Annotated in this window: 55 protein-coding genes (2 of these 55 running past the window's edge); 34 read left to right on the forward strand and 21 right to left on the reverse strand. The window is 57.6% G+C overall.

Annotated elements, in window-relative coordinates; all coding sequences use genetic code 11:
* Together sufB and yegQ are read right to left on the reverse strand one after the other, a co-directional pair.
* On the reverse strand, positions 1–408 hold the 5' end (the start) of the coding sequence (gene sufB / locus Q0Y21_RS01745) for a Fe-S cluster assembly protein SufB (RefSeq protein WP_297792469.1). Its footprint begins 1041 nt before the window's first position; the window shows 408 of its 1449 coding nt (coding positions 1–408); its start codon is at positions 406–408; the stop codon falls past the left edge of the window.
* A 481-nt stretch (positions 409–889) separates the two neighbouring features.
* The gene (yegQ, locus tag Q0Y21_RS01750; RefSeq protein WP_297790950.1) at positions 890–2209 is read right to left on the reverse strand and encodes a tRNA 5-hydroxyuridine modification protein YegQ; all 1320 of its coding nucleotides are present in this window, start codon (positions 2207–2209) and stop codon (positions 890–892) included.
* Positions 2210–2366: 157 nt separating this feature from the next.
* On the opposite strand from yegQ, the gene Q0Y21_RS01755 reads away from it, so the two are divergent.
* Positions 2367–2723 (forward strand): helix-turn-helix transcriptional regulator, encoded by a 357-nt coding sequence (locus Q0Y21_RS01755; RefSeq protein WP_297790952.1) that lies wholly within the window; start codon positions 2367–2369, stop codon positions 2721–2723.
* On the opposite strand, the gene fabB is transcribed toward Q0Y21_RS01755, so the two are convergent.
* Both fabB and fabA read right to left on the reverse strand, forming a co-directional pair.
* Entirely contained in the window at positions 2710–3921 is a 1212-nt protein-coding gene (fabB, locus tag Q0Y21_RS01760; protein WP_297790954.1) for a beta-ketoacyl-ACP synthase I, read from the reverse strand. The two genes, Q0Y21_RS01755 and fabB, sit on opposite strands and share 14 nt — an antisense overlap.
* A gap of 11 nt (positions 3922–3932) precedes the next feature.
* On the reverse strand, positions 3933–4442 hold the full coding sequence (gene fabA, locus Q0Y21_RS01765; protein ID WP_297790955.1) for a bifunctional 3-hydroxydecanoyl-ACP dehydratase/trans-2-decenoyl-ACP isomerase: 510 nt from the start codon (positions 4440–4442) through the stop codon (positions 3933–3935).
* 201 nt (positions 4443–4643) lie between these two features.
* On the opposite strand from fabA, the gene Q0Y21_RS01770 reads away from it, so the two are divergent.
* Positions 4644–5159 carry an SRPBCC domain-containing protein gene (locus Q0Y21_RS01770; RefSeq protein ID WP_297790958.1) on the forward strand — a complete coding sequence of 172 codons (516 nt, stop codon included), beginning with the start codon at positions 4644–4646 and terminating at the stop codon, positions 5157–5159.
* A gap of 79 nt (positions 5160–5238) precedes the next feature.
* On the opposite strand, the gene Q0Y21_RS01775 is transcribed toward Q0Y21_RS01770, so the two are convergent.
* Positions 5239–6423, reverse strand: coding sequence for an NnrS family protein (locus Q0Y21_RS01775; RefSeq protein ID WP_297790960.1), 1185 nt, complete (start codon positions 6421–6423; stop codon positions 5239–5241).
* A 130-nt stretch (positions 6424–6553) separates the two neighbouring features.
* On the opposite strand from Q0Y21_RS01775, the gene Q0Y21_RS01780 reads away from it, so the two are divergent.
* Entirely contained in the window at positions 6554–6925 is a 372-nt protein-coding gene (locus tag Q0Y21_RS01780; protein WP_297790962.1) for a SirB2 family protein, read from the forward strand.
* 17 nt (positions 6926–6942) lie between these two features.
* On the opposite strand, the gene Q0Y21_RS01785 is transcribed toward Q0Y21_RS01780, so the two are convergent.
* The 4 genes from Q0Y21_RS01785 to Q0Y21_RS01800 form a co-directional block, all read right to left on the reverse strand.
* Positions 6943–7773, reverse strand: a complete 831-nt coding sequence (locus Q0Y21_RS01785) for an ion transporter (protein ID WP_297790964.1) — start codon at positions 7771–7773, stop codon at positions 6943–6945.
* A gap of 78 nt (positions 7774–7851) precedes the next feature.
* The gene (locus Q0Y21_RS01790) at positions 7852–8307 is read right to left on the reverse strand and encodes an EVE domain-containing protein (protein ID WP_297790966.1); all 456 of its coding nucleotides are present in this window, start codon (positions 8305–8307) and stop codon (positions 7852–7854) included.
* Positions 8308–8392: 85 nt separating this feature from the next.
* Positions 8393–9757: a nitrate/nitrite transporter gene (locus tag Q0Y21_RS01795; RefSeq protein ID WP_297790968.1), complete on the reverse strand. Its 1365-nt coding sequence runs from the start codon at positions 9755–9757 to the stop codon at positions 8393–8395.
* A gap of 90 nt (positions 9758–9847) precedes the next feature.
* Complete coding sequence (locus Q0Y21_RS01800) at positions 9848–11440, reverse strand: antiporter (protein WP_297790970.1); 1593 nt, start codon at positions 11438–11440, stop codon at positions 9848–9850.
* 386 nt (positions 11441–11826) lie between these two features.
* Between Q0Y21_RS01800 and Q0Y21_RS01805 the strand changes: the two genes are divergently transcribed.
* Entirely contained in the window at positions 11827–12390 is a 564-nt protein-coding gene (locus tag Q0Y21_RS01805) for a YIP1 family protein (protein ID WP_297790971.1), read from the forward strand.
* On the opposite strand, the gene Q0Y21_RS01810 is transcribed toward Q0Y21_RS01805, so the two are convergent.
* Both Q0Y21_RS01810 and Q0Y21_RS01815 read right to left on the reverse strand, forming a co-directional pair.
* On the reverse strand, positions 12391–13077 hold the full coding sequence (locus Q0Y21_RS01810) for a hemolysin III family protein (protein WP_297790973.1): 687 nt from the start codon (positions 13075–13077) through the stop codon (positions 12391–12393).
* A gap of 111 nt (positions 13078–13188) precedes the next feature.
* Positions 13189–13896 carry a Crp/Fnr family transcriptional regulator gene (locus Q0Y21_RS01815; RefSeq protein ID WP_297790974.1) on the reverse strand — a complete coding sequence of 236 codons (708 nt, stop codon included), beginning with the start codon at positions 13894–13896 and terminating at the stop codon, positions 13189–13191.
* 173 nt (positions 13897–14069) lie between these two features.
* Here Q0Y21_RS01815 and Q0Y21_RS01820 point away from each other — a divergent pair, with 173 nt between their 5' ends.
* The gene (locus tag Q0Y21_RS01820; protein ID WP_297790976.1) at positions 14070–14990 is read left to right on the forward strand and encodes an AEC family transporter; all 921 of its coding nucleotides are present in this window, start codon (positions 14070–14072) and stop codon (positions 14988–14990) included.
* Here Q0Y21_RS01820 and Q0Y21_RS01825 read toward each other — a convergent pair.
* The 5 genes from Q0Y21_RS01825 to Q0Y21_RS01845 all read right to left on the reverse strand — a co-directional run bounded on the left by Q0Y21_RS01825 (position 14956) and on the right by Q0Y21_RS01845 (position 19263).
* The gene (locus tag Q0Y21_RS01825) at positions 14956–15621 is read right to left on the reverse strand and encodes a cation transporter (RefSeq protein WP_297790978.1); all 666 of its coding nucleotides are present in this window, start codon (positions 15619–15621) and stop codon (positions 14956–14958) included. The genes Q0Y21_RS01820 and Q0Y21_RS01825 overlap by 35 nt on opposite strands.
* An 80-nt stretch (positions 15622–15701) precedes the next feature.
* Complete coding sequence (cadR, locus tag Q0Y21_RS01830) at positions 15702–16166, reverse strand: Cd(II)/Pb(II)-responsive transcriptional regulator (RefSeq protein WP_297790980.1); 465 nt, start codon at positions 16164–16166, stop codon at positions 15702–15704.
* Between the two features lie 26 nt (positions 16167–16192).
* Positions 16193–17251 (reverse strand): YgcG family protein, encoded by a 1059-nt coding sequence (locus tag Q0Y21_RS01835; protein ID WP_297790982.1) that lies wholly within the window; start codon positions 17249–17251, stop codon positions 16193–16195.
* Between the two features lie 13 nt (positions 17252–17264).
* Positions 17265–18611 (reverse strand): sensor histidine kinase, encoded by a 1347-nt coding sequence (locus Q0Y21_RS01840; RefSeq protein WP_297790984.1) that lies wholly within the window; start codon positions 18609–18611, stop codon positions 17265–17267.
* A complete protein-coding gene (locus tag Q0Y21_RS01845; protein WP_297790986.1) occupies positions 18598–19263 on the reverse strand; it encodes a response regulator transcription factor in 666 nt (221 codons plus the stop codon). Before Q0Y21_RS01845 ends, Q0Y21_RS01840 begins: the two co-directional genes overlap by 14 nt.
* Before the next feature lie 154 nt (positions 19264–19417).
* On the opposite strand from Q0Y21_RS01845, the gene Q0Y21_RS01850 reads away from it, so the two are divergent.
* The 15 genes from Q0Y21_RS01850 (at position 19418) to Q0Y21_RS01920 (ending at position 36623) form a co-directional block, all read left to right on the forward strand.
* Complete coding sequence (locus tag Q0Y21_RS01850; RefSeq protein ID WP_297790988.1) at positions 19418–20014, forward strand: plastocyanin/azurin family copper-binding protein; 597 nt, start codon at positions 19418–19420, stop codon at positions 20012–20014.
* Positions 20011–21744: a copper resistance system multicopper oxidase gene (locus tag Q0Y21_RS01855; protein ID WP_297790990.1), complete on the forward strand. Its 1734-nt coding sequence runs from the start codon at positions 20011–20013 to the stop codon at positions 21742–21744. Before Q0Y21_RS01850 ends, Q0Y21_RS01855 begins: the two co-directional genes overlap by 4 nt.
* Positions 21741–22490: a copper resistance protein B gene (locus Q0Y21_RS01860; protein WP_297790992.1), complete on the forward strand. Its 750-nt coding sequence runs from the start codon at positions 21741–21743 to the stop codon at positions 22488–22490. The genes Q0Y21_RS01855 and Q0Y21_RS01860 overlap by 4 nt, the downstream gene beginning before the upstream one ends.
* A gap of 274 nt (positions 22491–22764) precedes the next feature.
* Positions 22765–24120 (forward strand): APC family permease, encoded by a 1356-nt coding sequence (locus Q0Y21_RS01865; RefSeq protein ID WP_297790994.1) that lies wholly within the window; start codon positions 22765–22767, stop codon positions 24118–24120.
* Positions 24121–24149: 29 nt separating this feature from the next.
* Entirely contained in the window at positions 24150–24377 is a 228-nt protein-coding gene (locus Q0Y21_RS01870) for a hypothetical protein (RefSeq protein WP_297790997.1), read from the forward strand.
* Positions 24370–26742 carry a heavy metal translocating P-type ATPase gene (locus tag Q0Y21_RS01875; protein ID WP_366517645.1) on the forward strand — a complete coding sequence of 791 codons (2373 nt, stop codon included), beginning with the start codon at positions 24370–24372 and terminating at the stop codon, positions 26740–26742. Before Q0Y21_RS01870 ends, Q0Y21_RS01875 begins: the two co-directional genes overlap by 8 nt.
* Before the next feature lie 58 nt (positions 26743–26800).
* Positions 26801–27259, forward strand: coding sequence for an ATPase (locus Q0Y21_RS01880; RefSeq protein ID WP_297790999.1), 459 nt, complete (start codon positions 26801–26803; stop codon positions 27257–27259).
* A gap of 421 nt (positions 27260–27680) precedes the next feature.
* Positions 27681–28697: a YncE family protein gene (locus tag Q0Y21_RS01885; RefSeq protein ID WP_297791000.1), complete on the forward strand. Its 1017-nt coding sequence runs from the start codon at positions 27681–27683 to the stop codon at positions 28695–28697.
* A 134-nt stretch (positions 28698–28831) separates the two neighbouring features.
* The gene (locus Q0Y21_RS01890) at positions 28832–29500 is read left to right on the forward strand and encodes an outer membrane lipoprotein-sorting protein (protein WP_297791002.1); all 669 of its coding nucleotides are present in this window, start codon (positions 28832–28834) and stop codon (positions 29498–29500) included.
* Between the two features lie 9 nt (positions 29501–29509).
* A complete protein-coding gene (locus Q0Y21_RS01895) occupies positions 29510–30196 on the forward strand; it encodes an ABC transporter ATP-binding protein (protein WP_297791004.1) in 687 nt (228 codons plus the stop codon).
* Entirely contained in the window at positions 30193–32700 is a 2508-nt protein-coding gene (locus tag Q0Y21_RS01900; RefSeq protein ID WP_297791005.1) for an FtsX-like permease family protein, read from the forward strand. Before Q0Y21_RS01895 ends, Q0Y21_RS01900 begins: the two co-directional genes overlap by 4 nt.
* On the forward strand, positions 32693–33826 hold the full coding sequence (locus tag Q0Y21_RS01905; protein ID WP_297791007.1) for a hypothetical protein: 1134 nt from the start codon (positions 32693–32695) through the stop codon (positions 33824–33826). The genes Q0Y21_RS01900 and Q0Y21_RS01905 overlap by 8 nt, the downstream gene beginning before the upstream one ends.
* 162 nt (positions 33827–33988) lie before the next feature.
* On the forward strand, positions 33989–34492 hold the full coding sequence (locus Q0Y21_RS01910; protein WP_297791009.1) for a hypothetical protein: 504 nt from the start codon (positions 33989–33991) through the stop codon (positions 34490–34492).
* A gap of 78 nt (positions 34493–34570) precedes the next feature.
* Entirely contained in the window at positions 34571–36190 is a 1620-nt protein-coding gene (locus Q0Y21_RS01915) for a BCCT family transporter (RefSeq protein ID WP_297791011.1), read from the forward strand.
* Positions 36162–36623: a universal stress protein gene (locus tag Q0Y21_RS01920; protein WP_297791013.1), complete on the forward strand. Its 462-nt coding sequence runs from the start codon at positions 36162–36164 to the stop codon at positions 36621–36623. The genes Q0Y21_RS01915 and Q0Y21_RS01920 overlap by 29 nt, the downstream gene beginning before the upstream one ends.
* A 21-nt stretch (positions 36624–36644) precedes the next feature.
* Here Q0Y21_RS01920 and Q0Y21_RS01925 read toward each other — a convergent pair whose 3' ends face one another.
* A complete protein-coding gene (locus Q0Y21_RS01925) occupies positions 36645–37421 on the reverse strand; it encodes a ferredoxin--NADP reductase (protein WP_297791015.1) in 777 nt (258 codons plus the stop codon).
* Between the two features lie 176 nt (positions 37422–37597).
* Between Q0Y21_RS01925 and Q0Y21_RS01930 the strand changes: the two genes are divergently transcribed.
* From Q0Y21_RS01930 to ugpC, 8 genes are all read left to right on the forward strand, one after another.
* On the forward strand, positions 37598–39286 hold the full coding sequence (locus Q0Y21_RS01930) for an HAD-IA family hydrolase (protein ID WP_297791017.1): 1689 nt from the start codon (positions 37598–37600) through the stop codon (positions 39284–39286).
* 72 nt (positions 39287–39358) lie between these two features.
* Positions 39359–40075 (forward strand): response regulator transcription factor, encoded by a 717-nt coding sequence (locus Q0Y21_RS01935; RefSeq protein WP_297791019.1) that lies wholly within the window; start codon positions 39359–39361, stop codon positions 40073–40075.
* Complete coding sequence (locus Q0Y21_RS01940) at positions 40062–41531, forward strand: ATP-binding protein (RefSeq protein ID WP_297791020.1); 1470 nt, start codon at positions 40062–40064, stop codon at positions 41529–41531. The genes Q0Y21_RS01935 and Q0Y21_RS01940 overlap by 14 nt, the downstream gene beginning before the upstream one ends.
* 110 nt (positions 41532–41641) lie before the next feature.
* Entirely contained in the window at positions 41642–43078 is a 1437-nt protein-coding gene (locus Q0Y21_RS01945) for a carbohydrate porin (protein WP_297791021.1), read from the forward strand.
* Positions 43079–43117: 39 nt separating this feature from the next.
* A complete protein-coding gene (locus Q0Y21_RS01950) occupies positions 43118–44377 on the forward strand; it encodes an ABC transporter substrate-binding protein (protein ID WP_297791023.1) in 1260 nt (419 codons plus the stop codon).
* Between the two features lie 54 nt (positions 44378–44431).
* On the forward strand, positions 44432–45358 hold the full coding sequence (locus tag Q0Y21_RS01955; RefSeq protein ID WP_127333605.1) for a sugar ABC transporter permease: 927 nt from the start codon (positions 44432–44434) through the stop codon (positions 45356–45358).
* On the forward strand, positions 45351–46220 hold the full coding sequence (locus Q0Y21_RS01960) for a carbohydrate ABC transporter permease (protein ID WP_127333604.1): 870 nt from the start codon (positions 45351–45353) through the stop codon (positions 46218–46220). Before Q0Y21_RS01955 ends, Q0Y21_RS01960 begins: the two co-directional genes overlap by 8 nt.
* A 7-nt stretch (positions 46221–46227) precedes the next feature.
* A complete protein-coding gene (gene ugpC / locus Q0Y21_RS01965; protein ID WP_297791027.1) occupies positions 46228–47346 on the forward strand; it encodes a sn-glycerol-3-phosphate ABC transporter ATP-binding protein UgpC in 1119 nt (372 codons plus the stop codon).
* Between the two features lie 19 nt (positions 47347–47365).
* Here ugpC and Q0Y21_RS01970 read toward each other — a convergent pair whose 3' ends face one another.
* Positions 47366–48898, reverse strand: coding sequence for a cryptochrome/photolyase family protein (locus Q0Y21_RS01970; protein WP_297791029.1), 1533 nt, complete (start codon positions 48896–48898; stop codon positions 47366–47368).
* Between the two features lie 350 nt (positions 48899–49248).
* On the opposite strand from Q0Y21_RS01970, the gene hemN reads away from it, so the two are divergent.
* The 5 genes from hemN (at position 49249) to Q0Y21_RS01995 (ending at position 53217) form a co-directional block, all read left to right on the forward strand.
* The gene (gene hemN, locus Q0Y21_RS01975; RefSeq protein WP_297791031.1) at positions 49249–50667 is read left to right on the forward strand and encodes an oxygen-independent coproporphyrinogen III oxidase; all 1419 of its coding nucleotides are present in this window, start codon (positions 49249–49251) and stop codon (positions 50665–50667) included.
* Positions 50668–50770: 103 nt separating this feature from the next.
* Complete coding sequence (locus Q0Y21_RS01980; protein ID WP_297792473.1) at positions 50771–50971, forward strand: CsbD family protein; 201 nt, start codon at positions 50771–50773, stop codon at positions 50969–50971.
* A gap of 71 nt (positions 50972–51042) precedes the next feature.
* The gene (locus Q0Y21_RS01985) at positions 51043–51189 is read left to right on the forward strand and encodes a lmo0937 family membrane protein (RefSeq protein ID WP_297791033.1); all 147 of its coding nucleotides are present in this window, start codon (positions 51043–51045) and stop codon (positions 51187–51189) included.
* A 125-nt stretch (positions 51190–51314) separates the two neighbouring features.
* Complete coding sequence (locus Q0Y21_RS01990) at positions 51315–52310, forward strand: peptidase U32 family protein (RefSeq protein ID WP_297791035.1); 996 nt, start codon at positions 51315–51317, stop codon at positions 52308–52310.
* A gap of 13 nt (positions 52311–52323) precedes the next feature.
* On the forward strand, positions 52324–53217 hold the full coding sequence (locus Q0Y21_RS01995; RefSeq protein ID WP_297791037.1) for a U32 family peptidase: 894 nt from the start codon (positions 52324–52326) through the stop codon (positions 53215–53217).
* 3 nt (positions 53218–53220) lie between these two features.
* Here Q0Y21_RS01995 and Q0Y21_RS02000 read toward each other — a convergent pair whose 3' ends face one another.
* The 3 genes from Q0Y21_RS02000 to Q0Y21_RS02010 all read right to left on the reverse strand — a co-directional run bounded on the left by Q0Y21_RS02000 (position 53221) and on the right by Q0Y21_RS02010 (position 56324).
* Positions 53221–53700: an SCP2 sterol-binding domain-containing protein gene (locus Q0Y21_RS02000; protein ID WP_297791039.1), complete on the reverse strand. Its 480-nt coding sequence runs from the start codon at positions 53698–53700 to the stop codon at positions 53221–53223.
* Positions 53701–53768: 68 nt separating this feature from the next.
* A complete protein-coding gene (narL, locus tag Q0Y21_RS02005) occupies positions 53769–54428 on the reverse strand; it encodes a two-component system response regulator NarL (protein ID WP_297791041.1) in 660 nt (219 codons plus the stop codon).
* 36 nt (positions 54429–54464) lie between these two features.
* Entirely contained in the window at positions 54465–56324 is a 1860-nt protein-coding gene (locus Q0Y21_RS02010; protein WP_297791043.1) for a histidine kinase, read from the reverse strand.
* Positions 56325–56504: 180 nt separating this feature from the next.
* Between Q0Y21_RS02010 and Q0Y21_RS02015 the strand changes: the two genes are divergently transcribed.
* Positions 56505–56790: the start of an MFS transporter gene (locus Q0Y21_RS02015; protein WP_297791045.1), read on the forward strand. It continues 983 nt past the right edge of the window; 286 of the gene's 1269 nt are visible here — the first part of the coding sequence; the start codon lies at positions 56505–56507; the stop codon falls past the right edge of the window.

Consider the following 56790-nt stretch of genomic DNA (forward strand, 5'->3'; position numbering starts at 1 on the left):
GGATACCGAGTCAAATACGGCATCAACGGCAACGCCAGCCAGCTTTTCACGCTCGTGCAGCGGAATTCCCAGTTTTTCATAGGTTTTCAGCAGTTCCGGATCCACTTCGTCCAGGCTCTGGGGCATGTCTTCTTTGCGCTTGGGCGCGGAGTAGTAGGAGATGGAATTGTAATCCACCTTGGGATAACCCACATGAGCCCAGTCCGGCTCGTCCATTTCAAGCCAGCGACGGTAGGCTTTCAGGCGCCACTCCAGCATCCACTCCGGCTCTTTCTTGATCCCGGAAAGGCGGGCGATAACGTCTTCATTCAGTCCGGGCTCGAAGGTATCGGATTCGATGTCTGTTACGAATCCGTGTTCGTATTCCCGTTTGATCAGCTCGTTCACCTCTTGGTCGGTGGTCGCCATGATCGTCGCTCCGTATTCTCTCATCGTGGGCTTGTGGCCCTTGGTGTCGCCGCCAGTCGCGTTGTTGGTCTGACGGGCGGATGTCATCAGTTTGGGTGTTGCAGTGGTCGCTCATCCTGTGAGTACGCCCTGCAATCGGTTTTTGGATGACGGATTTCTCTAGCCCGTCTGCCGCTCTGGGGCAGTGTTAAAGGGCGGATCCGTTGCTTCTGGCGAGCGATTATACAATACCACAGTAAAATAGTCAGGTATTAAATTGGACTCGGGGTGATTATACCTTAATCGGCCCCTGGGGCACTAAGGGACAGGCAATCGGGGCGATAGTCTGGCCGTTTTCAGGGCTGAATTGGATAGGGGGAAGGCCTCGGGCGGGCCTGCCTCCCAAAACACGCCGTGAACCCATCCATGGGGGCTCCGTCTTGCCATCCCTGGCAAGACAGGGTTTTGGGAGGCAGGCCCGCCCGAGGCCTCAGACTAATTGCTATTCTCCGGTGGGCAGGATTCGGGTGAGGTAGCTGTGATCAAGTGATGCCGGGATTTGCGCGGGCTTGGGAATGCGAACGAAATGGCCGCTGCCGGGCGCGCAGTCCATAGCCTCGCCATTCCGGTTTTCCATCGCATCGGCAGAGAATCGAATGTTGCCCGCAGGCGTGATCAGTTCCAGGTGATCGCCGGGGGCGAATTTGTTTTTGACGTCGATGGTCAGCCACCGGTCGTCCGTGTCGGCGATGGTTCCGACAACCTGCTGGGTGCCCAGGAAAGAAGAGCCCTGTTCATAGGTCTGGTATTCCCGGGGTAGGTGGCGGCGCAGGAAGCCTTCGGTGTAGCCGCGGTTGGAGAGGGCTTCGAGTTGGTTCATCAGGTTAATGTCGAAGGACTTGCCGTTCACCGCGTCGTCGATGGCCCGGCGGTAGACCTGGGTGGTGCGGGCGACGTAGTAGGTGCTTTTGGTGCGGCCTTCGATTTTCAGGGAGTGCACCCCCATTTTCGCCAGTGCCGCGACGTGCTGGACGGCGCGCAGGTCTTTGGAGTTCATGATGTAGGTGCCGTGTTCATCCTCGTAGGCGGGTATGAAGCTGCCGGAGCGATTGGGTTCTTCCAGCAGGATTTCTGTTGGCTCCACTTCCTGAATGCCATTGTTGGCGGAGCTGGCGATCAGGTCGCCGGTATGGTCATGGGTGTGCTGCACTTCCTTGTAGTTCCAGCGGCAGGCGTTGGTGCAGGCGCCCTGGTTGGCGTCGCGGTGGTTCATGTAACCGGACAGCAGGCAGCGGCCGGAGTAGGCCATGCACAGCGCGCCGTGCACGAATACCTCCAGTTCCATTTGCGGCACTTTCTCGCGGATTTCACGTATCTCGTTGAGGGCCAGTTCCCGCGACAGGATCACGCGGCTGATGCCCTGGCGCCGCCAGAACTCCACCGTGGCCCAGTTGACGGCATTTGCCTGTACTGACAGGTGAATGGGCTGCTCTGGCCACTTTTCCCGTACCTGCATGATCAGGCCCGGATCGGACATGATCAGGGCGTCCGGTTTATGCGCGATGACCGGTTCCAGATCGCGCAGATAGCTTCGTACCTTGTCGTTGTGGGGCGCGATGTTGGACACCAGATAAAACTGTTTGCCCAGTTGGTGAGCCCTCTCAATTCCCGTGCCCAGAGCGGCAACGTCCCTGAAACTGTTATTGCGTACTCTCAGAGAATAGCGGGGCTGACCGGCGTATACAGCGTCTGCTCCGTAGGCAAAGGCGGTATCAAGATGCTCGGGAGTGCCTGCGGGGGCGAGTAGTTCCGGGATATTCATGGGAGCTCCAGGGGCGGTTTGGCCGGACATTCTGCCTTAACGGAAATTTCATTCCCTTGATCCTGCTCAAAGGTCGTATTGATTGTTTTCGGCTAACATGTGTACGCTGTTTGTTATTGGCATATCGGGCCATAGCCCAGGTTAGGAGGAACAACGAATGTCATCACAGCCTCTGAGGACGGAGGTAGGGCGGGCGACCCTCAGTTCAAGAGTGAGTTCGCTGATCAGTGTGCAACTGACACGCGGTAAGGTGGGGGTTGAGGCCGTGGCGTCGCAGCTGCACATGAGCCGCTATACCCTGCACAAGAAACTGAAGAGAGAGGGGCTGACTTTCGCGCGTCTGCTGGAGGACGTTCGCCGCAAACAGGCGTTGTCTTATATGCAGGACAAAACCAAGCCACTGGTGGAAATTGCCGAGCAGCTTGGTTTCTCTGAACTGAGTGCCTTCAGTCGGGCGTTCAAGCGCTGGATGGGCACTTCCCCGGCCGAATACCGCTCAATCAGACTTTCCTGAACACCAGCGAGGCGTTGGTGCCACCAAAACCGAAGCTGTTGCTCATGACCAGATCCAGATTCTGGTTATCCATGCGCTCACGCACGATAGGGTAGCCTTCAGCACCTTCGTCCAGACTCTGGATGTTGGCGGACGGTGCAATAAAGCCTTCCCGTAGCATGATCAGGCTGTAGATTGCCTCATGGACACCGGCTGCACCCAGGGCATGCCCACACAGGGGTTTGGTGGAGCTCAGTGGTGGTATCTTGTCGCCAAAGGTTTCCTTAAGGGCTTTCAGCTCGGTCACGTCACCGGCGGGGGTGCTGGTGCCGTGGGTATTCACGTAGCTGATTTCGCCTTCCACGTTCTTCATGGCGTGCTTCATGCAGCGCACGGCACCTTCGCCGCTCGGGGCGACCATGTCGGCGCCGTCGGAGGTGGCTCCAAAGCCGACGATTTCGGCGAGGATGTTGGCGCCGCGCGCCTCGGCGTGTTCGAGCGCTTCAAGGGCCAGAACTCCGCCACCGCCGGAGATGACAAAGCCGTCCCGGTCTGTGTCGTAGGTGCGGGAGGCCAGTTCCGGGGTGTCATTGTACTTGGTGGACAGCGCACCCATGGCATCAAACAGCAGGCTCAGGGTCCAGTGGATATCCTCGCCGCCGCCAGCAAACATCACATCCTGACGGCCCAGGGCAATCAGATCCGCGGCGTGGCCAATGGAGTGCGCACTGGTGGCACAGGCAGAGGTAATGCCGTAGTTGATGCCGCGGATGCCAAAGCCAGTCGCGATGGAGGCGTTGATGGCACTGCCCATGGTACGCGGCACGCGGTAGGGGCCGACGCGGCGGATACCGCGGTCACGATGGGTATCAATGGCGTCCAGAAGTTCGACCGTCGAGGCGCCGCCCTGACCAAAAATAATACCCGTGGTATCAGCCTTGATGTGCTCGTCGGTCAGACCAGACTGTTCGATGGCCTCCTTCATCGCCAGATAGGTATAGCCGGAAGCCGGGCACATGAAGCGCCACAACTTGCGGTCGATCAGTTCCGGCAGGTTCAGGTTGATCTGGCCACAGACATGACTGCGCAGGCCATTATCCCGCGCTTCTTCGCTAAACCCGATGCCCGGACGGGATTCCTTCAGGGATTGGGTCACTTCTTTCTGGTTGGTACCAAGGCTGGAGACAATCCCCATGCCGGTAATTACGACGCGACGCATCTCGTTAGCTCCTAAAAATCATCGGTGGATGTGAACATGCCTACCCGCAGGTCTTTCGCGGTATAGATTTCCCTGCCATCCACTTCCATACGGCCATCGGCAATGGCCATGGTCAGTTTGCGCCTGATCACGCGTTTGAGATCCAGGCGGTAGGTTACCTTTTTGGCGCTGGGTAGCACCTGACCGGTAAATTTCACTTCACCAGCACCGAGAGCGCGTCCCTTGCCTTCACCTCCACCCCAAGCGAGGAAGAAACCGACCAACTGCCACATGGCGTCCAGGCCCAGGCATCCGGGCATAACGGGATCGTCGACAAAGTGCACCTTAAAGAACCAGAGGTCCGGGTTGATGTCGAGTTCGGCTACCAGGCTACCCTTGCCATACAGGCCATCATCGTCTGCGATATGCGTGACGCGGTCGAACATCAGCATTTCATTAATGGGCAGTCGCATGGAGCCAGGGAAGAGTTTGCCGTGGCCGCATTTGATCAGCTCTTCTTTATCAAAATGATCCGGGGACATAGTGCCGTTTCTCTATTACAGAATGGTTTACTGATACTTTAGCTGTTATTTGGCGAGTCGCTATTGACCTTTAGTGGATGATTTCCGGAAAAAGGATCAGGTGTGTCGGGTGACGTTGACCGTCATCAAAGACGGTTTAGGCTGCCACTGTTAGGTTGGGTGAAACGCTGAGATAAGCGGTCGATTTGGGAGGGAAAGCCTATGTCCGGTGAGTGTCATGATATTCACGGTGATATCCGGTGTGATGGTGACCGGATCTGTGTGAGATTGCATCGGGAGATTGATCACTCGCCCGAATCCGTCTGGCGGATGTTGACGGATTCTGTCTGCCTGAGTCAGTGGCTGGCTCCCGGGGTACTTGAGCAGGAGGAAGGGGGGCGAATCAAGTTGGACTTTGGCAACAGCGGGACCCCGATTGATTGTTGTATCAAGGCGTTCGAACCGAAACGCCGGCTTTCCTATTCGTGGAGTGCTGGAAATGACCCGGAAAGGCCGCTGACCTGGGAGCTGACGGAGTGTCACGGAGGCACGCTGTTGAGCCTAACGCTGTCGTTGCCCAACGACCACCTTGTGGCAATTTCCTGTGCCGGCTGGGATGCCCACCTGGAAATGTTGATGGCAGCGCTGGAAGGCATCAGTATTCATTTCCCGGCTCCCCGCTTCCGGGAGGCCAGAGAGGTGTTTTCCGAGCTATTGAAGCAAAAACTGGTTGCCTGAATGGTGCCAGCCCCGTCGTTCATGTAAAAACGGGCCACCACGGTGGCCCGTTTTTTTCGGTTCCCTGTTGGCGAAAGTGTCAGCCCGGGCGACCGTCCGGTCTGGGGCTGGTGAGTATTCCGCTGTACTGGATCAGGAAAACACCGTACGCAAATAGCCACAGTGCTGTACTGCTACCAATGCCCGGGTGCCATGGAATGATGCCGAAGGCCGTCAGGACTCGCCCCAGCGCAGCCAGATGGATGGCAATGAACGCGACCACCATACCTTTTGGCAGCACCAGCGGCCGCCCGGTATGCCCCAGGGAGACCCGCGCGATCACGCCCAGAATCAGACCGCCAACCGCGCCTGTGCCGGCGGCATGGGTCCAGGCTGCCGCCGGCCAGCCAGCAAGTATGGACCCGGCCAGCAAGACGAGGGCGACGGGCACCCAGAGTATGGACAGGTGCAGAATCCAGAGCAGCGGCTCTTTCCTGACCAGCCAGCCTTTCCAGCCAGCCAGACGAGCCAGCATTAATGCGGCGGCCATTATGGCGAGGATTGCAGTGACTGTCTGCCAGCCTGTAACCAGTGAAACCAGCAACAGGACCATGCTGAGCAGGGTCGCGATATCCAGGGCAGGTATGGTCTTGACCGCAGCGCTATCCAGTCCGCGCTGGCGCAGCCATCCGGTAGAGAACGCGGGGGTAATGCGGCCTCCGATGATGCTGATCAACGTCATGGCAACGATCAGTGCGCCGTAACTGAAGGCGGGATCCAACCGAGTGACGAAACCGATTTGCATAAACCACAACAAGGCCAGAACCACCAGGATCATCAGTTGCCGTTTCTGTCTGGCCCGCCAGATACGCCAGCCGGCATCCACCATAACCAGCGGCAGAAACGCCAGGTTGACTCCCTGCACCAGCCAGCCGGGCAGATCTGCGCCGAGGGCCAGCAGCAAACGGCCCGCCAGCCAGACGCCCCAGAGCAGGGCCAGGCGAATGCCATGGGTGCGTTCGGTTTGTGTCCACACGCAGACTGCCGTGAGCAGAAAGCCTGCAATTGCCGCAGACAGGAAACCAAACAGCATTTCGTGCTGGTGCCAGAGCAGTCCCGGCATGGCCAGTGGGAGTTGAATGGCCCCGCTGACCTGCAGTACCCAGGCAGGGATGGCGAATAGTGCCAGCACCGTCATTGACAGGAAGAAGATGCGGAAAGGGTAGCTGAAGAGTTGGCTGACCCTGTTGATCCCGCCGAGGGCGGACGTTGAGGTGGCCTGCATGGGTATGACTCCACTGGTGGTCCATTTATAAGAGTCATTCTGCATGAATGTTAATTAGGAAAGATATACCCAGTTGGCGGTATCTTTGCGTACAATGCCGCTATCACTTTGATTGACAACGGAATGAAGTATGAGTGCCTACCTGATCCTGAAACAGATTCACATGACCACGGCGTATCTCACTGTCACTCTGTTCGCCTTGCGGCTGTTGCTGGATGCGGTGGGCAAGCCTGACTGGCGACAAACGCCATTACGCTGGATTCCTCACGCCAACGACACGATTCTGCTGGTGGCCGCTATCAGTCTGTTGTTTGTCACGCCCTGGATGCCGTTTGTTCACGGATGGCTGACGGCAAAGATCTTCCTGCTGGTGGGCTACATTGTGGCGGGGGTGTTCGCAATGAAGCAGACCGCCGGCCTGCAGGTCCGCCTGGTGGCATCGGTTCTGGCACTGGTTCAGGTCATGGCCATCTTCCACCTGGCCATGACCAAACCGTTCTGAACGCGGGACACTAGGGGCTACCGGCCCCTCGAATTCTCCGATACTTCCCGGGTCAGCTCCTGTAGCTGCTGCTGCACAGCCTTGAGCTGACGGGCAATTTCATCCCGCTCGTCGTGGGCTTGCTGGGCCTGCTTGGCATTCTGTTCTTCACTCATGACTTCCAGGATGGCCCCAATCATCATATTCAGGAATACAAACGCGGTCAGGAAGATAAAGGTCAGATAGTAGATCCAGCTCAGCGGGTACTGCTCCATGGTCGCGTACATCACATCCGTCCAGTCCTCAAATGTGGCGACCCGGAACAGCGTGAGCATGGCAATGGCCACATCTCCCCAGAGATTTTCGTCCACATTGGCGAAGAACATCGATCCCATGGCGGCGTAGATATAGAAGATGATAAACATCAGCAGGGCGATGTAGCCCATGCGCGGGATGGCCTTGAGCAGTGAGTTGATCAGGAACCGAAGTTCCGGTACCACGGAAACCAGGCGCAGTACCCGGAAAACCCGCAACAGACGGCCCAGCAGCACGGCTTCGGAATTATCCAGCGGTACCAGGCTGCCAATGACCACCAGCGTGTCGAACAGGTTCCAGCCATCGAGGAGGAACCGTTTCTTGTCAGCACAGACACTGAAACGGAAGAGAATCTCGATCAGGAAGAACAGTGTGATGGCATTGTCGAGAACACTCAGGACCTGCTCGACCAGGGGCGGCATATCATAGGTCTTGGCGCCAATGGTCAGGGCAGACAGAATAATGATGGCGATGACTGCGCCCTGGAAAACCTTGCTGGTTTCGATGCGACGCAGTTGTTCAAAACCGGTGGTTGGACTCAATTCGGACGACATGGGCGTCAGTGGCTCCAGGTAATTCGCGGAGCCCGAATTCTAAAGCTCAAAGGCCGAATTGGGTAGCTCATTGTCTGTTCAGACACTGGAAAGAATAATGTGCCAGTGCTCATCGGTAACCGGCATAACCGATAGCCGATTGCCGCGTCTGATCAGCGGCAGACCTTCCAGACCGGGCATGGACTTGATCTCATCCAGGGGGATCAACCGCTCCAGCTTCCTCACGTAGGTCATATCCACTGCCTGCCAGCGGGGCTTCTCTCTTGTACTTTTTTCATCGTAGTAGGGTGAGTCGGAATCAAACTGGGTTGGATCCGGGTAGGCACTGTGGACCACCCTGACGATACCGGCGACACCAATGTGTTTGCAGCTGGAATGGTAGATGAAAACCTCGTCTCCCTCCGCCATCTCCGCCAGAAAATTCCGGGCCTGGTAATTGCGTACGCCATCCCAGGGAATGGTCTGGTGTTCTGCCTTCGCAAAGTCATCAATGCTGCATTCAGACGGTTCGGTTTTTACCAGCCACTTCGCCATGTTTCGCTCCCGACGCTTGAAATCCTTCCATTATATAGAAAAAAGCCCCCGGCAAGCGGGGGCGAAGATAGCGCAAGTGATGCTGTTACTTCAGTGGCGCGTGGCCGTTTGCTGCGGTCTGGGAATCCTTTCTGGCCGGTCGGTTAAGCGGGTAGAACAGCTGTGGCGAGGCCAGCTCCGGCAGATCGGTCTTGGTCTCATGGGCTGCCCATTCCACCCGCTCGGCAGAACGGATGGCGTAGTGCATCCAGGCCAGTGCTGCCGTCACGATCACGAACATCAGCATGAAGCTGCTTTGCCATACCCCGGTGATGTCATTGAGGATGCCGAAGGTCAGAGGCAGAAGGAAACCGCCAAGACCGCCAATCATCCCGACAACGCCACCAACGGCGCCGACGTGATTGGGGTAGTAGACCGGAATATGCTTGTACACAGCGGCCTTGCCCAGTGACATGAAGAAGCCAAGTATAAAAATGAGTGCTACAAACGGAACCAGACTGATCTCCAGGAAGAAGCGAATGTCGCCGTTTATACCCTGTACCACGTACTCGGTCGGCGGATAGCTGAGCAGGAACGTGCACACCACAGACGCCATGAATGTCCAGTACATGACGCGACGGGCCCCGAAGTGATCCGACATCCAACCGCCAAGAACGCGGAACAGTGACGCAGGGATGGTATAGAGCGCGGCGATCATGCCGGCCGTTTTCACATTCAGGCCGTACACCCCGATCAGGTAGTGAGGCAGCCAGAGAGCCAGGGCTACAAAGGCGCCGAACACGAAGAAGTAGTAGAGCGCGAAGCGCCACACCCGAAGCTCTTTCAGCGGCTTCATCTGCTCCAGGAAGGAACGGGACTGGCTCTGGGCACGCTCGGCGGCGAGGGGATCTTCCTTGGCCAGGATGATGAACAGAACGCCCATGATGGCAAGTACCGTGGCGTAAACCTGGGCTGTACCCTGCCAACCGAGAGCCACCAGCAGGAACGGTGCACCAAAGTTTGTGACTGCGGCGCCCACGTTACCAGCTCCGAAAATACCCAGTGCCGTACCCTGACGTTCCCGTTCAAACCAGGCGGCGGTGTAGGTTACGCCCACGATGAAAGAACCGCCCGCCAGGCCCACTCCCAGAGCCCCAATCAGCAACATCAGATAGCTGTTGGCGAAGGTCAGCAGATAGACGCACAGGGACGTCGTCAGCATCAACACACCAAACACCCAGCGGCCACCATAGCGGTCCGTCCAGATTCCCAGGAACAGCCGGCTGATGGATCCGGTGAGGATCGGCGTGGCCATCAACAGGCCAAGCTGAGTATCCGACAGGTTGAAATCCTGGCTGATTTTGATGCCGATGATAGAAAAGATGGTCCAGACAGCGAAACACAGGGTGAAGGCAAATGTGGATATGCCAAGCGCCCGGTTTTGCTCTGGTCTTGATGGGGTTGTGGCCATGGCCTTTCCTCTTGACAGTCGATAGACAATGTTTCGAACGCCGGCTTTTTAGAGAGCGCCGGCCAAAGCTCTGAGTGTTCACGCCATCCGTTATGGGTTCTTGATGTAAGCCCCCTTGCGCAGATAGAACCACCAGTTCACCACCAGACACACCGCATAGAACACAGCGAATCCGTACATGGCCAATTCGGGGGTGCCAGCCTGGATTTCCTGGCCCATGACCCTGGGCGCGATGAAGGCGCCATACGCGGCAACGGCAGAAGTCCAGCCAAGCACCGGGCCTTTTTGTTGCTGGTCGAAAATTACGCCGATACTGCGGAAGGTAGAGCCGTTGCCGATACCGCTGGCGGCGAACATCACGATGAACAGAATCAGGAACACCGGGAAGTAGGCGTTGGGATCGGTGGAGTTGTAGGCCAGCATCATCACATAGCCTGTTGCCACCGACGCCACCACCATGACAGCAGAGATGAGCTGGGTGACGATGGAACCGCCCATCTTGTCGGAAATCCAGCCACCTACCGGGCGGATCAGGGCGCCTACGAATGGCCCCATCCAGGCCCAGGTCAGAGCGCTGGGGGCGTTAGGATTGGTAATGCGGGTCACGGTGCCGTCCGCAGCCACGTCCATCATATTGCCGAAGATAACGCTGATGGAAAGGGGCAGGGCAGCGGAGAACCCGATGAATGAACCGAAAGTGAGAATGTACAGTACGGTCATTGACCAGGTGTGTTTGTTGCTGAAAATGGCGAACTGTTTCTGGATGTTGGGCTTGATGTCACCCGGGATCAGTCGTAAGAGAACCAGTGTCAGGATGATGGTCAGCGGCAACGCCACCCACATATTCAGGATACCCAGCGCGTAGACGCCGACCACGGACGTGGCAAGGCCAACCCCGTACAGGCCGAGAATTTTACCGAATGCCGAAGCCGGGTTGCCGGGGCTCGGGGTAATGGTGCGCAGATTGTTCATGCCGAACCAGCCCGCCAAAGCCAGGGGAATCAGGAAGATCAACCAGATAAAGCCCGCATTCTGAATCCAGGTCTCGGTGCCGGCCTCGATTCGCCCGATCAGGGTGCCGCTCGGACTTTGCAGTTCCATTGGTCCGCCTGCCACAGCGCCAAAAACGCCGACCGTCATCACGAGGGGAATCAGGATTTGCATGGTGGTGACGCCGAAGTTACCGAGCCCGGCATTCATGCCCAGTCCATAGCCCTGTTTGCTCTTCGGAAAGAACGAGCTGATGTTGCTCATGGAGCAGGCAAAATTACCGCCGCCAATGCCGGATAACAGCGCCAATGCCTGGAACACGATGAACGGTGTGTCCGGATTCATCAGAGCGATACCGGTGCCCAGGGCGGGGATCATCAGCAGGGTCGTGGTCAGGAACACCGTATTCCGACCGCCGGCAATCTTGATCATGAAGGAGGCGGGAATCCGCAGGGTGGCGCCGGAAAGCCCCGCAATGGCAGTGAGAGTGAACAGTTGTTCGACCGTGAAAGGAAAGCCCAGATTTTTCATCTGGGTGGTGATCATCCCCCACATCAGCCAGACAGCGAAGCCGACCAGCAGGCTGGGGATGGAGATCCACAAATTGCGGGAGGCAACCTGCTTGCCCTCCTCCTCCCAGAATTCTTCATTCTCGACATCCCAGGTTGCGATGTCAGCATTGGTTTTTGCCATGATAGCTGCTCCTTGAGTTGCAGACCCCTAGCCACGACAACGGTGGCAGTCAGGTAATGGGGCCATTTTGCAAACGGAAGGCGGGTAGGGATCGTGACAAATATCAAGGACGGGATTGACCAGACGATCCTGGTATTTTCGGCTGACCAGAACCCGGGAAAATGCTGTTTATAATCCTTTAAAAACAGGTTGTTGCGGAGGTGATACGCCCAATGGAGTAGGCAGCCTGGTTCCCGGCGCAGTAGAGGTAGCCAATCATTTCCGGCGGTGTTGGTTACGGCAAATCGGGGCCGGGGCGCTTGTCTGAGGTCATGGGGTGTCCTTGACCATAAAGGTGAGCCCAACTACTAAATAAAGGTATCACCATAAGAAATGAGGGGGGCATCATGACGATTTCACAACTGTTTCGTTTGCCATTCTCCGGCAATGGTGTGTGGCTGGAACTTAAGCGTCAGGATTTCTCGATACCCTTTCTTGCTTGGGTGGTGGTTGTACCACTGTCATTTTTGCCGCCTGTATTGCTTTATTATGCGGGCACCCACTATGGCGACAGTTTTATACCCGGATTTGCTGACAAGGAATGGCGCTTCATAACGACCATTCTGTTCCTGGCGGAATTGTTGACGTTTTTCGTCATGGGATGGCTTATTCGTGCCGTTATTGATGGGCACAAGATGGAAATCAGTTATCAGGATTCCTACCTGCTGGCCACCGTTGCACCCATACCGTTGTGGTTGTCTTCCGTGGCGCTGCTGGTGCCGGTGCTGGCGGTAAGTGTCGCCGCCGTGGTGGTGGGTATGTTCCTGTCCTGCGCCCTCATTTATCAGGGAGTCCGGTCCCTGTGCCATCGGCCCGGCAACGATGTTGTGGCTATGTCCGCCACCTACACCGTGATGGCGGCATCCCTGCTTGCCTGGGGTATCCTGATGGCTATGGTCTGGGCTTTCTGATCAGGCAGCGTGGGGAAGCACGCCGTAGTATATGGCACTGAAATGCAGTGCGCTGCCGCCGATTACAAACAGGTGCCACACGGCATGCATGTAGGGAACGCGGTCGGCCAGGTAAAAAATGACGCCGGCGGTATAAGCCACGCCACCGGCTATGGTCAGGTACAGGGCCGTTTCACTCAGGTTGGCCACCAGATCTGATGAAGCAAAGGTGATCAGCCAGCCCATCGCTATGTAAATGCCCACTCGCGCCAGTTTGAAGCGGTTCTTGAAAATCACCTTGAGCACGACGCCGGTGATGGCCAGGGACCAGATGATCGCAAACAGCGTCCAGCCGGTGGCGCCACGCATGTTAACCAGCAGAAACGGTGTGTAGGTACCCGCGATCAGCAGAAAGATGGCGCAGTGATCCAGTGTTTTGAACGTGGCTCGCCATTTCGGGTGACGGACACCGTGATACAGCGCTGAGGCCATGTACAGCAAGATCAGCGACGCACCAAAAATGCTGAAGCTGACAACCTTCCAGACGTCTCCCATCTGGCTGGCGGCAACAACCAGTACTACGGTGCCGATAACACTGAGAATCGCACCCAGTCCGTGAGTGGCACTGTTCAGCCACTCTTCAATTTGGTGATGTATGGTCTGTACGGTTTCCGGGGTTTTCATTGCTTTGGGATCCAAGTCTGTCATGGCTGATACCGTACTTCAGCGTACAAGTGTACGCAACGACTAAAGTATGATGGTTGTGTGAATTCATGCATAAGTGCCGGGCAATGCATGGAAATTCTTCCCCCGGGGGGGCTATTTCTGTTCCGGTTTGAATGCACTCTTGATCCGGGAAAATGTGGCCGGCACCACGCCCAGCCAGGAGGCCAGCTGATTGTCGGGCACCCGTTTCACCAGTTCCGGGTATTCCTCCAGTAGCAGCAGGTATCGTTCCCGGGCTGACATGGTCTGCTTACGGAACTCACGCATACTGGTGAGCTCGGCCAGTTCTTCGGTCAGCGCCAGGGCAAAGCCATTCCATACGCCTTCACCCTGTTTTTGCAGGGTTGAGCGGAAGGCTGTGAAATCTGCTACCCACAGGGTTGCAGGTGTTACGGAGGTCAGGCAAAGCGTATTACGGGCTGTCCGGCTGCGGCCGAAAACTGGCCAGACCATGTCTCCTTCGGTGAAAAATTGGTGCACAGCGGTCTTGCCGCTTGGCGCTTCCCGAAAGAGCCGCAGAATACCGTACTGGATCAGATACACGTGTTCCCAGGGGGCGTCGTGCCGTTCCAGCGAGTGTTCCGTGTCCACCCTGTGTTGATGGAACAGGTGAGACAGGTCATTAAGGAACAGGTGCTCCGGCGTTGTCGGATCGTTGCTCAGGTGTATGCCAAAAATTCGGCTGAGGCTGTTGACCAGCGCCTGCTGGGCTCCGGCCGCCTGCCGTTTGATGATCTCCGGGTTGTTGTCGCTCAGATAGCAGGGAGCGGATGACAGAGGTGAGCCGGTTTGCATTTTCATTACCTGTAAGCTCTTTTACGGTCAGTGATTCTGCAGTATTCCAGTAAGTAAAACGCATGTTAAATGACTTGAATCATTAAGCATTATAGGCGGAATCAATAACACCGAAAGCGTAGAGGGAGTGATAGACTTTCCGGCTTGAACTCATTCTTCAGGTACTCTCCGGAGCTCCCATGGCAGCGGCCCTGGCCCTTTTCTACAAACTGCTTCCCCTCTACGTCACGGTTGCGCTCGGGTGGGTCGCCGGCCGGTATCTGGAGGCCAGCGGCAAACACATAGCGGGGATCATGCTCTACATTGTCACCCCCTCGGTGGTGTTTTCCGGTGTGATGGCCGCACCGCTGTCCGCGGAAGTCATCCTGCTGCCGTTCCTGACGTTTGGTCTGTGTTCGGTCATCGGGGTGGGGCATCTCTGGATCGCAAGGCGGTTTATTACCGACGGCAGTGCCAGTCTGATGCCGCTGTCCGTGGGGACAGGCAACACCGGTTACTTTGGCATTCCGGTGGCCCTGTTGCTGTTCGGGCAGGAGGGCCTGGCGCTGTATATCGTGTGCATGCTTGGCACTACGCTGTTCGAGAATTCAGTGGGCTTCTATCTGGCCGCACGGGGCCGCTATGGCCTTAAAGATGCCCTGGTGCGGGTAGCGAGGCTGCCGTCGGTGTACGCGTTTCTGCTGGCGGTTGCGCTGAACCTGTCCGGAATCTCCATCCCCGACGTGTTTGTCCCACTGTTTGATAACCTGCGTGGCACCTACAGCATCCTTGGAATGATGATTATCGGCATGGGCATCCTGAGTTTTCGAGGGCTGGCGGGTAATCTTCGGTTTACCGGACTGGCGTTCCTGGGCAAGTTTGTAACCTGGCCGGTGGTCGCGCTGTTGTTCTGGTGGCTGGACGCCAACATTTTCGGGGTTTACGACCTGGCGGTCTATCAGGCCATTTTCCTTATTTCCATTACGCCGATCGCTGCCAACACGGTGGTCATTGCCACGCTACTGGACACCGCACCGAGACAGGCGGCGGGCACCGCGCTGCTCAGTACGCTGTTTGCGTTGGCATTTATTCCTGTGATGGTGGCGTTGGTTCTGCCGTAAATGTCCGGGAGGCCGGTGCGTTCTGCGCTCCTCGGATATCGTCGCGGGCGTGGCGCACCACACTGATGCCCGAGGTAATGGCCAGACCGCCCATAACCGCTGCGACCGCCAGATCCGGCCAGGCGGTACCCGTACCGAAAACGCCGAGGGCTGCTACCATCACCGCCATATTGCCGATGGCATCGTTGCGACTGCACAGCCATACCGAGCGCATGTCGGAATCGCCTTCCCGGAACTTGAATAGCATGATGGCAACGCCCACGTTGGCCACCAGCGCGAGCAGGCCGACGGCGCCCATGGTCAGGGGTTCTGGCGTAATGCCGCTTTGCATCACCCAGATCGCCCGGCCCAGTACGGCGATGCCGAACACCGTCATGGTAATGCCTTTCACCATGGCGGCGCGGCCACGCCAGAGCATGCCCATGGAGAGCACAGAGAGCGAAAGCACGTAGTTGGCGCTGTCGCCGAAGAAGTCGATGGCATCGGCCATCAGGGACACGGAACCGGACTGCAGGCTGGCAATGCCCTCCACCAGGAACATGGCCAGGTTGACCCACAGGGCAATCCACAAGGCTTTACGAAAGCCCGGGGCGGGAGATTTGGGTTCGGGAGCAGAGCAATTACACGCCATGAATACCTCCTGTTATCAGAATGTATTCATTAAAAACCCTGTAGCTACTACAGAGTCAACGGATGGCTTGCGAAAAAACTTCAACGAGTTCCCGGGGTGTGGTGATGAGTACCGGGAATATGGTTGTGGTTGCTGGCTGGCGGTTCCCCGTCAGCTTCTGAGGTCAGGCCACCGAGAATGCCGCATTCACTGACCGTTCGGCCTTCCGAACAGGCTTTCTGGAGCCGTTCGAGGGTATCCTCCAGGCTGGCCAGCTCCCGCAGACGCTCGCGTACATGGTTAAGGTGACGCGCCAGCAGGGCATCCACTTCGCTGCAGTCGGCGTCCGGCTGATCGGCCAGGCGGATGAGTTCGCGGATTTCATCCTGGGCCATGTCGAGGTTGCGGCAACGTCTGATGAAGAGCAGGCGGTCGAGGTGGCTTTGACGGTAATGCCGGTAACCGCTGGCCTGCCGATCGGGCTCAGGCACCAAACCAATCTTCTCGTAATAGCGAATGGTTTCTACCGGAATGCCGGTTGCCCTGGAGATTTCACCGATTTTCATGGTGCGGACCTTGGTGGATGATGGGGTTATTGTGGATAAGGGTAGCCATTACGGTCAAACCGCAGATCCCTGAAGGCAAAGCCATAGGGGCCAGAGTACCCCGGCACCAGGCGCCATTCATTATTGCGTCCGAAACGGATGGCATTGATCATCACGGTGAAATCCAGGCGCCATTCGCCATCTTCCAGCAGGAAAAAATAGGGCGAGCATGTGCGGGCATTGACGGGGTAGCGCAGCACGGCACGATTGTCCTGGTTGAACAGTTTTTCCGGCTGGCAGTTGCGGAGGCTCTTCGCCACGTTGTCCATTTGCGCCGGAGTCATTACCCGCTGGCCGAGCATCTCACGAGTCTGCTGTGAATAGATCGACAGCCGCGGATTGTTGTTGCGGTCTTCCATCGCCCGCCGGTAGCGCTCCAGGACTTCCCGGGGAGATGCGCCATCATTGAGCGCCACATCATCGTTCCGTCGGGAGGCTGTTCCTTCGCCAATCCTGGCATCCACCCGCGCACCACCCCCGCCGGAAGAGGCTGCCCAGCCCTCAGTGTCGAGATCCAGGCCGCTAGCCGCGTTGTTAGCCCGGGTGATGAGCAGTTCCGTGGTGGCGAGGATGCCGTCTGCAACCCGGTCGGCGGCGAAAAATTCCGTCATCTGGTTATGTTCAACGTAGAAGACAAATGCGTCGGTATAGATAGGCTCCAAGGCGTAACTGACTTCCAGGCGAACCTGGTTGGACTGGGCATCAATCACCAATAAAAGGCCGCGCGCGCTGTTGCTGGCTGCCCCTATGTTGCCATCGCGAAAGTAGTTCACGGCAAACTGATTGATGTCCTCAATCCCCCTGGCGATCAGGATCCGGTAGTCGATATCGTGATCGGACAACAGGTAATCGTGGAAGCGCGTGATCCGGTCACGTTCGTCCGGGCTCAGCAAGTTGATGTGGTCTGTCACCCGCGGAACGGTCGCCAGTCGCTCGTTAGCCTGGTAGGCAATTGCCAGCACGACGGCTGCAAAGAGTCCCAGCATCACCAGTAATCGTATCCGTCCCGCCTGCCGGGCCTGGGGGAAGTGTCTCGAGGTATTCATAATAGGAGCTCCACTATTCTCCGGCCCGGGGCAGTTTCACGCGGGCAACCAGCCCCTGTGCCGGCGTTGAGGTGAACTGCAGGGTGCCACCATAACCGGCCAGAATGTCCCTTACGATGGCCAGCCCCAAGCCATGCCCCGGTGTCTGCTCGTCCAGTCGCAAGCCCCGCTTACCGAGTGTATCGAGTTTTTCGGGTGCGACACCGGGACCATCGTCACGGACTTCCAGAAGCAACTGATTGTCTTCCCGACTCAGGTACAGGGAGACCTGGTGTGAGGCCCACTTGCCCGCATTATCCAGTAGATTGCCCAGAATCTCGTTCAGGTCGTGCTCTTCGACCGGCCAGCGGGTTTCCGGTCCCAGTTCGGTATCCAGTTCGAAATTTTTGTCGGGGTAGAGTCGGCCCAGCATCCATAGCAGGTCGCGGGCCTGGCTGACCGGTTGTGCGGTCTTGCCCGCCTGGGGGCCGGCGAACCGGCTGCGGCGCATCTCGCTCTCGAGCTGACGATCGATGTCGGACAGTCGTTGGGCCAGCTGTTGTCGCATTTCCGGGTCAAGGGCACGGGTGTCATCTTCCAGGACCTGGCGAATGGCGGACACCGGTGTTTTCACGCTGTGGGAGAGGTTGGCCAGGGCATCCCGGGAGCGGGTAAGCCTTTGGTCCAGGGTGTCCAGTAGCTGGTTCAACTGACTGATCAGAGGCTGGAACTCCGCGGGGGCGTCCACATCCAGTCGGTTGCTGGTACCGGTCTGCAGGGCCGTCAGGCCGTGCTGCAGCCGGGAAACCGAGCGCAGGGACCAGCGGATAGCCAGCCATATCGCGAGTATCAGTAATGTCAGAAGTATCGTGGACACGATGCCGGTCCAAAGGTGCAGTTCCTGCTGACTGTGCTGGAGGCTGGTCAGATCCTCTGCCACCACGATGACGACCGGCTCTCCGTTCAGGGTCAGGGCCTTGCGATAGGCCAGAAAATCGGCGACGGACGCATCAGTTGCCGGAGTGGTCTGGCGGACGAAACCAGTGTCTGTTTCGCTCAGCAAGGGTTCGAGAGCGTCCGACCATTGGGCCGGGGAGCTGTGAATCTGGTTGCCTGTACGCAGGGCAAAGGCGTGGTGGAAAACTTCTTCAAAATAGTCGCCCTCGGCGATATCCCGAATTTCCTGCGGGCCGGACTGCCGCAACTGGTGCTCCAGGAATGACACTTCGTCCTGCAGACGGTCTTCAACGAATCCGCGGGCCATGCGTTCCAGCAGCAAGCCATGAACGATCCATGCCGCAATCATTAAAGCAATGGCGGCAGGCAGCAAAAGCGTGAGCAGGCTTTTACGGATGGAACGCCGGGGGTTAATCCAGGGCATTGAAGATGTACCCCTGGCCCCGACGGGTGGTGATGGCCTCCGCCCCGGTGATCTTTCGCAGCCGGCGGACATAGGCCTCAATGGTGTTATCGCTTGGGCTGTCGTTGAGGTTGTATAGCTGCTCCAGCAACTGTTCCTTGGAGAACAGCTGGCCCGGGCGGCTCATCAGGCAACGCAGCAGACGGAACTCGGTTCCGGTCAGGGAGTGCTCCCGGCCGTCGGGAGTTTGCAGGCACTGGCGGTATTCATCCAGCTCGAAGCCACCCGCGGTCAACTTCGCTTCCACCCGGCCTTCGCTGCGACGAATCAGGGCATTCAATCTTGCCAGCAATTCCTCGGTCTGGAATGGCTTGGCCAGATAATCGTCCGCACCGGCCTTAAGGCCATTCACCTTGTCCTGCCAGTCACCCCGGGCAGTCAGGATCAGTACCGGCATGGTCAGTTTGTCGGCGCGCCAGCTCTTGAGGACGTCCAGCCCGTTGCCATCGGGTAGCCCCAGGTCCAGCACAACGGCCCGGTAGTCTTCCTGTTTCCCAAGACGCTCTGCCTGTTTTGCGGTGCCAGCCTCGTCGACGGTAAAGCCCGAGGCTGTCAGCTGTCGGTTCAGGCTCTCGGCGATGAGAGGGTCGTCTTCCACCAGAAGCAATCGCATGCATAGTCCTGTATTTTGAAGTCGATTGAAGTGTAGGGCCGTTTGCTGAATGTAACCTGAAAAAGTGTTCATCGGAAAATTCAGCAAGAATTCAGATTGCGAAGGCAAAGTAGGGCTCACATTTGAAACATCACTTTATTCCGTGGAGAAAACGATGAACCCGATACTCAAGATTGCAGCGCTTCCGGCACTGGTCCTGGCATTTTCTTCAGGTGCCCATGCCGCCGGAAGTCACTCTGGTGGACACCACGGCGGCAAGGCCATGGGCGAGCCCGGCAACGCCGGGAACGTGTCCCGCACGGTAGAAGTGACCATGCGCGACAACTATTACGAGCCTGAGTCGATTCATGTGCAGCCTGGTGAAACCATCCGTTTCAAGGTGACCAATGAAGGCGGGCTGGTGCACGAGTTCAACATTGGCACCGCCGATATGCACGAGGCCCACCAGGACGAAATGCAGATGATGGTGGAACACGGCGTGCTTAAAGGCGATCACATTAACCACGACATGATGAACATGGACATGGGAAACGGCCATTCCATGAAGCACGATGATCCTAACAGCTTATTGATGGAGCCGGGGGAGTCCAGGGAGATCATCTGGAAATTCACCAACGCCACCGATCTCGAGTTTGCCTGCAACGTGCCTGGCCATTACCAGGCGGGTATGTACGGTGACATCAAGATTGATTCAACGGTTGCGGCCAAAGATCGCGTCGAAGGGGAATCTGACAGTGAGTCTGTGCAATGAATAAGGGTTTTCTTGTTGCCATCCTCGCCGGGCTGATGCCGTTGCCGTTGTTGGCTGGTGAGTACGATATTTCCGTTGACCGGGTCCAGATTGATACCGGGGATTTCGTCAAGGAAGGCATTGGCTACAATGGTGCGTCCCCCGGGCCGGTATTGCGGTTCAAGGAAGGGGAAGAGGTGACCATCAATGTCACCAATAACCTGGACGAAATGACGTCCATCCACTGGCACGGCCTGATTCTGCCCTTTGAGCAGGATGGTGTGCCGGGCATCAGCTTCCCCGGCATCAAGCCGGGAGAGACCTTTACCTACCAGTTCCCTGTTGTCCAGAACGGTACCTACTGGTTTCACAGCCACTCGGGCTTTCAGGAGCCTGACGGAGCGTTTGGTGCCATCGTCATTGAGCCCGAAGGGCGGGAACCGTTCCGGTACGATCGCGAATACGTGGTTCAGTTGACGGATAAACATCCCCACTCCGGTGACCGCATCATGCGGAACCTGAAAATGATGCCTGATTACTACAACCGGCAGCAGCAAACGGTCGGTGAGTTCTTTTCGGACGCTTCACAGAACGGGCTGATGAATACACTCCGGGATCGTATGGCCTGGGGCGGCATGCGCATGATGAAGGCGGATGTCGAGGACGTGCAGGGTTTTACCGGCATGATCAACGGCAAGGGCCCCGAGCAGAACTGGACTGGTTTGTTCGAGCCCGGTGAGCGCATCCGTCTGAGGTTCATCAACTCATCCGCCATGACCTATTTCGACGTTCGGATTCCAGGATTGGATATGACAGTTGTGCAGGCTGACGGCAATAACGTCCAGCCGGTCAACGTCGACGAGTTTCGGATTGGCGTTGCGGAGACCTACGATGTGATCGTCCGCCCTAAGGACGCGCAGGCGTACACGATTTTTGCCGAGTCCATGGGCCGTTCAGGCTATGCAAGGGCCACGCTTGCTCCGGAAGAGGGGATGGAAGCGTCGGTCCCACCGATGCGTGAGCCCGCCCGGCTAACCATGGCTGATATGTCTGGTATGCATGGAATGGATCATGGCGGCATGGACCACGGTGATATGTCGGCGTCGGACGGTATGGACCAGACGGCGATGGCCGGTATGGATCATTCCGGCATGGCAAACATGGATCATTCTTCCATGGCCGGTATGGATCACGGCGCCATGGCCGGGGGCGACGGTAAGGCAAGTGATCCGTTCTATGCCAAGGGTAGCGGTATTACGCCGGTCGCAGCCAACGGTGGCAAGTTTCTCTCCTACGCGGATCTGAAAGCTCAGAAACCGCTCTACGAAGAGCGGGAACCGACCCGGGAAATTGAGCTCCGTCTCACCGGTAACATGGAGCGTTACACCTGGAGCATCAATGGCGTCAAATATGAAGATGCAGATCCTATCCGTCTTAACTATGGCGAGCGGGTCCGGTTCAAATTCGTTAACGAAACCATGATGACGCATCCAATGCACCTCCACGGCATGTGGTCGATCCTGGACGTTGGCGCGGGTGAGTGGAACCCCATCAAGCATACCGTCAACGTGCAGCCCGGCACGACTGTCTATATGGAAACCGAAGTCGACGCGCCGGGACAGTGGGCCTTCCATTGCCATCTGTCGTATCACGCGGCAGCTGGTATGTTCCGCAAAGTGATTGTTGAGGGTGGTCCTCAGTCATCTCAGGCAAACTCATCGGCGGCGACCAAACAGGGAGGTGGCGCATGAGTCGTATCCGATCTTTTGTGACTGTCAGTCTGCTTGGCGCACTCATACTGCCAGTGGCTGCGACGGCTAAGGAAATGATTGCTGACACCACTGAACGGAAACAGGCATTGACGTCATGGGGCATCCAGTTCGAAGAATTTGAATACCGGTACAGTGACGACGATGAAGAGCTTGGAGTCTGGAATGCAGATATCTTCTACGGAACCGACGATCTGAAAGTCCGGTGGTTGACGAAAGGCGAGTACGCCATTGAAGAGCAGGCTTATGAGCAACTGGAAAACCAGTTGGTTGGCCAGGTTCCCATCTCCACGTTCTTCGACGCCAAGGCCGGTGTTCGATTCGACACGCCTGAGGGACCGGACCGGACTTATGCCGTCCTTGGCGTTGCCGGGCTGGCACCGCAATGGTTCGAGATAGATGCAAACCTGTATGTGAGCGACGAGGGCGACACTTCTGCCGAACTGGATGCCGAGTACGAGTTGCTGCTCACCAACTATTGGATTCTGGCAGCGACGCTGGACGCCACTGTGGCGTTCAGTGAGGATCGGGAAATTGGTGTCGGCAAGGGACTGGTTTCTACTGAAACCGGCCTCAGGCTGAGCTATGACCTGATCGACCGCTCCTTCTCGCCCTATGTGGGCGTGGTCCATGAGCGCAAGTACGGCGATACCGCCGACTTCGCTGAAGAGGAAGGCGGAGGTACGGAAGACTGGTTTGCCGTGGTCGGCGCCAGAATCTCCTTCTGATCCTGGTTCTGACGGGCCCTGGGTGTCTCCCTGGGCCCGTTTTTGCTCTGTGATTTGACTTGCGTCAACCTGCCTCGAAGTCCCCGCCCGTTTTCAGTCGCAGTTCAGTTAAGGGTGCTGTTATAGAGGAACAGAAACTAACGGCGGGATGGTGGACTCGCCGAAAACTTGCATGGTACCGGTTCACAGAGGACAACGTCCGGGCCAATGCCAAACATGAGCCGTTTTGCTGCTCCAAAATTCCACCAATGAAGCGGAAATAGCAGGAGGCTGAATGCAGGAAGAGCAGGACAGAACGACTCGTTATCAGGAGGGCAGCCTTTCTCTTCCGGGAACTGTCATGCTGGGCACTGGCGTTATGATTGGCGCTGGCATCTTCGCACTTACCGGGCAAATGGCGCAGATGACAGGCGTTCTTTTCCCGCTGGCATTTCTCGCTGCCGCGGTGATCGTTGGCTTCAGCGCCTACTCCTACATCAAGATCTCCAACGCCTGGCCCTCTGCCGGCGGCATCGGCATGTACTTGCACAAGGCCTACGGAAACCGGCTGCCCACCGCTTTCAATGCACTGCTGATGTACTTTTCCATGGTGATCGCCCAGAGTTTCCTGGCCCGCACGTTCGGCTCTTACACCATGCAGCTTTTTGGTGGTGACCCAAGCGGCCGTATGGTGCCCATTCTCGGGGTGTCACTCATCCTGGCGGCCTTTCTTGTCAATCTGTTGGGCAACCGACTGATTCAGGGCGTGGCATCCTTCATCGGGGTTCTGAAAATCGGAGGCATACTGATTTTCGGGCTGGTGGGTGTCTGGATCGCCGACAGCCTTGCGGTCGATTTCTCGACTCCCGGAGAGGCTGGAACCGTCAGCAATTTCCTGGGCGCAACTGCGCTGGGGATACTGGCCTTCAAGGGCTTCACCACCATTACCAACAGCGGTTCCGAGGTCAAAGACCCTCACCGGAACGTTGGTCGCGCCATCGTTATTTCCATCGCCGCCTGCGTGGTGATCTACACTCTGGTGGGGTTTGCCGTTGCCAGTAATCTGTCACTGGCGGAAATCATCGAGACCCGGGACTACTCCCTTGCCGCGGCCGCGCGCCCGGCACTGGGTGATTATGGTGTCTGGTTTACGGTGGCGATTGCCATGATGGCTACCGCCGGCGGTATTCTGGCCAGCATCTTTGCCGTTTCGCGCATGCTGGCGATGCTGACCGAGATGAAACTGGTTCCGCACAGTCACTTCGGCATGCCTGGCAGCATCCAGAAGCATACGTTGGTCTACACTGTGGTTCTGGGGCTGATTCTTACTGCATTTTTCGATCTTTCCCGGATTGCCGCGTTGGGCATTGTGTTTTACCTGATTATGGATATTGCCATTCACTGGGGTGTACTTCGCTATCTGCGCAAGGACATAAATGCCAACGCCTGGGTGCCGGCGACCGCCATTGTGCTGGATATGCTCGCACTTGGAGGCTTTGTCTGGGTCAAGCTTAATACCGACCCGTTTGTCATCGGCGTGGCGGTCGTCACGATGGTTGTGATCGCGGTCGCGGAGCAAATCTTCCTGAAAAGATCAGGGGGGATTCAGGCTCCCGAGGGTGTGCATTCCCAGGCACATCATCACCACTAAAGCTATACCCAGGAACGGAGACTCATACCATGATGGGAAATAACATGTTTGGTAACACCATGTGGGCAGGGCACTGGCTGTGGATGCTGGTGATCGCCATCGTCGTTGTCATTCCGGCCTGGCGTATATGCCAGCGTACCGGGTATCCGGGCTGGATGGGCCTCCTGATACTGATTCCGGTCATTAATCTTTTTCTACTCTACTTTATTGCTTTTACGGATTGGCCGGCAGACAAAACTGGAGACCGCAATGGCTGAGCACCAACATGCCCATCACCATGATCATCACCAGCATGCCGATCACCAAGATGAATCCGGCGAGCATACTGTCAAGGACCCGGTTTGCGGTATGTCGGTGGATCCGCACACCGCGGAACATCGAAGTCAGCATGGCGGTAAAACCTGGTATTTCTGTTCGTCACGCTGCCAGTCCCGGTTCGATGAGGACCCCGAAAAGTACCTGGGTGAAGATCAGAAGCAGCAAGAGCCGGTAGCGCCGGGCACCATGTACACGTGCCCCATGCATCCGGAAATTCGACAGCCGGGACCGGGAGACTGCCCCATCTGCGGTATGGCTCTGGAGCCGGAGCAAGTGAGCCTGGATGACGGACCCTCCGCAGAGCTTACGGATATGACCCGCCGATTCTGGATCGGACTGGTTCTGACCTTGCCGGTGCTGGTGCTGGAAATGGGTGGGCACCTGACCGGGCTCGATCACATTGTGGCCCCGCAAATGTCCAACTGGATTCAACTGGTGCTGGCAACGCCGGTCGTCCTCTGGTGTGGCTGGCCGTTCTTTGTCCGGGGCTGGAAGTCCGTGGTCAGTCGTAACCTGAATATGTTCACACTGATTTCCATTGGTACCGGTGTGGCGTTGGTTTACAGCCTGGTGGCGACTCTGGCGCCTCAGGTTTTCCCGACGGCCTTTCGACAGGACGATGGCTCGGTTGCGGTGTATTTCGAGGCGGCAGCGGTCATCGTGGTGCTGGTGTTGCTGGGGCAGGTGCTGGAACTGCGAGCGCGAGAGAAAACCTCCGGTGCCATCAAAGCCTTGCTGGATCTGGCTCCCGCAACGGCCCGGAAGCTGGATGATGAGGGAGGTGAGTCGGATGTGTCGTTGGACCAGGTCAAGGTTGGCGATCGCCTGCGGGTTCGCCCCGGGGACAAGGTGCCGCTGGACGGCGAGGTACTTGAAGGTAACTCCAATGTGGATGAATCCATGGTGACCGGTGAGCCCCTGGCGGTCAGCAAGAAGTCCGGCGATCAGGTGATCGGCGGCAGTATCAACCAGCAGGGCAGCTTCATCATGCGGGCCGACAAGGTTGGCCGGGATACCATGTTGTCCCAGATTGTGCAGATGGTGGCCAGTGCCCAGCGCAGTCGTGCGCCCATTCAGGGTCTGGCAGACAAGGTGGCGGGTTATTTTGTGCCAGCTGTGATCGTGATCGCCATTATCGCCTTTATTGTCTGGTCATTCGTCGGGCCGACGCCTCCTATGGCATTTGGCCTGATTGCCGCGGTGAGCGTGTTGATCATCGCCTGCCCCTGTGCCCTGGGCCTGGCAACCCCCATGTCCATCATGGTCGGTGTTGGGCGGGGCGCCCAAAGCGGTGTGCTGATCCGCGATGCGGAAGCCCTGGAGCGCATGGAGAAGGTGGATACCGTGGTGGTGGACAAAACCGGCACACTGACCGAAGGCAAGCCTCAGGTCACAAAGCTGGTTACCTCCGAGGGATTCAGTGAGGAGGAACTGATGCGGTTTGCCGGCGGCCTGGAGAAGGGCAGTGAGCATCCGCTGGCCCACGCCATTCTCGACAAAGCCATAGCGATGGACTTGCAGCTGCCGGATGCCGAAGGCTTCGATTCCCCGAACGGCAAAGGCGTGACTGGCAAGATTGAGGGGCAGCAGGTACTGATTGGCAATCGTTTGCTGATGGAAGCCGAAGGCGTCGATACCTCGAACTTTGAATCTGAGGCTGACCAGCTCCGAAGGGATGGGGCCACCGTTATTTTTGCAGCCGTCGACGGCAAAGTGGCCGGCCTGCTCGCCATCGCCGACCCGGTGAAGGAAACCACCGAAGCTGCCATTTCAGCCTTGCAGAAAGATGGCATCCGGGTAGTGATGCTGACCGGTGACAACCGTACCTCGGCCGAGGCGGTTGCCCGCAAGCTTCATATTGATGAAGTTGAGGCGGAAGTCCTGCCGGAAGACAAGGGCAAGATTGTTCAGCGCCTGAAAGACGAGGGCCGTATTGTAGTCATGGCCGGCGATGGCGTGAATGATGCGCCCGCCCTGGCGACTGCCGATGTGGGTGTGGCTATGGGTACCGGTACCGATGTGGCTATCGAAAGTGCCGGTATTACGTTGTTGCGAGGCGATCTGATGGGGATTGTGGAAGCACGGCGGTTGTCGCTCGGGACCATGCGCAATATCCGGCAGAACCTGTTTTTTGCCTTTATATACAACTCCGCCGGCGTTCCCATTGCAGCGGGTGTCCTGTATCCGTTTTTCGGCATACTGCTGTCTCCTATTTTCGCGGCGGCCGCCATGTCCCTTTCCTCGGTCAGCGTGATTGTGAATGCGCTGAGATTGAGGGTGATCAAACTCGGGAATAACAACTAGACTTCTCTATTGAAGCCGGTGTTCATACACCGTGGGCGCGGAAAGAGGAAATGACAGTATGGAGATCAAGACATTCGGTGAACTGATCGACTGGACCCGGGATCTGCACCAGCATCTTGCGCGGTGTCTTGGGCATTGCGCCACTCTCCATGAGGAGGAGAGAGCGAGAGCTCTGCTGGATTACCTCTCATACCACGAAGCTGAGCTGGCCCGGATTGTCACAGAGTTCGAGAATCAGGGAGATGCAAAGGCCATGGACACCAGGGTTTACGACTACCTCTCACACAATCCTGTCAAAACCCACAGAACCTGCGATAAGCCATACGAAAAACTCGACTTTGAAGGCATCTGCCATGAGGTCTTCGACTTTCATGATCAGATTGTCGATCTCTATAAGACATTGATCGGTGTAGCAGTGATTCCCGAAGCAAAAGAGTTGTTAGAGTCACTCTTAACCATGGAGCAAAACGAATCCATGCGTCTGGCCCATCAGATTGGGCGAATGGAAGATCTCTAAAGGGTGTTGATACCTGAGGCAGTATCCGGTGGTACGTAGACAGGGATTATGGATTCTGCCAATCACCTAAAAGCCTTCCTGATCGGCATTGATACGCACTAGGAACCCGTCACCTTCATGCGGGACGACTGTGAAGTCGTGCCTCTCGGCCAGTCAGGGGCAATTCAAGTCCTGGTCTTATTGCCGGGTTTCTCTTTTCCACGTTGATCCACGTCAAATAGATAAACCATTCGGGATGGTTTTCAGCTCTGTTTCAGCTAGGCATGTTCAGCTCAGAGTGAGGCATTTTCTTGTTCGCAAGCATGCAAGCATCGCTAATCCGGCGATAAATAAACATTCTCTGTCGTTCTGATCGCAAGGTGACCTTATGAAATGCCAGTCGCGCAAGCAGTGGTTTGCAGGTCTTACCGCAGTGTTTTTGATGAGTCTGTCATTAGCCGTGTGGGGCGGCGGCAGCCGCGCCTTCATCCCCATGGGGACGGCGGATTCCGTAGGTGTTCTGGATCTGGAAAGTCGCCGTTTGACGTCGACGATCCCGGGCACGGTTAATACCCATGGTTCCGCACTGACGCCGGATGGTCGCCATCTCATTGTGGGTAGCTTAACCGCCCACGACAATGAGGAATCGCCCGTTCGCCCGGAGAGCGTCACGCAAGATGAACATGCCTCCCACCATGGAGCACAGGACGGCGCGGCTCCAAAGCAGCCGAGTACGGGGCGAATCTATGTGGTAGATACCCGCAGCCACGAAATTGTCAGCGTTTTTGAAGTGCCGGGGCCAGTGCATCATGTCCTGGTAACGCAGGAAGGCCGTTACGCCGTTTCCACGCACCCGTTGGGCGGGGGTATCAGTGTTGTTGATCTGCATTCGGGAAAAGTCGTTGAAGTAATCGCCACAGGCCCCTCCCCCAATTACATTACGATGGCTGCCGACGGCCAGACGTTATTCGTCAGTAACACCGGCAACGGCACAATCAGTGAGGTGGATACCAGAAACTGGTTCGTGGAGCGTAATGTGCTCATAGGCGGCGGGCCAGAGCACATGGCGCTCGCTCCCGACGACGATCTTCTTTATATCAATGACGTTTCCTCCGGTGAAGTGGTGGCTCTCAAGCTTTCCGAAGGTGCTGTCACTGCACGTTATGAAGTTGGGGCGAATCCTCATGGTCTGGGGTTGAGTGCCGACGGCCAGGTTCTTTTTGCGACCAGCCAGGGCGATGAAAGGGTCATTCGCATAGAGCTCAACCGAAACGCCAGCAAAAGTGTACAGCTGGCCCCCGCTCCCTATCACCTGGCAGTGTCCCCTGTCGATGGCAGCATACTGGTCACCAGTCGGGGCGAGGCCAAGCTCTGGGTGCTCGATCCGGTATCACTCGCCATTGTTGATGAGGTTTCACTGGATGGGATAGGTCATCAGATATCGATTGAGAGCCGGTAACTAACGGGGATTGGGGCGTCCGGCGCGAAGATAACTGAGAAAGGACATGACCAATGAAACTCTGGATAAGCACTGTACTTCTTCTATTTGCGATATCGGGTCAAGTACTTGCGAATACTCCCTCGGCTGTTTCCTTGATCGAAGGCATGGAGCAGACCCTCTGGTCAGACAGTAACCACGGCCGGTACGTGATGCGTATCGAGAGCGAGTACTGGACCCGTGAGCTGCAGCTGGAAGCCTGGATGGACCGGCCCGATCACACGTTAATCCGCATTCACTCGCCGAAAAAGGAGGCGGGCGTGGGCTCGCTAAGAATCGGCGATGCCATGTGGAACTACCTTCCGAAAGTGGATCGCACTATCAAGATTCCGCCGTCGATGATGCTGCAGCCGTGGATGGGGTCTAACTTCAGTAATGATGATCTGGTCAAGGAAAGCTCGTTCGTGGACGACTATACCCATGAGCTGGCCGAGGTTGATGATTCTGGACAGGTACCTGTGTACCGCGTGGTCTCGACACCTCGGCCCGACGCGCCGGTTGTCTGGAGCCGGCTTGAATTCGAGGTTCGCTCGGACGCGATTCCCGTGTCTGTGGCTTACTATGGGGAGCGGGATCAGCTCGTCAAACGGCTGACCTATGACCAGATCAAGACCATGGACGGGCGCCGGATACCCACGCTTTGGACCATGGTTGACGCGGACAATCCCGAATCCCGCACGGTCATCCGAATTGAATCCATCGAATTCGATCTTCCCCTGGACGAGGCCCTTTTCTCACTGCGCCGTCTGCGCAACCCGGAATGAGTTCCCGCTATGAGCATCGTCAATGTGCAGAATGTATCGAGGATTTACCGGCAGGATTCCATCGCGGTCAAAGCCCTGAACGACGTATCGGTGGCGATTGAACCCGGTGAGTTCACAACACTGGTGGGGCCTTCGGGTTCGGGCAAGACCACCCTGCTGAACCAGATCGGGGCTCTGGACGAACCGGATACGGGGCGTATTCAGGTGGCGGGTGAGGAAATCACCGGGCTGAGCCGCAAGAAGCGCACCATTCTTCGGTTGTGGAAAATTGGCTTTGTATTCCAGGAGTACAACCTCATCGGCGTGCTGTCGGCCCAGGAGAATGTCGAGTATGTGCTCATGCTTCGCGGTGTTCCGTTTCGGGAACGACGAGCCGAAGCACAGCGAATTCTTGCGGAGGTTGGGCTGCAGGGAATGGAACAACGTCTGCCCCACGAACTCTCCGGCGGCCAGCAGCAACGTGTGGCGGTGGCCAGGGCCACCGTCAGTAAACCCGCCATTGTCCTGGCCGACGAGCCAACCGCCAATCTTGACTCCGCAACCGGCGCGGCCCTGCTGGACCTGATGCGGGGGCTGAACGCCGAGCACGGGATTACCTTTGTGTTTTCCACCCACGATCCGATGGTGATGGAGCGGGCGCGCCGGGTAATCCATCTCCGGGATGGTGGCGTTGAGCGTGAGGAGCGCCGGCCGTGATTGCCTGGCTGCGACTGGCGTTTGGCAATCTTCGGGTCAATCGTCGGCGTACCGGCATTACGCTGTTGTCGGTGGCTGTCGGTGTCGGTGGGTTGGTGTTTCTCTGGGCGTTTATCGATGGCATCAATGCCCAGATGATCAACAATATGACCGGTTATGTGACCGGCGACCTGAAAGTGCATCAGCGCGGGTTTCACGACGACCGGGAGATGAACATTGCGCTGGCCGAACGCTGGAACCTTGCCCAAGAGGTGTCAGCCGTATCCGGAGTCGCGGCGACCACACCCAGGGTGACAGGCAACGCGCTGGCCAGCCATGGCGACCAGTCACGGGCGTTGCAGGTGATGGGGGTCGACAGCGAAATCGAGCCGACGGTTACCCGGCTTGATCGGTCAATTGTGCTCGGCCGCTATCTGGAGGGGGGCAATGAGATCATTATGGGGGTGGACGCCGCCAGTGCCCTGAGTACCTCACCGGGAGACGAGCTGGTGCTGATGGTCCAGGCGGCGGACGGCTCCATTGGTGCGGATCGATTCGAGGTGGTGGGTGTTTTTGAAACCGGCATCAAGCGAATTGATGGCTTCGTGGCCCAGATACCCCTGGCGTCCGCCCAGGCACTCTATGCCTTCCAGGGACGGTTTACCGAGATTGCGGCCCGCGTAGAGGAATCCGATCAGCTTGAAGCGGTGGTTGGGGGGCTGCGGAATCAGTTGCAGGGCCGCACCTTGGAAGTCCTGGGCTGGCCAGCACTGATGCCATCGCTGGTACAAATGGTCGCCTTTCATGATGCTGTCGCCTACATCGTGATCTTCGTGGTGTTTGTGGTGGTGGCGGCCGGCATCGTCAACACCATTCTGATGTCGGTGCTGGAACGTGGCCGGGAATTCGGTGTGATGATGGCGCTGGGTACCCCCAGCAGCCGTATTGTCTGGCTGGTGCTTCTGGAGACAGCGATCCTGGCCGGCCTGGGCTACCTGTTGGGTCTGGTGCTGGGGTTGTCGCTGACGGGCTACTTCGGTACCCATGGGCTGGACTTCAGCGCCTATATCAAGGCCATGGACACCATGCCGGGGCTGAGTGGCATCGTCTATCCCACCATTGAATTCCAGCGCCTGGTGGTGATTGGCATCGTGGTCATATCGGTGGCTCTGTTGGCAGCGGCCATCCCGGCCTGGAAAGCCAGTCGCAACAGCCCGCTGGAGGCGATGGGCGCACGGCGCACTATGATCAACCGTATCCGCCGGATCCACTGGGAAGTGACGTCTGATCACCGGTTGCTGATATTCGCGCAAATGGCACTGCGCTCGGTATTCCGCAATCCGCGACGGTCGGTGATTACCGCCTCGGCCACCGCGTTCGGACTGGCCGCCTATCTGTTCCTGTACGCCTTTGCTGATGGTTTCTTCGAGCAGATGATCCACAACTCGACACAGCAGCTCAGCGGGCATGTGCAGGTGATGGAAGCGGGGCACGACGTGGACCTGTCGCCAGCTTTACGTATTGCCGACAGTCAGGCACTGCAGCGGCAGTTGCAGGAGCGCCCTGAGGTTGAGGCTGCCGCACCGCGGGTGGCGCTGCGTGCCATGGTGGCCAACCCCGGGAAAAGCCTGCCGGTGGAACTGGTGGGCATTGCGGCGGAACAGGAGAGGGCGGTTACGGAACTTTCCGGGTATATGGTGCAGGGCGCCTACGTTCAGTCCGGGGAGAGCGGGATTGTGATTGGTCAAAAACTGGCCGAGGAGCTGAATGCCCGGCTGGGGGACAAGCTGGTCATCACGGTTCAACAGGCTGGCGGAGATCTTGCCTCCAGTGCCCAGGCTATTCGTGGTATCTATCGCACAGGTAGTGATCTTTTCGACACAGAGTACGCGTTCATCGATATCAACGCTGCCCGAAACCTGGGTGGCCTACAGGGAGACGAAGTCTCGCGGATCGTACTGAGGCTGTCTAACCGTGCAGAGAGTGCCGGCCTGGCAAGGACCTTGAACGAGTCGCTGGCTAACAACGGACTGGTGGCCCAGGACTGGGAGACCTTGCTCCCGGTGGTTGTGCAGATGGTGGAAATGAGTCAGGTGGATTTCTATCTCATCCTGTCAGTGGTCTTTGTTGTGGTCGCCATAGGTGTCATGAACACCATGGTGATGTCGGTGATGGAGCGTACCCCGGAGCTGGGCGTAATGCTGGCGTTGGGCACCAGAGGGGGGCAGCTGCAACTGACGATTCTGTTTGAAGCGTTCTTTCTCGCAATACTGGGAATGCTGGCAGGAACGGTGGTTGGCGGCCTGCTTGTCTACTGGCTTGGCACTACCGGCATTGATCTGTCGTCGATCAGCGGCGCTCTGGAAGCCATCCCCGGTATTACTGATCGTATCTATCCGGTGCTGATTTTCGATCACGTCTGGCTGCCCAGCCTGCTGTTGTTCATGTGTTCGGTGCTGGTGGCGCTTTACCCGGCGTGGCGGGCCTCACGACTGGATCCGGTGGAGGCAATCCGACATGGTTAAGCATACGCCACTGATGCTGGTAGCGATGGCCTGGCTAATGCTGGCTTCAAATGCCGAGGCAGACTTCAGCCATTCGGGATCGCTCAAGAATCTCAGTGTCGGCTCGCGTTCGTTGATTGACGACAATCGTTACTTCTCAAACCTTACCCGCCTGCGTCTGGAACCTCGCTATCGATATCAGGACTGGGTTCTGGATGCGGCCTACGACCTTGAACTGGTGACAGGCAGTTTCCTGGACAGCCCGGAGTTTGGCCTGCTCAGGGATTCTCCCGATCCGCGCTACTGGGATCTTCAGGGGGAGGTGCATGAATCGGGGGATGTATTGGCCCGCCATCAACTTTACCGCGGCACGATACAGTGGCGCTCTCCGGTCGGTGATTTCCGATTTGGCCGCCAGCAGGTGAATTGGTCCACGGCCCTGATCTGGAATCCCATGGATATCCTCAATCCTGTCAGCCCACTCCAACTGGAGCCCGATGAAAGGATTGGCGTGGACGCGCTGTTATGGGACAGATCCTGGGGCGCGACGGGCCGAATCAGCGCCGTTCATGCCCCGCAACACAGTGATGAGAGCGCCAGCACGGCGGCACGAGCCAAGCGTTTTTTCGCCGGAGTCGATGCCGGTGTGATGATGGGCGAGTTCGCCGACGTCACCAAAGCGGGGCTCAGCGGCAGCGGTTCAGTGCTTGGCACCGGTTGGCGCGCTGAACTTGTCTGGAGTGAGCCAGATACCAGGGACAGCTACTGGCAGGGGGTGGCGGATCTGAACTGGGCATTTCGCAGCGGGCTCAATCTGGCTGTTGAATATTTCTATAACGGTCAGCCCGTGTCGCCGGGAGCGATACATCTGGCCAGCCTGGTGTCCGCACAGCCCCTGTATGCCGGCCGCCATTATGCCGGGCTATTGGTATGGCAGGATATCAATCCATTCTGGCAGTACCGGGTGGTGACCATCCGGAATGTCGATGATGCCAGCTGGGTGCTTTACCCGAGATCCACATGGGTACTGCCACTTGATCATGAGATCTATTTCACCGCCGGAGCCCAATGGTTTGGGGGTGACGATGACAGTGAGTACGGAAAACTCGAACCGTTAGGGTTGATGGAGGTGCAGTGGTTTTTCTGAACGTTAGAAGCCGATCGCGAGCCGCAGTTGAGCTTGCTCCCATGACCCAGGTCAAGATCGATTGATATAACCTCGCTGAGAGCTCACTTTTCAGCCTGAATTCAGTTTCATGAACTTTACTGATTGTGATGCAGACATATTCCCGATGTTGAGGAGGATCTTATGAATAAATTTGCCCATTTAGTGGCGTGTTCCGTTCTGGTGGCTGCGCCTGCTTTGGCGCTCGCGCAGAGCAATGCCGGGCAGATGCCCCACGGTGGCATGATGAACCAGGAACAGATGCAGCAGATGCAAGAAAACATGTCGCAAATGCAGGGGATGATGCAGCAAATGCCCAATACAGGCTCACCGGAAGAGCGCCAGAAGCTAATGCAGCAGCATATGGAAGCCATGCAGGAACACATGGGGATGATGCGTGGTGGCATGATGGGCCAGGGCATGATGGGTCAAGGCATGATGAATAACCAGGGCATGATGGATAATGGCCAAGGCATGATGGGTAATAACCAGGGCAAAAAGCAGTCTGGTAACGCCCCGGGCAAAGGCTCTGGTGGAGCAGGGATGGATTATGGGCAGCGCATGAACATGATGGATAATCGCATGGATCAGATGCAGCTTATGATGGAGCAGATGCTGGAGCATCAGCGGCAACTGAACCGGAAATGATCTTCGTCCCGCAACCCGCCGGCGCATGTGGTAGCGTAAGGTCTTTCGTGGATCGTTCCTGAAGAAACGGAGGCGCGTGTGCTGGAACGGCTGCAACGCCGATTGGGGCTGCAGACCATACCCGGGGTGTTTTTCACCTCTGCCGGGGTGGCGACGCTGTTTGTCGCTCTGGCTGTCCCTTTTGACCAGACCGTTGCTGACAGTTTTGGCCTGCTCACTGGCTGGGTAGCCCGGAACCTGGGCTGGTTCTACATTCTTGCAGTTACCTCTCTGCTGGTGTTTCTGCTTGGCCTGGCGGTCAGCCGTTATGGGGCCATTCGTCTCGGAGCCGATGACAGCCGGCCCGACTATTCCAACCTGACCTGGTTCACCATGCTGTTTGCCGCCGGCATCGGCACCATCCTGATGTTCTGGGGGGTGGCGGAACCGATTTCCCACTTCGCCAACCCACCTTTTGAGGGTGTGAAGCCGGGTTCGGAAAGGGCTGCCAGCGATGCCATGACCGTGGCGCTCTACCACTTCGGTTTGCATACCTGGACCATCTTTGCCTTGCCGGGACTGGCCATCGGTTACTTTGCCTACCGTCACAACCTGCCCATGCGTATCAGCAGTCTGTTCTATCCGATCCTTGGAGAGAGGGCGTTCGGGCCCTGGGGCTGGGCAGTCGACGTGATTGCCGTGCTGGGAACCCTGTTTGGTGTGGCTACCTCACTGGGCCTGGGGACTCTGCAGTTGAACAGCGGTCTGAACTATCTGTTCGGGGTGCCTTCCACCGGTGCGGTTCAGGTGATTCTGATTGCAATCATCAGCAGTATCGCCGCTACCTCGGTTGCCCTTGGTCTGGATAAGGGCGTCCGCCGGCTATCGCAGCTCAACATTATTCTGGCCATGGTGTTACTCGCGTTTGTGCTCACCGTTGGCCCCACCGTGTTTATTGCCGAAGGCCTGGTTCAGATTGTGGGTGACTATTTCGACGCATTGCCCTGGCTGGCCTTCTGGACGGAAACTTTCAGGGAATCCGACTGGCAGCGGCAGTGGACCCTGTTCTACTGGGCCTGGACCATTTCATGGGCCCCTTATGTGGGAATCTTCATCGCCCGGATTTCCCGGGGGCGGACCATCCGTGAGTTTGTTGCAGGCGTTCTGTTTGCCCCTACGGCGTTTACCCTGGTGTGGTTCGGGATCTTCGGATTATCCGCCATCCACGTGGAGATGAACGGTCAGGTAGCTCTGGCTGAGCAAGTTCAGCAGGACCCCTCCGTGGCTATCTTCGCTTTTCTGGAAGCCTTCCCACTGGCTGAAGTGGCATCGGCCCTGAGTGTGGTCATCATCGTCATCTTCTTTACCACTTCTTCGGATTCGGCCTCCCTGGTGATCGATATGTTGACCCGTCGGGAAGATCAGCCTTCCCTTGTGCGCCAGCGGATCTTCTGGGCCGCGGCCCAGGGCATTATCGCAGCTACTTTACTGTTAGCGGGTGGTCTGGATGCCTTGCAGAACGTCATTACCTCCCTGGGATTGCCCTTCTGTATTTTGCTGATTTTCATGGCGGTTGCACTTTTCCGGGCACTCAGGGCGGACTATCGGGGATACAGCATGAACGAACTGGTTCAGGGAAGAGCCTTCCCGGAGGTGGAAGCCATCTCCGAAACGACACAGGAGAGCGACTATGTATCGGAAACTGTTGATCGCCATTGATCCGGATGATGACGGTGAGGGCAAGCGGGCCCTGGAGGCGTCCATGGATCTGCTGGCCGAGGATGGTGAGCTCCACCTTGCCAGTGTTTTCAGTCCCGGTGGTGGCGGATTCTTCCCTCATGTAGCGGAAGAGGCGCCAGAAGAGAAAGAGGCTGCAGTCCGGGAAACGCTGGATCTCCTGGTGCGCAAGTATCTGCCTTTGAACCGCAATGCGACCCTGCATGTGGTGGCCGGCAGCGCCGGTGAGAGACTGGTGGGCCTTGCGGGCCAGCTGTGTGCCGATCTTGTGCTACTGGTATCCCGTGGCAGCAGCGGGCACTGGCCTTTGCGCCGGGCGACTGTGGAGTATGTTTCGGTGAATGCCCCGTGCCCGGTCCTGGTGTTGCCAGCACTGGGAAAGGCCGAGCCGGGGGCAAGTGAAGGCAGCGAATAGAAAAGCAAATGGTGCCCGAGGTTATTGTTCCACGAACGCGCGTTCAATGACGTAGTCGCCAGGCTCCCCTTGATGGCGTGAGGCTTTGAACCCAAGGTTGTCGAGCATGGCGGACAAGTCTTTCAGCATGGCCGCACTTCCGCAGAGCATGACCCGGTCAGTGTCCGCATTCAGTTGCGGAAGGCCGGTATCTTTCGCCAGCTGGCCGGATTCAATCAGGGTAGTGATGCGGCCCTCATTGCGGAATGGTTCCCGGGTCACGGTGGGGTAGTAGATCAGCTTATCGCCGATGACCTCCGCCAGAAACTCATGGCCGGGCAGTTCGCTGGTGAGGTAATCGTGATAGGCCAGTTCGCTGACTTCACGTACGCAATGTACCAGTACCACCTTCTCAAAACGCTCGTAGGTTTCGGGGTCACGAATGATGCTCATGAAGGGGGCAAGCCCGGTGCCAGTACCAAACAGGTACAGGTGCTTGCCCGGGTTCAGGTCGTGTATCACCAGAGTGCCCACCGGTTTGCGGCTGACAAACAGCGTATCGCCTTCCTGGAGATGCTGCAGGCGAGAGGTTAACGGACCGTCCGGTACCTTTATGCTCAGAAACTCCAGATACTCTTCGTGGTTGGCGCTGACAATGCTGTAAGCGCGAAGCAGCGGTTTGCCGTCTACCGGTAGCCCGATCATCACGAAGTGCCCGTTCTCAAAGCGTAGGCTCTGGTCGCGGGTGGTCCTGAAACTGAACAGGGTGTCGTTCCAGTGATGGATGCTGATAACGCGTTCGGTTCCAAGTGCCGCCATAGGGTATTCCTCCGTACGTCCATTGTAGTTGATGTCAGGGTGAGTATGTGGTCATGGACGCCATGGCCGTGATAACGAGCAGGGCGCTGAGCAGCAGGTCTTTGTAGTCCGGATGGAAATGGTTTTTACTGAAAGCAAGACGCTTGCAAAACGCCCGACACCACGAGGGAAGGTTGATGGCCCGATTCAGTAACGATATACAGCCGCCATCCATATTGATCTTTGACTGGCATGGCACGTTGGTGGATACCCACGATGCCATGTTCAGCGCCATGGAGGAGATGCTGCCGCAACTGGAGGACCTGGGGCTGGTGGAGCGGCTGTTGCCGGAGGACAAATGCCGCACCGCTGATGACGCCCGCCTGGTGCGCTATATCCGCATCTTTCGTCGGTTACACCCCCGCATACTGGCGGAACGTCGGGTGTCGCGTACCGATATCTTCAACGCCATCTTCGGTGACGACAAGGGCGCCAAACTGATCGCCCACGAGGCTTATAATGCCTGTTACCGCAAGCATTTCGGCAAGGTGAAACCCTTCCAGCCCGGTGCCCATGACTATCTCACCGCCCTGAGGGAAATGGGCATACGCCTTGCGGTGTCCACCAACCGCAACCGCGAGTTTCTCGACAAAGAGCTGGAGACCGTGGACGAGGGTCGTTGGCAGGATCTGTTTGACGTGACCGTGTGTGCCGACGATGTCACCGAATACAAGCCGGACCCGGAAGTTATTCTCAGAGCTCTGGAAAAAGCCGGCTTACCGGTGGATCAGCGAGCCTGGTATGTGGGTGACAGTTACGTGGACATGCTGACCGCCCACAAGGCCGGGGTGGCTGGTGTATTTTATAACGGCGCGTGCTGGGAATCTGGCCGCATCGACAGTTGGTTCTCCCACCGCGATGCGCCCGTTGCGATTCTCGACAGTTTCGAGGATCTGGTGGACCTGTTGGCCTTGCTGGAGCGGAGCGCTCCGGACGCGTTTCGTTTCTCTCCCGCAGAGGTCAGGCCTCGCCCGTTCCCACCGCCTGAGCGGCCAAAGCCGCGAGTTGAGCCGGACTGGCACCCGGCGGTGGTCAGACTGATTCGTCCGTCGGTGGTCCTGTTCGACTGGCACGCGACCCTGGTGGATACCCTGGACGCGATGTACCACGCCGTGGACGACATGCTGCCGGATTTCCACAAGCTAGAGTTGATGGATCGGATGGTGTCTCCGGAAGACAGCAAGACGCCTGAGGACGTAAAACTCGTGGCCTATGTCCGGGAGTTTGCGAGGTTGCACCCCAAGGTGAAGGCGGACCGGAAGATTTCCCGTACCGATATCTTCGAGGTGCTGTTTGGTGAGGATCACGACGCCAAGCAGATTGCTCACAGGGTCTTCAACCATCACTACCGGAAGCACTATGGCACGGTAAAGGCGTTTGAACCGAAGGTGCGGGATGTGCTGGAAGGGTTGCGCCGTCTGGACATCCAGGTGGGGGTGATTACCAACCGGGACCGGGAGTTTTTCGAGCACGAACTGGCGGCGGTGGAAGATACCGGCTGGACGGAACTGTTTGAAGTAGACGTTTGCGGTGATGACACGCCGCTGCGCAAGCCTCATCCTGACCAGTTATTGCTGGCGGTGCAGAAACTGGATTATCCTCCCGATCCCAGTGTCTGGTATGTCGGGGACAGCACCACGGATGTGATAGCGGCCAAACGGGCAGGCATGACCTCCGTGTTCTTTAACGGGGCGCAGTGGGATCAGCCCTGGCTCAACAAGATCTTTCCCGGAACCCATAAGCATCCCGACAAACCCGATGTGGTGGTGAATGATTTCTCCGAATTCTGGGCGCTGATGCTGGCGTGTGAAATAGGACCGCCGTGAGTGTGGTGGGGCTTTTGCACCACAGCTTTTAGTCCTATGCTGGCCAGCCTCAATAACAAGAAAGGTCTTCCAATGTCGGATGTTAAAGCGTCGATCCTGGTCGTGGACGACGACCTGGCGATACGCGAGCTATTGCAAGAACACCTGTCCCGGGTTGGCTACGATGTGACGACAGCCGCTGATGGCGATGGCATGCGGCAACGGCTGGCGCAGTCACGGGTGGACCTGATTGTGCTTGATGTCATGTTGCCCGGGGATGATGGCTTCACGCTTTGCCGTGAAATCCGTGAGCATTCGCAGGTCCCCATCATCATGCTGACGGCAAGCTCCGATGAAACCGACCGGGTCGTCGGCCTGGAAATCGGTGCCGATGATTACCTGGCCAAACCGTTCAGTGCCCGCGAACTGCAGGCCAGGGTCAAAGCCCTGTTGCGGCGTTCGAGTTTCACCCGGGCGGACAACCCCAGGTTTGTGCGGTTTGATCGCTGGCGGTTGGACACTCTGGCCCACGAGCTCATCTCGGAAGAGGGCAGAACCACAGCGCTGTCCGGCGCTGATTTTGCCCTGTTGCAGCTTTTCCTCGCTCACCCCAACGAAGTGCTGGACCGTGACACCATTTCCGGCGTGACCCGCGGCCGCGAGTCCATGCCGCTGGACCGGGTTGTGGATGTGGCAGTCAGCCGCCTGCGCCAGCGTCTGGGGGATCAGGGGCGTAATCCCAGGCTGATCAAGACTGTGCGTGGGGCCGGGTACCTGCTGGCGGCAACGGTGACCTATGTCGCGGAATGATGCTGGGGCAAGTCGGGCCAGCGGTAAGGTCTGGCGGTTTGTGCCGTCGTCGCTCCTTGGCCGGATCCTGCTGCTGACGCTGCTGGCCATGGGGGTTGCCCAGGTGGTCTCAAGCGTGATCTGGGTAGGCACCTTCCGGGCTCAGCAAGTGGAGGGGCTGGTCAGCACCACCCGCAACCTCGCGTCTTCCGCCGCGGCAACCACACAGTTCTTCAAGTCGCTGCCACTGCAATACCGGCATATTGTGCTCGACCAATTGAGAGATATGGGGGGCTCCCGCTTTTTTGTCTCCCTCAACGACAAGCGCATCAATATGCGTGCGCTGCCAGACAGTGAGCGCAAGCAACTGGTCACAGAGGAAGTAAAATCGGTGCTCAGAAGCCGGCTGGGCAAATCGACCAACCTGCATGTTGAATTTGTTCACCCCGATGATCTGCGAATCCTCAATACCGAGCTGCCATTGGATGCGTTACCCAGATCCTGGGCTCATTACGCACTGACCCTGGAGCCCATCAAACCCCCGGTGCTGGTTACTCAGGTGGAAGTGGCCGAAGGCGAGTGGTTGTATCTGGCTTCGTTGTTGCCGGCGCCCTATGTGTCACTGGATGACGAAAGCGTCCCCGGCCAGCAGATTGTCTTTATCCTGGTGATGATCGGCGTACTGTTTCCCGTGCTGGCATGGCTGGTGCGCCGCCAGACCCGTCCGTTACGTAAGCTGGCCCGTGCGGCGCGGGATCTGCCACTGGATGAATACCAGCCGCCATTGCAGGAGCAGGGCAGCGCTGAAATTGTCGCGGTTACCCGGGGGTTCAACGCCATGCGCCGGCGATTGCAAAGTTACATCAGCGACCGGGACCAACTATTTCGCGCAATCTCCCATGACCTTAAAACCCCGATAACGAGGCTGCGCCTGCGAGCCGATCTTATCGACGACGATGACATTCGCGAGCGCTTTGAAAGTGACCTTCAGGAGTTGGAGTTACTGGTTAAAGGTGCCCTGCAGAGCATGAAGGACACCGACATTCATGAGAATGTTGAGCTTGTCGATATTGACGGCATGTTGCGTCGAATGGCCGATGCCTATGCGGGGGACAGCCCGCGTGTTGTGGTGGAGGGAAGCTGTGCAGCGTATCGCGGCAAACCCCTGGCGCTGAAACGCTGCCTGGGCAATCTGGTGGATAATGCAATCAAGTACGGGGAGACGGCGACTATCAGCGTGGAGGACTCCCCTGAACAGCTCACCATTCATGTCAGGGATTCCGGTCCGGGAATTCCGGAGGCAGAGCTTGATCGGATTTTCGAGCCCTATTACCGACTTGGTCAGGAGCACCGGCGGGGCCATGGTCTTGGTCTCGGGATTGCCCGCAACATTGCCCAGACTCATGGCGGCGATCTTGAAATAGAGAACTGGCCCGAGGGCGGCCTGGACGTGACGCTTACGCTACCCCGACATTGAAATTGCCATGTAACAGCATTGTTACATGGGCCTTTCCGTTTGATACTTTCCCCCTCCGGGTATTGCCATAGACTCTGATGTTGCCAATAAAACAAAAACAAGGAGTCATAATGAATACCCGTAGACCGCATGTTACTGCCTGGACCAATACCACCCTGAGCGGCCACCGATTGATGGTCTCCGTGGGCGTGGCTTCATTGGGGCTGTGCGCCGGCCAGGCGCTTGCCCAGCAAAGCGTGGAAGAACGCCTCTCTGCCCTGGAACAGCAACTGGCAGAAGTCGAGCCCCATGCAAAAGGTGAGCAGGGCTTTTCCTTCAACACTTACGCCCGCTCCGGACTGCTGCTCAACAGCGATGGTAAAAGCGCCCCTGGCGGCCCGTACCTGACTCCCGCCGGATCTGTCGGCGGTGCCGTGGGCCGGCTGGGTAACGAGCCGGACACGTACCTGGAAGCCATCCTCAACTACAAGACCGTGGCGGACAACGGCACCAAGGCCCACTACCGCCTGATGATTGCCGATTCCACCACCTCCAGTAACGACTGGACCGCTGGCGACGGCGCCCTGAACGTGCGTCAGGCCTATGTGGAGTTCAGTAATCTCTCCAGCTTCACTGGCATTTTCGAGGATGCCTCGATCTGGGCCGGCAAACGCTTTGATCGGGACCTCGACTTTGATATCCACTGGCTCGATAGCGATATCGTCTTCCTGGGCGGCACCGGGGCCGGTATCTATGACGTGTCTTTCAGCGAGTCGGTGAAGTCCAACTTTTCCTTTTATGGCCGCAGCTTCCAGGATTTTCCCTCCGATCCTGACACCACCGACGGCGAGTCCGACACTGACAACCTGATCCTTACCGCCAATAACTATTTCGGCAATGTCCAGTGGCTGATCAATGGCATGTCCGCTGCCGATAACGATGAGCGTATTGTCGGAGGCGTTATGGAAGCGGCTGATACAGGGGTGCAAACCATGCTGGCCTACCACGGTGACAGCTTCTTCGGGATCTCCGATGGAAACTTCAAGGTGGCGCTGCTGCACGGCCAGGGCCTGGGTGCGGAGGTCAAGAACCTCGGCGCCGATGGCAACCTGCATGAAGACGCGGTCAGTACCCGTGTGGCTGCCTACGGCACCACCCGGTTGAGTGATCATTGGCGTATCGCCCCGGCGATCCTGGCGGAAACCAGCAAGGACCGTTATGTGGAAGGGGATGAATACCAGTGGCTGACCTTCAACACCCGTCTGGCCAATGAGCTGGGCGCTAATTTCGAGATGCAGTATGAGGCCTCCTGGCAGGTGATGGACCTGAATCCGGAAGGCTACGAAGGGCGTGAGGACGTGGATGGCGACTACGCCCGCGTCACCATTGCGCCAACCTTCAAACCACAGGTAGGCGGTTTCTGGAACCGCCCGGAAATCCGTGTGTTTGCCAGCTATTCCACCTGGGACGACGAGCTTAACCGTTTTGATGGCGGTGATGCTCTGGGCCAGGAAGACTTTGGCGGCAGCCAGTGGACCTTTGGTACCCAGATGGAAGTATGGTTCTGATTCTGACAAGCGTCTCCACTACAAAAACAAGGAGTCAACATGAATACGTTCAAGCGTCATCTTACAGCCCTGGCGGTCTCTGCCGCCCTGATGCCTGCAGCGGCCGTCCAGGCCGGGGAAGTCGAGGTTCTGCACTGGTGGACCGCCGGTGGTGAAGCGCGGGCTGCTGCAGCCCTGAAACAAATGATGGAAGAGCAGGGCCACAGCTGGAAAGATTTTGCGGTGGCCGGCGGTGGTGGTGAAGCCGCCATGACCGTACTGAAAACCCGGGCTGTTTCCGGTAACCCGCCTGCGGCCGCCCAGATCAAGGGCCTGGACATTCGCGAATGGGCGGAACTGGGCTTCCTGACCAGCCTGGACAGTGTTGCTGATTCCGAGAACTGGGATCAGCTCATTCCGCCCATGATTTCCGATGTCATGAAGTACGAAGGTGAATACGTGGCTGTGCCGGTGAACGTGCATCGGGTGAACTGGTTGTGGGTGAATCCGGAGGTCATGAAGGATGTCGGCGTTGAAGTCCCCACCACACTGGATGAGTTCTTCGAAGTGGCCGACAAGCTCCAGGCTGCGGGATACATTCCCCTGGCGCACGGTGGCCAGCCCTGGCAGGACGCGACCGTGTTCGATGCAGTGGCGATCGCACAGCTGGGCCCCGAGGATTACCGCAAGGCGTTTGTAGACCACGATATGGACGTGATTAACAGCGGCAAGATGGAAGAGGTCTTCGCGCAGTTTGCCAGGGTAATGAGCTACGTCGATGACGATGCCGCGGGTCGCGACTGGAACACCGCCACGGGCATGGTGATTCGTGGTGAGGCGGCCATGCAGATCATGGGTGACTGGGCCAAGGGTGAATTTTCCGCTGCCGGGCTGACGCCGGGAGAGGATTACCTGTGCGCCCCAGCTCCGGGCACCACCGGGCGGTTCACTTTCAACGTGGACTCCTTCGCCATGTTCAGCCTGACAGAGGATGAGGACATCAAGGCGCAGAAGGATCTGGCACGTACCATTCTGGAACCCGAATTCCAGACCCTGTTCAACCAGAACAAGGGCTCCATTCCGGTTCGTACTGACATGGATATGAGCGCGTTTGATATCTGTGCTCAGGCGTCGATGGAGACGTTCAAGACCAGTGCCGACGATGGCGGCCTGGTGCCAAGCTTCTCCCATGGCCTGGCGACCACCAGCTACATCCAGGGCCAGATCTTCGATGTGGTCACCAATTTCGTCAACTCCAACAACCCAGACCCGGCAAAAACCACGGACCAGTTGGCAGCCGCCATCAAGTCCGCAATGTAATGCCGTACCAGGCCGCCTGCCGGGCGGCCCTGGGGTTTATTCGGAGGAATTCTCATGGAACACACTCAAAGTCGCCCTGCCGGGGTGGCCAGGGCACCGTCTGGCCTGATGGACGGCCTGCAGCGCTGGCTACCCAAGCTTGTGGTGGCGCCAACGTTCATCCTGATCGGCATTGGTATCTATGGCTACATGCTATGGACGGGCGTGCTGTCGTTTACCAATTCCAGCTTCCTGCCCAGCTATGATTTCGTCGGCCTTGCGCAGTACGCCAAGCTGATGGAGAGCGAGCGCTGGCTGGTCGCGTCCCGGAATCTCGCCATCTTTGGCGGGCTGTTCATCGGCATCTGCCTGCTGATTGGTGTGGTGCTGGCCATTTTCCTGGACCAGCGTATCCGCCAGGAAGGCGCCATCCGCACCATCTATCTCTACCCCATGGCGCTGTCGATGATTGTGACGGGCACGGTCTGGCGGTGGATTCTGAACCCGCGCCTGGGCCTGGAAAAGCTGATGCACGACTGGGGCTGGACCTCCTTCAGCTTCGACTGGCTGGTGAATTCCGACTTTGCCATTTACACCATTGTGATGGCGGCGGTATGGCAGGCCTCAGGCTTTGTCATGGCGCTGTTCCTGGCCGGCCTGCGAGGTGTTGATTCGTCCATCATTCGCGCAGCACGGGTGGATGGTGCCAGTCTGCCGGTCATCTACTGGAAAATTATCCTGCCTTCCCTGCGGCCGGTGTTCTTCAGCTCGGTGATGGTGCTGGCCCACATCGCCATCAAGAGTTTTGATCTGGTCATGGCCATGACGGCGGGTGGCCCGGGCTATTCCACCGACCTGCCTGCGGTATTCATGTACGCCCACACCTTTACCCGCGGCCAGATGGGCCTGGGCTCTGCCAGCGCCATGCTGATGCTGGGCGCCATTCTCGCCCTGCTGGTGCCTTACCTGTATTCCGAACTGAGGGAGAAGCGCCATGACTGATGTCATTCGTACCGGCTTTCGACCCAGCCGCATCGCCATCTACGGGGTACTGCTGCTGGCGTGCCTGGTGTACCTGATTCCGCTGATCGTTATGTTGATCACCAGCTTCAAGACACCCATGGATATCCGCACCGGTAACCTTCTGGCCCTGCCGACCGACTGGACGGTCGTGGGCTGGACCAAAGCCTGGTCCGAGGCCTGCACCGGTGTGCAATGCAACGGAGTGAGTGGCTACTTCTGGAACTCGTTCAAGATGACCGTACCAGCGGTGCTGATCTCCACACTGTTGGGCGCCTTTAACGGATACGTGTTGTCCAAGTGGAAGTTCAAGGGCTCTGACCTGATGTTTGGCATGTTGCTGTTTGGCTGCTTTGTGCCATTCCAGGTCGTCCTGCTGCCCATGGCGGCCACCCTGGGCAAGCTGGGTCTGGCGAACACCACGGCCGGTCTGGTGCTGGTCCACGTGATCTACGGGGTGGCGTTCACCACGCTGTTTTTCCGTAACTATTACGTGGCCATACCTGACGCCCTGGTGAAGGCCGCTCGGCTGGACGGTGCCGGCTTTTTCACCATCTTTTTCCGCATCCTGCTGCCCATGTCCACACCGATCTTCATGGTGTCGCTGATCTGGCAGTTCACCCAGATATGGAACGACTTCCTGTTCGGCGTGGTCTTCGCCAGTGGCGACAGCCAGCCGATAACGGTCGCCCTGAACAATCTGGTGAACACCAGCACCGGGGTGAAGGAATACAACGTGGATATGGCGGCCGCCATGATCGCCGCACTGCCAACGCTGGTGGTGTACATCGTGGCAGGCAAGTACTTTATACGCGGCCTGACGGCCGGCTCGGTTAAGGGGTAAAACAACAATGTCACAACTTGAACTGCGGGATATCCGCAAGACCTACACAGGGGCCCTGGACGAGACCCTCAAGGGTATCAATATTGACATCGCATCCGGTGAATTCCTGACCCTCGTCGGGCCATCGGGCTGTGGTAAATCCACGCTGATGAACAGCATTGCCGGCCTGGAATCCATTACCGGTGGTTCGATTGTGGTGAATGGCAGGGACATATCGGGCATGGAGCCGAAGGATCGGGACATCGCCATGGTGTTCCAGTCTTACGCCCTGTACCCCACCATGTCGGTGCGCGAGAACATTGCCTTCGGACTGAAGATTCGCGGTATGCCGAAAGAGGAGATCCGTCAGGAGGTGGAGCGCGTGGCCGATTTGCTGCAGATCTCCCCATTGCTGGATAAAAAGCCGGCACGGCTATCCGGTGGTCAGCAGCAGCGGGTGGCCATGGGGCGCGCATTGGCCAGACGGCCCAAAATCTACCTGTTCGACGAACCGCTTTCCAACCTGGATGCCAAGCTGCGGGTGGAGATGCGCACCGAGATCAAGAAGCTGCACCAGCGCCTGAGAACCACCATTGTGTACGTCACCCATGACCAGATAGAAGCCATGACCCTGGCAGACCGGATTGCCGTGCTCAAGGATGGCGAGTTACAGCAACTGGGCACACCAAAGGAAGTGTATGACACCCCGGAGAACCTGTTCGTGGCGAGCTTTATGGGCTCGCCGTCCATGAGCTTTATTGAGGTGGCGATCGAGAGGTCGGAGGCTGGCCTGTCAGTTACGGTTGAAGGTAGCGATGGCCGCACGCTGGCTCTGCCAGTGCCGGCTTATCTGGAGAGTTGGGCCGGTAAACGGGTGGTGCTTGGCATCCGTCCGGAGCACATAAGCCAGCCGGACGATCAGAAGACGGATCATCCGATGGTGACCAGTGGCCGGTTCAAGGTAGAGGTCACCGAACCGACCGGGCCGGACGTACTCGCGGTTATCCGCCTCAATGATACGGATGTGCAATGCCGGCTGGATGCGGAGCACCCGGTGAACTGGGGCGAGGAGGCCGATCTGATGTTCGACATGCGAAAAGTCGTGTTCTTCGACCCGGAAAGTGAGAAACGCATTCGTCCGCAGTAGAACTGGCAGGGCTCCCGGTTCAGAGTTGCTCCAGCTGTGCCAATAATGTGTTGGCGCGGTGGAGCAACGCCTCCCGCCTCTCCGGTTTCTGCTTGTCCCAGTTCCGGTACATCATGCCCATGCGGGGATTGCTGGCAAAGTCGTCCCGGTGGCGGTCGATGAAATGCCAGTAAAGGGCGTTGAACGGGCAGGCATCCTCTTCTGTGGATTTGTTCACGTTGTAGTGGCAGTTGCTGCAATGATCAGACATCCGCTGGATGTACTTGCCGCTGGCGGCGTAGGGTTTGGAGCCCAGGTAGCCGCCATCAGCGTGCATCACCATGCCGAGTACATTGGGTAGCTCGACCCAGTCATAGGCATCGGCGTACACCGCCAGGTACCAGTCACAGATCTCCTCCGGTTGGACGCCGGCCAGCAGCGCAAAATTACCGGTGACCATCAGCCGCTGGATATGGTGGGCGTAGGCGTTGCGGCGGGTGGCATCAATGGCCTTGTGCATGCATCGCATCTTTGTTTCCCCCGTCCAGTAGAACCAGGGCAGGGCGCGAGTATTGCCGAGGCGGTTTTCCTGAGCATACCCCGGCATATTCAGCCAGTAGATCCCCCGCACAAACTCCCGCCACCCCAGAATCTGCCGGATAAAACCCTCTACCGCATTGATCGGCGCCCGCCCGGAATACCAGGCCTGGGCAGCGGCTTCACATACGGCCAACGGGTCAAGCAGACCGCAGTTGATGTAGGGAGATAGAATGGAATGAAACAGCCAGTCCTCATTATCGGACATGGCGTCCTGAAAATCGCCGAAGCAAGGCAGTGCGAAATCGATGAAGTAGTCCAGGGCCTGCTCCGCGTCTTCCGGCGTCACGGCAAAGTGGAAGTCCTCGGTGGTGCCAAAGTGATCGGAAAAATGCCTCTCCACCAGTTCAATCACCTCCTGCGTCACCTCATCCGGCTCCACACGGAAGGGTGCGGGAGCCGGCGGCTTGCCGGCCCATTTGCGCCGGTTGTCCGCATCGAAATTCCACTGCCCACCTTCGGGCTTTCCATCAGGAGTCATCAATAACCCAGTTTTTCGCCGCATTTCCCGGTAGAAGAACTCCATTCGAAGCTGTTTGCGACCTTTTGCCCAATCCGCGAACTCCTGCTTGCTGGCAATAAACCGGGTATCCGAACGGATCTCCACTGGCACTCCCATCCGTTCCTGCCACTGACCGATCTGCTCATGCAGCCGCCATTCGCCGCATTCGGTGGTGATCACTCTATCCGCGCCGGTTTCTGTGAGCTGACCGGCGATAACCGCTTCCAGGCTCTGGGCATCGTTTTGCGGGTGGTAGGTCTGGTAATGAACCTGCCAGCCATCGGCTTCCAGGCGCTGTGCGAAATGGCGCATGGCGCTAAACAGCAACACCAGTTTTTTCTTGTGGTGATTGGTGTAACTGGCCTCATCATGGGCCTCTGCCATTACGATCCTGTCCCGTTTCCGGTCGCCGTTTTCGAGGGCGCTGATGTGGGTGGTCAGCTGGTCGCCGAGAATCAGAATAAGGTTTGGCATGGCAAAAATTGTGCTCCGTTGTCTGGTTTGCGGGCGCGCAGCCAAGTGAGGTAATCGGAGGGACTCCCTGCCAAAATCGTGCGGAGCCATGGATGGCGGAGCCCGAGCGTACAGGGACGTATTTACAGCGTATTTTGGCAGGGAGTCCCTCCGATTACCGGACGGCGGACACCGAGCATCCCCCCAAAGGGTTAGCCAGAATACGCCAGAAGCGGGAGGGTGGTTCAGAATGAAGGTTGATAAAATCCTGAGATCGGTGAGCTGACCCACATCAAGATGTGGTGGTTCGGATTGTCATAACATGACGACTGTTCACGGCTTGCCCCAAATCGACGATCAGAGTTTCTGCTATGGTTTCCATCCCCGCACTTTCATCCAGCGAATCCACCCTCCCGGAATTTATCTGGGATGAAGCGCTGATCAGGCGTTATGACCTGAGTGGTCCGCGCTATACGTCCTATCCGACAGCTGTGGAATTCAACCCGAGCTACCCGTTGGGAGACATGGTAAAAGCGGCGGGACGCAGCAAGGCCAGTGGCCGGCCCCTGTCCCTGTACACCCATCTGCCATTCTGTGCCCACCTTTGCTACTACTGTGCCTGCAACAAGGTGATTACCAAGCAGCGCCACAAGGCCATACCATACGTGGAACGAGTGCTGAAGGAAGCCGCGATACAGTCCCGGCTTTTCGGCGCGGACCGGCCAGTGAAGCAATTGCACTGGGGCGGCGGCACCCCGACTTTCCTGCCGAATGATGTCATGGCGCATTTGATGGCGGGTTACGGTGAGCTGTTCAACCTGCAGACCGATGAAGATCGTGACTACAGTGTAGAGATCGATCCGCGCGAGGTGGACCAGGATACCCTTTCCACCTTGTGGCAGCTGGGCTTTAACCGTATCAGCCTGGGGGTGCAGGATGTGAACCCCAAGGTTCAGAAAGCCGTTAACCGTATCCAGCCCCGGGAAATGACCGAGGCCGTGCTTAACGAGGCCCGCCGCATCGGCTTTCGCTCCATCAACCTGGACCTGATCTACGGCTTGCCCCATCAGACGCCGGAGAGTTTTGCCGAAACCCTCGAGGCGGTGATCGAGATGTCCCCGGATCGTCTGTCGGTATTCAGTTACGCCCATTTGCCAGACCGGTTCTACCCGCAAACCCGTATCCTGGCGGAGACACTGCCAACGCCGCAGCAGAAGCTGACCATTCTGCACAACACCATCAACCGGTTGCTGGAGGCAGGTTACGAATACATCGGCATGGACCATTTTGCCAAGCCGGACGACAGTCTTGCGGTGGCCCAGCGCGAAGGGCGACTGCACCGGAATTTCCAGGGTTACACCACCCATTCCGATTGCGACCTCGTATCCCTGGGGGTTTCCGCCATCGGCCAGACCAATGATGCCTACTTCCAGAACAACCACGACCTGCCCTCCTGGGAGGCGGCTATCGATGCCGGTCAGCTCGCCATCACCAAAGGCGTAAACCTGACCCGGGACGACCGCATTCGCCGCTGGGTGATCGGTCAGCTGATCTGCCAGTTCCGTCTGGATCGCCAGCAGTTTGCCAGTGAATGGGGAGAGGCCTTCGATGGTTACTTTAGGGATGAACTCAACCGACTTAAGCCAATGATTCAGGATGAGCTGATTGCCGATGATGGTAATGCACTGCAGGTTCAGCCCGCTGGCCGGCTGCTGATCCGCGCCATCTGTCAGATCTTCGATCTGTACAGGAAGGAAGGAGCGAGTCAGAGGTTTTCGCGGATTATCTAGATCACGGTGCGGTCGGTCCTTGGTGTGCCAACGAACAGACGAATAGCTGGCGGCAGCATAGTCTGACTCTGAAGCCATCAACAGAGGAGCGGCTATCGTGAGCATGTTCAGTGCGGACGAAATGAAAGGTAAGTGGAAGCAACAGGTCGGCAAAGCAAAGCTGGCCTGGGGTAAGCTGACGGAAGATGAACTTTTGGCGGCAGAAGGTCGTCAGGAGAAGCTTGCAGGCCTCGTGCAGGAACGGTATGCGATAACCCGTGAAGAGGCAGAAAAGCAGGTCAAGGAATTCTTCAGCAAGAACTAGGATGTCAGTCCACCCGAACCACGAGTTCAGATATTCGTGGTTCGACGGGGGATCAACACGGGGATACAGCCATGCTGGAAACAATTGTCGTTATTCTACTGGTGCTTTGGGTTCTGGGTCTGGTGACTTCGTACTCCATGGGCGGTTTGATTCACATTCTGCTGGTGGTTGCGGTTGTGGTGATTCTGCTGCGGGTTTTCCGCGGGCGCGGGGTTTGATCCGGGAGCTGTATGTCGTCGTCTGGTCTGAATTTTTGCGATAAGGAACGGGGCGCTGATAAAGGTCAAGGCACTTCCTGCTTGGGTAGCGGTATGTTAGCCGCACGCTTGCAGTGGAGAACACCATGGAACTCGTCTGCCCGGCCGGTAGCTTACCGGCCCTGAAAACCGCTGTGGATAACGGCGCTGATGCAGTGTATTTCGGTTTCCGGGACAGCACCAATGCCCGCCAGTTTGCCGGCCTGAACTTCAATGACAAACGCGCCGCCGAAGGCATCGGATATGCCCACACCAGGGGCCGCCGGGTGTTCTGTGCGATCAATACCTATCCGCAGCCGGATGGTTGGGAGCGGTGGAAATCCGCAGTAGATCGTGCTGCGGGCCTGGGTGTGGATGCCATCATCCTGGCCGATATGGGCCTGCTGGATTACGCCGCCAACAAATACCCGCATATTCCCCGGCACCTTTCTGTGCAGGGTTCTGCCACCAGTTACGAGGCCCTGTCTTTCTACAAGGACAACTTTGACATCCGCCGTGCAGTGTTGCCGCGGGTGCTTTCGCTGGACCAGGTGCGGGGCGTGGCAAAACATAGCCCGGTGGAGCTGGAAGTCTTCGCCTTCGGCAGCCTGTGCATTATGGCCGAAGGCCGTTGCTATCTTTCTTCCTACCTGACAGACGAATCCCCCAATACTCGCGGCGCCTGCTCGCCGGCCAAGGCTGTCCGTTGGGAGGAGACGGCCCAGGGGCTTGAGTCCCGTCTCAATGATGTGCTGATTGATCGCTACGGCGAGGGCGAATCCGCTGGCTACCCGACCCTGTGTAAGGGCCGTTTTGAGGTTGAGGGCAATGTGTACCACGCCATTGAGGAACCGGTCAGTCTGAACACGATGGACCTGCTGCCGGAGCTGAAGTCGCTGGGTATCAGTGCCGTGAAAATTGAGGGCCGTCAGCGCAGCCCCGCCTACATCGCCGATGTGGCGGGCACCTGGCGACAGGCTCTGGATCACCTGGACGTAACGCCGGATGACTTCACGGTCGAATCCAGCTGGCGGAACACACTCTCCAGCCTCTCCGAAGGCGGCCTGACCACCCTGGGCGCCTATCACCGCAAGTGGAAATAAGGTTCAAGTCGGTATGATGAAACTCTCACTTGGGCCGATTCTGTGGTTCTGGTCCAAACAGACGGTGTTCGATTTCTACGGCAAGGCCGCCGAGTGGCCGGTGGATACCTTCTACCTGGGAGAAGCCGTGTGCTCACGCCGGCGGGAGCTGAAGCCGGATGACTGGTTCGGTCTGGCCCGCGATCTGAAAGCCTGTGGCAAAGAGGTAGTGCTTTCTACCCAGACTCTCATTGAGTCCGAGGCCGACCTTCGCCGCTTGCGGCGAATTTGCGATCAGAACGAGTTCATGGTGGAAGCCAATGACCAGAGTGCGATGCAGGTGGCGATCCGTAACGGGATTCCATTTGTTACCGGCCCGTCCATGAACATCTACAATGTGGCCACGCTCAAGGTACTGGCAAAGCAGGGACTGAAGGGCTGGAACCTGCCGGTGGAACTGGGCAGGGAAACCCTGGATGAGCTTATCAAAGGTTTGCAAGAAGAAGGCCTGGATCTGCCAGCGGAAGTGTTCGCCTGGGGCTTCCTGCCTTTGGCCTGGTCCTCCCGTTGTTTCACGGCACGCCATTACAATCTGCCCAAGGACAACTGCGAGTTCCGCTGCCTGGAGCATCCGGACGGTATGGAGCTGCGCTCCCGGGAGTCCCAGGAACTGTTCCGACTGAACGGCATTTCGACCCTGTCTGGTTCGCGCTATGACTTGATGCGGGAGCTGCCGGACATGGAACGAATGGGTGTATCGACGGTGCGCCTGAGTCCGGAACACCTGGGTATGGAGGGCGTTGTTCAGCGTTTCGATCTGGTTCGTCGAGGGCAGGTGCCGGAGCAGGACCCGTTGACTCTGGTGGAGGCTCCGCCCTGCAATGGATACTGGTACGGTCGTCCGGGCATGGAGCTGGTCCTGCGTTAGCGCTTATCTGAGCAGGGACCGGAAATCCCATTCCAGGCTATCGAGCAGGTTTTTCAGTCCCAGTCCAAGCTCCGTATCACCTTCAATAACCAGCTGGCGCTGAAAGAAGAGTTGATCCGGGTCCTGCCGTTGCTCTGCCAGCATTCTGAATGCGCCCAGGGAGCCCCGGATCGTGGTTTCGCCCGGGCCATCGAGAATGCGAAGGCGACCAGCCCAGAAGCCGATGGTAATGCCGGGTTGCCCGCCCGTTGCTTCCAGCCGGATCCGGCGCCCTTCAAAGTCATCGAACTCACCATCAGTGATGGCTGCTGCAAACAGTCGGTTGAGTGGTGCTTCAGCGGCCAGTTGCTTGAATGGAACCGGAATACGGCGGTCTATGGTTTCAAGCATCGGAAAAGGCGAGGGCAAATACTCTCTGAGAACGGCCAGGGATTGATCGAGAAGAGGGTTGTTCAGCAATGCAGGGGGCAGGGGGAATGCCATGGTGTACTCCGGGCGGTTTCAAACACACCCAGAGTAATGGAAACCATGCTGCAGTGATTTGATATAACTCAGCCTTTATGCAGACCTTCTTCCACCGCCCACACAGCCACTTCCACCCGGGAGCGCAGGTTCAGTTTCTTCAGCAGGTGCTTGACGTGAACCTTCACGGTGCCGTCGCTGATGTCCAGCTTGCGGCCAATCATCTTGTTGGACAGGCCCTCGGCGATCAGGCGGAGGATGTCTTTTTCCCGTGGGGTCAGGCTGTCAAAGTCCGGGCGTGAGGACTGCTGGGGCTTCTGTGACCGCAGGGCCTCGGCCAGCAGGGTAGTGAGACGGTCACTGATGACCATCTTGCCAACGGCGGCCTGGTGTAGCTGCTGGATCATGTCTTCCGGCTCCATGTCCTTGAGCAAGTAGCCGTCGGCGCCGGCGCGCAGGGCGGCCACCACGTCGTCTTCATGGTCAGATACCGTAAACATGATAATGCGGGAGCTGATGCTCTGCTCCCGCAGTTTTTTCAGGGCCTCAATGCCGTTGATTTCGGGCATGTTGAGATCCATCAGGATCAGGTCCGGCTCCAGGTCTGTGGCCAGGCGGATACCATCGGTGGCGTTGCTGGCCTCACCGACAACCCGCATGTCATCTTCCATTTCGATCAGTTGTTTGATGCCCTGACGCAGTAGCGGATGGTCATCAATGAGCAGGATGCTTGCGGGTGTTTCAGCCATGGATTCTCTCTCTGTCTCTGATTCTGGTTATTGATCTTAGCTGTTGGATGCCTGGGATGTTATCAGGTGTCGGCTTTTCGGTACGAAGCCCAACGATACTTCCACCCCCCCGGTATCGCGGTTCTGTACGCTAATCTTGCCACCCAGGGTCCGGGCGCGATCCTGCATGATGATCAGGCCGTAGTGCTGCATTGGCTGGTCGCCTCCGGGCAGACCCTTCCCGTTATCCAGTATTCTGACGCGTACAGTGGGTGATTCAAACAGCACCTGAACGGCAATGTCGGTCGCCTTGGAGTGTTTGACGGCGTTGGCCAGGCCTTCCCGGACAATTTGCAGTGCATGAATTTCTTCGTTCGGCGACAGGGTTTGTGGTGGCAGGTTGTATTCCAGTCTTACCGGATAACCCAGGCGGTCCGAAAATTCATCAACGGTTTGTCTGAGAGCGGTGGCCAGATCCGGTGTGTCGAGTTTAAGGCGAAACGTGGTCAATAGTTCCCGCAACTGGCGGTAGGCGCTGTTCAGGCCCGTGCTCAGTTCTTCAAGGATGCTGTTATGCAAGGCTTCGTGGTCGCCGGTGATGTCCAGCCGGCGCAAACGTGCCACCTGCATTTTCAGGTAGGAAAGTGACTGGGCGAGGGAGTCGTGCAGTTCCCGGGCAATGACCGTGCGTTCTTCAGCCAGGGTCAGCTGTTGTTCTTCTGTAATCTGTCGTTCCAGGAAGATGGCGGTGGCAAGCTGGTCACTGAGGGTTTCCAGCAGGCGCCGGGCCGTTTCTGAAAGTCCCTCGCTGGCGGGGTACCAGACTTCCAGGGTGCCCAGCAGTTGTCCCGGCGTGCGGATAGGCAATAGCAATCTTCGGCCATCGTTGTCTTCGGATGGCAGTTCGTCGAATACTTCCGGCGTCACCAGGCAGGCATTACAATGGTGATCCTTGCAATAGAACGGTCGTTCCTTTGTCGAGGTGGTAATGGCTTCCACCGGTTCGCTGGAGTTCTTGTCATGGAGAAACAGCCGGATGGGACCAATGCCCAGCAGCAGCTCGAGATCCTGAAGCATGGGGATAGCGCCGCTGCAAAGATCGTGGTTGGCGAACAGTGAACGGCTGGCAGAATGGAGTAGCTCCAGCGCAGCGTGGCTTTTCTCCAGCTCCCGGGTTTTGTCCCGTGCCTCTTTTTCCAGTTCGTGATAACTGAGTGCGAGTTCGCTGGTCATCTGGTCAAAGGCGCTGCCCAGGCGTGAAAGTTCATCAGACCCGGTCAGGTCGGCCTTGCGGGTAAAGTCCTTCTCTCCCACAGCCATGGCAATGTCTACCAGCTTTCTGAGCGGTCGCAGTACCCGGTTCTTCAGATCGAGGAACAGACCGATAATGATCAGCACGGAAAAGACCAGGCTGATAATCTGGATCAGGTGGAGTAAGTCTATGCGGGCTTCAGTTCGACTCTCCAGCATGCTGACAAGATCGTCCACGGTGACCACGTAGCTTTCTGTGGCAGTAAACAGGCTGCCTGGCGTGCTGCCATTTGCCGAATGTGCTTCCAGGGCCGGGCGCAGTTCCTGGCGCCAGGTATCCAGAACGTTCTGGTACTGTCGGGCGAGTGGGTGATCGGGGGCTTCCGGAATGGCCTGACTGAACACCGGATTCTCAAGGCGCTGTTCGTAGGCATCAAGTTGTATGCCGGTTTCCTGCCCGTTACTCCTGTCAGCATCGGTACCGGCAGCGCCTGCCAATAACTTGAAAGCCCCCATGCGCAGCGAGCCGGCGAGGTTGATGGCGGTGGCATTGCCTTCGATACTCTTCGAGACTCCGAGAGTTACGCCCATGCTGACAACCGCCGTAAGCACGATGGCTCCGACGACAATGGCTATCCGCGTTACAAGAGGGCTTTTAGGTGTCATGTGTCCGGTTCAGTAACTGCCTTTGAATTATGGCATTTTGACCTAGCGTCATCCCCGAGTATACCTATTAGAGGATAGTCATTTACCCCGATAGGCGATCACCCATCATAGTCTTTGACCCTTTGCCGGACAAAACACGACACTGAAAGTCAGTTCAGTCGGCAACTGATGGGCAACGCCATGGGTCCTGAATCCTATCAAGACGATGATATCCTGACCTCTCTGGCGGTGGTGCTTCCGCTCGCCCTGGCCGGCTTCGTCGTGGCGGCGGGATGCTGGACCCTGTTTGCCGTCTCGGGTGTGCATGTCAGGGAAGCCCTGAACCTGAGTAATGTACAGTTTGGGTTGTTGCTGGCCATGCCGATGGCAGCAGGTGCTTTGCTGGCGGTACCAGCCGGACTGCTGGCACAGCGTTTTGGCGCCAGGCGCGTGATGATTGCCTGCCTGGCCGGGCTGGCAGTGTCTA

This window comes from uncultured Marinobacter sp., from assembly GCF_947259545.1.
GTDB lineage: Bacteria > Pseudomonadota > Gammaproteobacteria > Pseudomonadales > Oleiphilaceae > Marinobacter.

Excerpts from the sequence above, each read along its gene's own strand:
- yegQ (WP_297790950.1), bottom strand. The coding sequence starts at position 2,209 with ATGAATATCCCGGAACTACTCGCCCCCGCAGGCACTCCCGAGCATCTT.
- Q0Y21_RS01755 (WP_297790952.1), top strand. The coding sequence starts at position 2,367 with ATGTCATCACAGCCTCTGAGGACGGAGGTAGGGCGGGCGACCCTCAGT.
- fabB (WP_297790954.1), bottom strand. The coding sequence starts at position 3,921 with ATGCGTCGCGTCGTAATTACCGGCATGGGGATTGTCTCCAGCCTTGGT.
- fabA (WP_297790955.1), bottom strand. The coding sequence starts at position 4,442 with ATGTCCCCGGATCATTTTGATAAAGAAGAGCTGATCAAATGCGGCCAC.
- Q0Y21_RS01770 (WP_297790958.1), top strand. The coding sequence starts at position 4,644 with ATGTCCGGTGAGTGTCATGATATTCACGGTGATATCCGGTGTGATGGT.
- Q0Y21_RS01775 (WP_297790960.1), bottom strand. The coding sequence starts at position 6,423 with ATGCAGGCCACCTCAACGTCCGCCCTCGGCGGGATCAACAGGGTCAGC.
- Q0Y21_RS01780 (WP_297790962.1), top strand. The coding sequence starts at position 6,554 with ATGAGTGCCTACCTGATCCTGAAACAGATTCACATGACCACGGCGTAT.
- Q0Y21_RS01785 (WP_297790964.1), bottom strand. The coding sequence starts at position 7,773 with ATGTCGTCCGAATTGAGTCCAACCACCGGTTTTGAACAACTGCGTCGC.
- Q0Y21_RS01790 (WP_297790966.1), bottom strand. The coding sequence starts at position 8,307 with ATGGCGAAGTGGCTGGTAAAAACCGAACCGTCTGAATGCAGCATTGAT.
- Q0Y21_RS01795 (WP_297790968.1), bottom strand. The coding sequence starts at position 9,757 with ATGGCCACAACCCCATCAAGACCAGAGCAAAACCGGGCGCTTGGCATA.
- Q0Y21_RS01800 (WP_297790970.1), bottom strand. The coding sequence starts at position 11,440 with ATGGCAAAAACCAATGCTGACATCGCAACCTGGGATGTCGAGAATGAA.
- Q0Y21_RS01805 (WP_297790971.1), top strand. The coding sequence starts at position 11,827 with ATGACGATTTCACAACTGTTTCGTTTGCCATTCTCCGGCAATGGTGTG.
- Q0Y21_RS01810 (WP_297790973.1), bottom strand. The coding sequence starts at position 13,077 with ATGACAGACTTGGATCCCAAAGCAATGAAAACCCCGGAAACCGTACAG.
- Q0Y21_RS01815 (WP_297790974.1), bottom strand. The coding sequence starts at position 13,896 with ATGAAAATGCAAACCGGCTCACCTCTGTCATCCGCTCCCTGCTATCTG.
- Q0Y21_RS01820 (WP_297790976.1), top strand. The coding sequence starts at position 14,070 with ATGGCAGCGGCCCTGGCCCTTTTCTACAAACTGCTTCCCCTCTACGTC.
- Q0Y21_RS01825 (WP_297790978.1), bottom strand. The coding sequence starts at position 15,621 with ATGGCGTGTAATTGCTCTGCTCCCGAACCCAAATCTCCCGCCCCGGGC.
- cadR (WP_297790980.1), bottom strand. The coding sequence starts at position 16,166 with ATGAAAATCGGTGAAATCTCCAGGGCAACCGGCATTCCGGTAGAAACC.
- Q0Y21_RS01835 (WP_297790982.1), bottom strand. The coding sequence starts at position 17,251 with ATGAATACCTCGAGACACTTCCCCCAGGCCCGGCAGGCGGGACGGATA.
- Q0Y21_RS01840 (WP_297790984.1), bottom strand. The coding sequence starts at position 18,611 with ATGCCCTGGATTAACCCCCGGCGTTCCATCCGTAAAAGCCTGCTCACG.
- Q0Y21_RS01845 (WP_297790986.1), bottom strand. The coding sequence starts at position 19,263 with ATGCGATTGCTTCTGGTGGAAGACGACCCTCTCATCGCCGAGAGCCTG.
- Q0Y21_RS01850 (WP_297790988.1), top strand. The coding sequence starts at position 19,418 with ATGAACCCGATACTCAAGATTGCAGCGCTTCCGGCACTGGTCCTGGCA.
- Q0Y21_RS01855 (WP_297790990.1), top strand. The coding sequence starts at position 20,011 with ATGAATAAGGGTTTTCTTGTTGCCATCCTCGCCGGGCTGATGCCGTTG.
- Q0Y21_RS01860 (WP_297790992.1), top strand. The coding sequence starts at position 21,741 with ATGAGTCGTATCCGATCTTTTGTGACTGTCAGTCTGCTTGGCGCACTC.
- Q0Y21_RS01865 (WP_297790994.1), top strand. The coding sequence starts at position 22,765 with ATGCAGGAAGAGCAGGACAGAACGACTCGTTATCAGGAGGGCAGCCTT.
- Q0Y21_RS01870 (WP_297790997.1), top strand. The coding sequence starts at position 24,150 with ATGATGGGAAATAACATGTTTGGTAACACCATGTGGGCAGGGCACTGG.
- Q0Y21_RS01875 (WP_366517645.1), top strand. The coding sequence starts at position 24,370 with ATGGCTGAGCACCAACATGCCCATCACCATGATCATCACCAGCATGCC.
- Q0Y21_RS01880 (WP_297790999.1), top strand. The coding sequence starts at position 26,801 with ATGGAGATCAAGACATTCGGTGAACTGATCGACTGGACCCGGGATCTG.
- Q0Y21_RS01885 (WP_297791000.1), top strand. The coding sequence starts at position 27,681 with ATGAGTCTGTCATTAGCCGTGTGGGGCGGCGGCAGCCGCGCCTTCATC.
- Q0Y21_RS01895 (WP_297791004.1), top strand. The coding sequence starts at position 29,510 with ATGAGCATCGTCAATGTGCAGAATGTATCGAGGATTTACCGGCAGGAT.
- Q0Y21_RS01905 (WP_297791007.1), top strand. The coding sequence starts at position 32,693 with ATGGTTAAGCATACGCCACTGATGCTGGTAGCGATGGCCTGGCTAATG.
- Q0Y21_RS01910 (WP_297791009.1), top strand. The coding sequence starts at position 33,989 with ATGAATAAATTTGCCCATTTAGTGGCGTGTTCCGTTCTGGTGGCTGCG.
- Q0Y21_RS01920 (WP_297791013.1), top strand. The coding sequence starts at position 36,162 with ATGTATCGGAAACTGTTGATCGCCATTGATCCGGATGATGACGGTGAG.
- Q0Y21_RS01925 (WP_297791015.1), bottom strand. The coding sequence starts at position 37,421 with ATGGCGGCACTTGGAACCGAACGCGTTATCAGCATCCATCACTGGAAC.
- Q0Y21_RS01930 (WP_297791017.1), top strand. The coding sequence starts at position 37,598 with ATGGCCCGATTCAGTAACGATATACAGCCGCCATCCATATTGATCTTT.
- Q0Y21_RS01935 (WP_297791019.1), top strand. The coding sequence starts at position 39,359 with ATGTCGGATGTTAAAGCGTCGATCCTGGTCGTGGACGACGACCTGGCG.
- Q0Y21_RS01940 (WP_297791020.1), top strand. The coding sequence starts at position 40,062 with ATGTCGCGGAATGATGCTGGGGCAAGTCGGGCCAGCGGTAAGGTCTGG.
- Q0Y21_RS01945 (WP_297791021.1), top strand. The coding sequence starts at position 41,642 with ATGAATACCCGTAGACCGCATGTTACTGCCTGGACCAATACCACCCTG.
- Q0Y21_RS01950 (WP_297791023.1), top strand. The coding sequence starts at position 43,118 with ATGAATACGTTCAAGCGTCATCTTACAGCCCTGGCGGTCTCTGCCGCC.
- Q0Y21_RS01955 (WP_127333605.1), top strand. The coding sequence starts at position 44,432 with ATGGAACACACTCAAAGTCGCCCTGCCGGGGTGGCCAGGGCACCGTCT.
- Q0Y21_RS01960 (WP_127333604.1), top strand. The coding sequence starts at position 45,351 with ATGACTGATGTCATTCGTACCGGCTTTCGACCCAGCCGCATCGCCATC.
- ugpC (WP_297791027.1), top strand. The coding sequence starts at position 46,228 with ATGTCACAACTTGAACTGCGGGATATCCGCAAGACCTACACAGGGGCC.
- Q0Y21_RS01970 (WP_297791029.1), bottom strand. The coding sequence starts at position 48,898 with ATGCCAAACCTTATTCTGATTCTCGGCGACCAGCTGACCACCCACATC.
- hemN (WP_297791031.1), top strand. The coding sequence starts at position 49,249 with ATGGTTTCCATCCCCGCACTTTCATCCAGCGAATCCACCCTCCCGGAA.
- Q0Y21_RS01980 (WP_297792473.1), top strand. The coding sequence starts at position 50,771 with ATGTTCAGTGCGGACGAAATGAAAGGTAAGTGGAAGCAACAGGTCGGC.
- Q0Y21_RS01985 (WP_297791033.1), top strand. The coding sequence starts at position 51,043 with ATGCTGGAAACAATTGTCGTTATTCTACTGGTGCTTTGGGTTCTGGGT.
- Q0Y21_RS01990 (WP_297791035.1), top strand. The coding sequence starts at position 51,315 with ATGGAACTCGTCTGCCCGGCCGGTAGCTTACCGGCCCTGAAAACCGCT.
- Q0Y21_RS01995 (WP_297791037.1), top strand. The coding sequence starts at position 52,324 with ATGATGAAACTCTCACTTGGGCCGATTCTGTGGTTCTGGTCCAAACAG.
- Q0Y21_RS02000 (WP_297791039.1), bottom strand. The coding sequence starts at position 53,700 with ATGGCATTCCCCCTGCCCCCTGCATTGCTGAACAACCCTCTTCTCGAT.
- narL (WP_297791041.1), bottom strand. The coding sequence starts at position 54,428 with ATGGCTGAAACACCCGCAAGCATCCTGCTCATTGATGACCATCCGCTA.
- Q0Y21_RS02010 (WP_297791043.1), bottom strand. The coding sequence starts at position 56,324 with ATGACACCTAAAAGCCCTCTTGTAACGCGGATAGCCATTGTCGTCGGA.